Source organism: Sphingomonas kyungheensis (genome assembly GCF_037120395.1).
GTDB lineage: Bacteria > Pseudomonadota > Alphaproteobacteria > Sphingomonadales > Sphingomonadaceae > Sphingomonas > Sphingomonas kyungheensis.
In genome coordinates, this window is the sequence record NZ_JBBBDM010000009.1 from 1 (window position 1) to 57,671 (window position 57,671).

Genomic DNA, 57,671 nt, shown 5'->3' on the forward strand with positions numbered 1-57,671 from the left:
AGAGCACCGTCTCGGGCTCGATGCGCTGCGATCCCTCGACGCGCAACGTCTTGATCAGCCGCACCGGCGCGGGCGCGACGGTCTGTGCGGCGGCGATCGCCGGGGTCATCAGCGCGCTCGCGCAGATCAGCGCGGCAAGGGTCGAATGTCGGATCGGCGGCATACACGGCTTTCGCAAGGAGCCGGAGCCTTTGACGGCCTGCCATGTCGCCAGAATGTCCCGTGAGGTCCGGGCGTTGCAGGATCGGACCGGGATATGTCCGATGCATCCGCGCTGAAGTGTTGCAGGAGGGAGCGCTGTACTTTGTAACAGCGGCGCTACATGGCCGCATCCTGTGACGGCTTGATCGGGCAGCAGCGCTGCTCCCGTCGGCAGCATATCGTTTTCGCCGCGGGCTCGCTATGGGAGGGGAATGCCGATCGACGCTGTGCAGATCCTCGATGCCGCCGGACGGCGCCTGCCTCCGGTATGCCGGGTGCAGTCGTGATCCGCAGCCCCTTCGCCCTCGCCGGCGCGGCGCTGCTGGCCGCCTGTTCGCCGCTCGGGCTGTTCGATACTCTGGTGCCGAAGGACGGCGGCACGCGGCGGGTCGCGGCGGGCGTCGCTTATGGGGCGGCGGCGCGGCAGCGGCTCGATGTCTATGCGCCGCGGATCCGCGACGGCGCGCGCCGACCGGTCGTCGTCTTCTTCTACGGCGGCAGCTGGAACAGCGGCACGCGCAGCGGCTATGCCTTCGTCGGCAAGGCGCTGGCGGCGCAGGGGTTCGTCGTCGTCATCCCCGATTACCGGCTGGTGCCTCAGGTCCGCTATCCCGCCTTCGTCGAAGATGGCGCGGCGGCAGTGCGGTGGAGCGTCGCGCATGCCGCGGCCTATGGCGGCGATCCTGCGCGGATCGTCGTCATGGGACATTCGGCGGGCGCCTATATCGCGGCGATGCTCGCGGTCGACGCGCGCTGGCTGGGGGCGGAGCGCGGCGCGATCAAGGGGCTGGTCGGGCTCGCCGGACCCTATGATTTCGCGCCGTTCGACGTCGAGGCGAGCCGTGCCGCGTTCGGCGACTGGCCGCGCCCGGCCGAGACACAGCCGGTGACATGGGCCGGGGCGGGCGATCCGCCCGCGCTGCTGCTCGTCGGCGACGACGATACGGTCGTGCGGCCGCGCAACAGCGAGGCGCTCGCCGCCAGGCTGCGCGCCGGCGGCGTGCCGGTCATGCTGCAGCGGTATGCCGGCATCGGCCATGTCGGCCTGCTGCTTGCCATCGCGCGGCCGCTGCGCGGACGCGCCGCGGTGCTGCGCGATGCCGCGGCGTTCATCCGGGCACGGTGAGCGACGCGGTCTTAACGCCATATTGGGTTTATCTAGGTTAGCACCTGCTCGCATATGGCGAGCGAGATGAACGACTTACAGCATTCCCACTTCAACGAGGACGGTGTCGAGGTGCTGCGCCGCGCCTTCGATCCGGAGGGCACGCTCGACGCCGAGCTGCGCGAGATCTGGCCGTTGATCCGCGCCGACATCGCCGACGACGTCACGCGCTTCTGGGCGCCGTTCGGCGGCGCGACGACGCCCTATCGGATCGGTGCGGAGCAACTGGCGACACTGATCGCGCGGGACATCCGCTATACCGAGCGCAAGTTCACCGAGGGGCTCACCCCGGCGCTGATCGCCAAGATGATCCGGCGCGGGCGGGCGAGCAGCCAGGATCGCGCCACCGAAATCGCCTTCACCGCCGGGCTGCTGCGCAGCTATCACGCGCGGCACCATCGGCTGTGCCGGGCGCTGGCCGGTGATCCGATGCGGCTGGCGCGCCTGACCCATGCGCTCTACAGCCTGTACGCGCTGGAAAACTCCGTCCTGCTCAACGGCGCGGCGCTGGCCCGCGCCGATCGCGAGGTGGGTGACGGGATCGAGCATCGCGCCAAGCTCGAGGCGATCGACCGGTCGCAATGCTGGCTGGAGATGACGCCGGACGGGCTGATCACCGCCGCCAACGCCAATCTGCTCACCGTGATGGGCTATCCGCTCGCCGAGATCGTCGGGCGGCATCATTCGCTGTTCTGCTTCGACGAGGATCGCGACTCCGCCGCTTATGCCGCCTTCTGGGAGGCGTTGCGTTCGGGCAATTTCGCCCAGGAGGAATTCCGTCGCCGCACGCGCGACGGCCGCGCGGTCTATCTTCAGGCGACCTATAGTCCGATCCGCGGCGCCGACGGGCGGATCGTCAAGATCATCAAGGCGGCGACCGACGTCACCGCGATGCGCGTCGCGGAACGCAGCGAGGCGGAGCGCGCGCAGCGCTTCCGCGTCGAGGCGGAGGCGCGTCGGGCCGCGCATGAAAGCACGCTCGCCGAGCTGTCGACGATCGTCGACGACATCAATGCGGTGACCAAGCAGACCTCGATGCTCGCGCTCAACGCGGCGATCGAGGCGGCGCGGGCCGGTAATCACGGCAATACGTTCGCGGTCGTCGCCAATGAGGTGAAATCGCTGTCCGGCCGGATCAAGGAGGCGACCGTCCATGCCGCGCAGGTGCTCAATTCCGGGCAGCGATCGGTGATCGGCTGACTATCGATTGACAGCCGCGCGGCGATGCGGAACCCATCGGCGACAGGCCGCGACGGGCGCGCCGTGACGAGGGGATGCAGATGCGCGGATGGGGGCTGATCGCAGCCGTGGCGGCGATGCTGACGACGGGCGCGACGCCGCCACCCGCGCCGGCGCGCGCGCCGCAGATCGCGCTGACCTTCGACGATCTGCCCGCGCACGGACCGCTGCCGGTCGGCGGCGACCGGCTCGTCATCGCGCAGCGGATCATCGCCGCACTCGCCGCGCAGCACGCCCCGGCGACCGGCTTCGTCAACGGCGGCTTCGGCGCGGGCGATGCGCAAGCGGGCAAGGTGATCGCGGCGTGGCGCCGGGCGGGGCTGCCGATCGGCAATCATACCTTCGGCCACGTCAATCTCGATCAGGTCGGCGCCCCCGCCTTTCTCGCCGACGCCGACCGCAACGAGGCAGGGATCAAGGCGGCGGCGGGGACGGGCGACTGGCATTGGTTCCGCTATCCCTTCCTCGCCGAGGGGCAGGCGGCGGCGACCCGCGATGCGGTGCGCAGCGGACTCAAGGCGCGCGGCTATCGCATCGCCGCGGTGACGATGAGCTTCGGCGATTATGCGTGGAACGATGCTTTCGCGCGCTGCACCGCCAAGCAGGACGCAGGCGCGGTGCAGGCGCTCGAGGCGAGCTATCTCGCTGCGGCGCGGGCGCAGGCGCAACGCTCGCGCGATCTCGCCAAGGCGGCGCTGGGGCATGACATCCCCTACGTCCTGCTGCTCCACCTCGGCGCGTTCGATGCGCGGATGGCACCGCGGCTGCTCGCGCTCTATCGCAGCATGGGGTTCGGCTTCACCACGCTCGCCGCGGCGGAGGCGGACCCCTTCTACGCCGCGGCGGTCGATCCGGCGAAGCCGGGACCGACCGCGACGCTGGAGGCGGCGGCGCGCGCCGCGGGCAAGCCGGTGCCCGCCGACGCACCGCTGCCGCCCGCGACGCTGTGCACCTGATCAGCGGGGCGGGTGCCAGCCGGCGGGGAGGGTGCGCGCGGCGAGCGTCACCTGCACCGTCTGCGCCGGCACGTCCGACGACCCGCCGAGCATCACCTGATAGCGACCGGCGGCGATCCGCCACTGGCGTGCGCCTTCGTCGAAGGTCGCGAACAGCCGCGGGTCGAGCGGCACGCTGAGCGTCGTCGCGGCGGCGGGGGCGAGCATGGCGATGGCGAAGCCGCCGAGCCGCTTCGGCGCTTCCCATCCCGCGCCGGCGACATAGACCTGCGCCACCGCCTTGCCGGCCCGCGCACCGGTGTTGCGGACCCTGAATCGTGCCGTCACGCCGGCGGCGTCGTTCGCCACGCTGAGCCCGTCATAGGCGAAGCTCGTGTAGGACAGGCCGTGGCCGAAGGCATAGGCGGGCGTCTGACGCTGGCGATCGAACCATTTGTAGCCGATCGCCGCGCCTTCCGAATAGGTGACGTCGCCGGCCTTGGGCTCGCCGGGCCGGGGCAGCTGGTCGAGCCGGTCGGGGAAGGTGATCGGCAGATGGCCCGAGGGATTGGTCCGCCCGAACAGGACGTCGGCGATCGCCGCGCCGCCCGCGGTGCCGGGATACCAGGCGGCGAGCAAGGCGCCGATTTGGTCACGCCACGGGGTGAGCACCGCGCCGCCGCTTTCGAGCACGACGACGGTCTTGGGATTGGCGGCGGCGACGCTGCGGATCAGCGCGTCCTGATTGTCCGGCAGGGTGAGCGACACGTCCATGCCTTCGCCCGCCCATTGCGTCGCGAAGACGATCGCGACATCGGCGCCGCGCGCCTGCTCCGCCGCGGCCTTGGCGTCGGTACCGTCGACGAAGGTGACGCGCGCGCCCGGCGCCTGCCGCCGGATCGCCTCCAGCGGGGACGACGGATAATACATCACCGGCCCCGGCCAGGCGGTCGGCGCGATCCCCGGGACCGCATTGCCGCCCTTGGGATAGACGAGCGACGAGCCGCCGCCGGCGAGCACGCCCTTGTCGGCATGGCCGCCGATGACGACGATCGATCGGGTCGCCGGCGACAGCGGCAGGAGCGCCTGCTCATTGCGCAGCAGCACCATCGTCTGCGCCGCGGTGTCGGCGGTGACGCGGGCATGCGCGGCGAGCATCGCATCGGGCAGGTCGAGCGGCGCGGCGGTGATCGGATGATCGAACAGGCCGTGGTCGAACATCGCGTAGAGGATATGCCCGACCATCCGGTCGAGCTGGCCTTCGTCGACCGAGCCGTCGGCGAGCGCCGCTTGCAGCTTCGCGCCGTAATACGGCGCATCGTCGAACGGATAGCCCGATTCCTGGTCGAGCCCCGCATCGACCGCCGGCTTGGTCGAATGCGTCGCGCCCCAGTCGGACATGACATAGCCCGGCCATTGCCAGTCGCGGCGCAGCACCTCGCCGAGCAGCCACGGATTCTCGCAGGCGAAGGGGCCGTTGACGCGGTTGTAGGCGCACATCACCGATCCCGGATTTGCGCGCTCGATCGCGAACTGGAAGGCGAGCAGGTCGGACATCCGCGCCGCGGCGCGGTCGATCACCGCATTGCCGGCGTTGCGGTCGGTCTCCTGATCGTTGACCGCATAATGTTTGATCGTCGAGACGATATGGTTGGACTGGATGCCGGCGATCTGGCCGGCGACGATCGATCCGGCGAGCAGCGGGTCCTCGCCGCCATATTCGAAGTTGCGGCCGTTGCGCGGCTCGCGGGTCAGGTTGACGCCGCCGGCGAGCAGCACGTTGAAGCCCGAGGCGCGCGCCTCCGCGCCGATCATCGCGCCGCCGGTGCGGGCGAGCGCGATGTCCCAACTCGCCGCGATCGCGAGGTTGGAGGGCAGAGCGGTGCGTTCGCGCTTGCGCGGCGCGGCGCCCTGGCTGGCGACGCCGATCCCCGCATCGCTCTGCCATTGCGGCGGAATGCCGAGCCGCGGGATGCCGGGGACGTAGCCCGCCGAGCCGAGCCGCGCCTCGGCCGGCGCCTTGAACTGCTTGGGCGGGAAGTCGGTGGCGAAATAGCCGAAGACGAGCCGGAGTTTCTCGGCGCGCGTCATCTGCGGCAGCAGCAGCGCGACGCGTCGCGCCGGCGCGAGCGCGGCATCGCCCCACGGCTGCGCGGCGGGGGCCGCCGGGGCGGCGAGCGCAGGGGCGGTCAGCGTCGCCATCACGGCGAACGCGGTGCGGGTCATGGTCATCGCGGCATCCTCTCCAAGCCCGGTGACCATGCGGATATGACGGCCGGCGTCTACTGAAAAATCGCGTCTTTCTGTCGATGTCAGAGGTAGCGCAGCCACCGGGCGGGATGCGCGCGCTTGTAGGCGGCAAAGGCGCGGGCGGCGAACCAGCACGGCAGCGCGACCGACGCGGCGACCAGCCAGATGCCGGCGACCGATCCGACGCTGACCGCCCCGGCGCTCCCCGTCAGCACGGCGGCGAGGCGATTGGCGCCATGCAGCAGATAGAGGTGGAGGATATAGACGAACAGCGGCACCGATCCGAAGCCGACCAGCACGGTGGCGACCCGCCGGGGCAGATGCTCGAACGCGGCGAGCAGTCCCGCGCCGAGGCCGAGCGTGAGCAACAGGAAATCGGCCGAGGGCGGATATTTGGTCACGTTGAGGATGCCGATCATCGTGGTGAGCGCATCCGGCTGGATCTGCCACGCCGTCGGGTCGCCGTAGCGATTGACGAGCCGCAAGAGCAGAAAGGCGGCCAGTGCCGCGCCGCCGATGCCGACGAGCAGGCGGCGACGGTCGCGCGGCGGCGTATCGCGCGCGAAGACGGGGCCGAGGGCATAGCCGAGCGCGATCACGCCGATCCACGGCAGCACCGGATACGAGGTGCGCGCCTGCCCGCCCCAGGGCAGGTCGATCATCCCGCGATCGTGCAGGATCGCCCACAGGCCATGCCCCGGCGCGCCCGGGGGAAAGCTGATCGGGTCGAGCAGATTGTGCCCGAGCGTGAGAGCGAGGCCGATGGCGAGCAGTGCGGCGCGCGGCAGATGGACGAGCGCGGCGAGCGCGAGCATCGCCAGGCCGATCGCCCAGATCACCTGCAGATAGACGAGCGACGGGGTCGGATCGAACGTCCAGGCGAAGTTGATCACCGTCCATTCGAGCGCGATCAGGAACAGGCCGCGCTTGGCGAGGAAGCCGGCGGCCGCGCGCGCGCCGCCGCGCGGCGCGGCGTAGAGCCAGGCAGCGACCCCGGTCAGCGCGACGAAGATCGGCGCGCACAGATGTGCGGCGAGCCGGGTGACGGCGAGCGCCGGCGGTACGGTGCGAAGATCGATCGGATCGCCGACCGGCACCTGCGCGAAGAAGAATTCGCGGCTGTGGTCGACCAGCATCAGCAGGATGACGAGGCCGCGCAGGGCATCGATCGAGGCGATGCGGGGAAGGCGCGCGGCGGTGGCGGCAAATGGCGTCATCCGCGCGGTATGATATTATGTCACACGCAATGCAAGGCGGTCAGCCGGCGAACGTCTCGCGCATCCACGCCACCGCGGCGTCGTAATCGAGGAAGGTGCGGCAATTGGGGGCGCTGAGATAGCGTTCGGTCTGCAATTTGGCGAGGCTGGAGCCGACCACCGCGGCGATCGGCGCGCTGGTGAGCTTGAGCGCCTTGGGCATCATCGCGGCGAGCGCGTCGATCACCTGCGTCGGCTGGATCGCCGCCTGCCGCAGGTCGGCGAGCGTGCAGAAGCTGCCGTGGCGCAGCCGGAGCGCCGCGCCGCGCGCGAGCAGGTCGGCACTGAACATCGTGGTCACGGGCAGCGACCAGAAGCCGTTGGTGACGATATGTAGCGTGCGCGTCGGCGCATCGAAGGCGATGGTATAATGATCGCTGAGAGACATGACGGTCCTTTGCCGGTCGGCGTCAGGCGAGGGCGCGCAGCGCGGGGAGCAGGACGTGCCGTTCGCGCCGCAGCCGTTCGTCGAGGCGCGCCAGAAACCGTGCCGACGCCTCGCGATAGCCCTGCCAGTCGTCGCGAATCGCGGCGACCGACCAGCGCGCGATATGCGCGCTCATCGCCGATCGCAGGTGCGAGAGATCGCGATCGAGTTCGTCACGCAGCGCGGCGAGCGCGGGCGTTGCGGCGATCAGCCGCGGCAGGACGCTGGTCTGTATATAGCGCGAGCGGGTCAGGCTGGCGGCGATCAGCCCGTGGCGCGCGCGGCAGAGCGCGTCGATGTCCGGCACCGGCGCGATGCACGCCTGCCGCAGCGTCGCCAGGCGCGCGCCGGTGGTGGTGAAATGGTCTTCGAGGGTATCGATCATCGGTCTGGACGCGCTGTTAGGAAAGGCACGCCCTAGCAAGCGATTGTCTAACAAAGGTTAAGTTCATCGTGGACGCGTCGGCGAAGCGGCGTGCCGGGTCGCTTGCCATTGATCCGGCCGCGCACCGGTGCGAGAGAGGCGGTCTATCCGGAGATGGGACATTCGATGCGTCTTTTTGCCGCCACTGCCACGTTGATGCTGCTGTCGAGCAGCGCGCTCGCGCAAACCGCGCCGGCTGCCGCCACCGCCAGGGCAACGCTACCCGCGAGCAACCCGTTCGCCCAGCCGAGCAGCCTGCCGCTCCAGGCGCCGCCGTTCGACCGGATCAAGAGCAGCGACTATGCCCCGGCGCTGCTCGCCGGCATGGCGGCGCAGCGGGCCGAGATCACCGCGATCACCCGGGCGCGCAGCGCGCCGACATTCGAGAATACGATCGCCGCGCTGGAACGCTCGGGCCGGCTGCTCGAGCGCGCCAGCATGGCCTTCTACGGCGTGGTCGGCGCGAACACCGACGATACGTTGCAGAAGACGCAGGCCGACCTCGCCCCCGCCTTCGCCGCGCATCAGGATGCGATCAACCTCGACCCCGCCTTGTTCGCGCGGGTCAAGACGTTGTACGACGCGCGCAGCACGCTGGGCCTCGACCCCGAGCAAGTGCAGGTGCTGACGCTAACCTATCAGAACATGGTCCGCGCCGGCGCGCTGCTGTCGCCCGCCGACAAGATCACGCTGAGCAAGTATAACGCCGACCTGTCGACGCTGGAGACCGCCTTCCAGCAGAAGCTGCTCGCCGCGGCCAAGGCCGGCGCGCTGGTGATCGACGACAAGGCGAAGCTCGCCGGCCTGTCCGATGCCGAGGTCGCCGCCGCCGCCGATGCCGCCAAGGCGCGCGGTATGGCGGGCAAATACGTGCTGACGCTGCAGAACACGACGCAGCAGCCCGAACTGGCGACGCTCAAGGATCGCACGACGCGGCAAGCCTTGTTCAACGCGAGCTGGACGCGCGCGGTGAAGGGCGACGCCAACGATACGCGCGACACGATCGCGCAGATCGCGCTGCTGCGCGCGCAGAAGGCGAAGCTGCTCGGCTTCGCGACCTGGGCCGACTACGTGCTCCAGGATCAGATGGCCAAGACGCCCAAGACCGCGCTCGGCTTCATGCAGCAGCTCGGCACGCCGGTGGCGGCGGAGCAGCGCCGCGAGGCGGCCGAACTCCAGGCGCAGATCAAGGCGACCGGCGGCACTTTCCAGCTCAAGCCGTGGGACTGGGACTTCTATTCGGAACAGGTGCGCAAGAGCCGCTACGACCTCAACCAGGACGAGCTGAAGCCCTATTTCGAGATCAACAAGGTGCTGACCGACGGCGTCTTCTACGCCGCCAACCAGCTCTATGGCCTGACCTTCAAGCGGCGCACCGACCTGCCGGTCTATCAGCCCGACGTGATGGTCTATGAAGTCGACGAGGCGGACGGCACGCTCGTCGGGCTGATGTACTTCGACTATTGGAAGCGCGACAACAAGAACGGCGGCGCGTGGATGTCGAACTTCGTCAACCAGTCGAAGCTGCTCGGCACCAAGCCGGTGATCTACAACGTCGCCAATTTCACCAAGCCCGCCGCCGGCCAGCCCGCGCTGATCAGCTTCGACGACGTGACGACGATGTTCCACGAATTCGGCCATGCGCTGCACGGCCTGTTCGCCAACCAGACCTATCCGAGCGTGTCGGGCACCAATACGGCGCGCGACTTCGTCGAATTCCCGTCGCAGTTCAACGAACATTGGGCCTTGGACGCCAAGGTGCTGCCGCATTATGCGGTCAATTACCGCACCGGCGCGGTGATTCCGCAGGCCCTGGTCGACAAGATCAAGCGCGCCGGCACGTTCAACTCGGGCTATTCTTTCGGCGAGGCGCTCGCCGCCGCCGAGATGGACATGAGCTGGCATTCGCTCACCGCCGCGCAGGGCAAGCAGAATGCCGATGCGTTCGAGACGCAGGCGCTCGCCGCCACCGGGCTCGACGTCGCCGACGTGCCGCCGCGTTACCGGTCGAGCTATTTCCTGCACATCTGGGGCAACGGCTATTCGGCCGGCTATTATGCCTACAGCTGGACCAAGATGCTGAGCGCGAATGCGTTCAACTGGTTCGAACAGCATGGCGGCATGACCCGCGCCAACGGCCAGCGCTTCCGCGACATGATCCTGTCGAAGGGCCATACCGAGGATTACGCGCCGATGTTCCGCGCCTTCAACGGTGCCGATCCGCAGGTCGCGCCGCTGCTCAGCGACCTCGGCCTCAACGCCGACGGATCGCGCATCGCCCCCGCGGGCGGGGCGACGCCGGTCAGCGACGGCCCGGTGACGACCGCGCCGACGGCGAAGGCCGGCAAGACGGGGAAATAGGCCTCAGGCCGCGATGCCCTCGTCGACGTCGGCGTCCTCGTCGGCGTCGGCGCCGTCTTCGAGCCGCGCCTCGTCGGCGGCGAGCGCGTCGGCATCATCGGCGGTGATGCCGAAGCGCGCGGCGACGTCGGGGGCGTAGCGCAGCAGGTCGGGGCGCAGCCGCAGCAGGCTGAGGTCCTTCGACTTGCCCTCCATCATCACGTCGAACACCAATCCTTCGGCCATGCGCATGAAGGTGGCGAATTCGAACGGGTTGGTGAAATCGGCATGGCCGGTCCAGATCGGCGGGCGCAGCACCGTCTTGATCCGCGCGGTCGCCTTGACCGGCGCCTTGAGCAATTCGCCCTTCTTCGCCGTGGCGCGGCCGGTCTTGGCTGCGGCGCGCTGCTTGGGCGTGATCTTCTGCTTGATCTCGCGCAGCTCGGTGCGCGGGCTGGAGAAATGGATCTTCGGCCGCACGCCGGCGGGCCAGGTCGCGAGGAACCGCTCCAGCGTCTCGCGCATGTCGAGCCGTTCGGGGTTGAGGCACCAGAAATGCTGATAGTCGAAGATCAGCCGCACGCCGGTGCGCTCGTGGATCCACAAGACGTCGGCGGCGGAGAAGCGGATGTCGTCATTCTCCAGCACCAGCCGGCGGCGGACATGCTCGGGGCATTGCTCCCAGCCGGCGATCCAGCGTTCCCGGCTGGCGTCATGATCGTCGTAGACGCCGCCGACATGGGTGATCATCACCGCCTCGTCGTCAAGCTCCATCCGGTCGAGCATCTCGGCCTGGCTCGACAGGTCCCAGATGCTCTTGGCGGTGAGATCGGGATTGGGCGCGTTGAGCAGGACATATTGCGACGGGTGGAAGGACAGGCGGATGTCATAGGCGCGCGCCTTGGCCCCGAAGGCGCGCAATTCCGCGTCGCTGTCGGCGACCATGGTGTGGAATTGCGGCATGTCGGGATGCGTCGCATAGGGCGCGATGTCCGACGACAAGCGGTACATGTCGAGCCGTTCCGACTTGAGATAGTCGAGCACGTCGTCGAGCAGTTCGAGCGAGCATTTGAGATGCGGGTTCTTCTGCCAGCGCCGCGTGTCCTGCGACTTGAGGCCGGGCCGCCCCATCACCTTGACCGGGAAGCCGAGGCGGAGCGGGCGTTCGGGGTCGGTCATGCGTCTACCTGTGCCTGGGGCAGGCCGAGGCCCGCGATGAACGTGTTCCACGCCGCGATCGGCAGCGCGCCGCCGGTCGCCTGCGCATGGCCGTTGCCGTAGCGGCCGTCCGCCTCGGGCGGGCGGTGTTCGGCGAGGAAGGCGATGAGATCACGGCCGGTGGCGGAGCGCGCCGCGAAATGCACCCAGCCGGGCCGGTAGCCGCGGTTGGCGGCGATGACGATCTTGTCCTTGAGCCGCCCGCGCCATTGCTGCGCGATCAGCGGATGGATCTGGCAGGCGGTGTCGAGCCGGAGCAGCGCGACATCGCCGGCGACGAGCGGCGCGCTGCGCTTGGCGACGTCCATCGCCGCGCGCACCTCGGCCTTGGCGGCGTGCAGCGCGCGCGTGTCGTCGTCGTCGCCCTTGGTGATCGTCTTGGGGCCGTCGCCGCGCAGTAGCAGGCGCAGCGCCGGACCGGCATCGGCGGCGGCGGTGCGTCGCGGCGCGTTGATCAGCGCGGTGGCATCGCGCAGCGCGGTCTTGCCCCAGCGTGCCTGCGCCTCGGCCAGTTCGGGAAAGCCGGCGTCGTCCGCCATGTCGCCGATCAGCCCGATCGCGGCGAGCCAGAGCAGATCGCCCTGGTCGCCGAGCGCGCCCGCCGCCCACCAGGCGAGCAGCGCGCTGGTCGGTTCGGGATCGAGGCCGTTGCCGCTGATCGTGACCGCATCCTGCGGCGTGCCGGTCGGGCGGTGATGATCGATAACCAGGGTCGGCGTGCCGGCGAGGACGGGGTCGGGACGCGTGCCGAGATCGGCGACGATCAGCAGCGCCGGGGCGAGCGCGGCGAGCCGCGCGGCGACCGCCTCGTCCCACGGGCTTTCGGTCTTGCCGATCACCAGCGGTTCGACGGTCCGGCCCCCCCGGCGCAGCGCGCGGACGAGGATCGCGACCGCGGTCAGGCCGTCCGCATCGAAATGGCCGAGCACGACGACCGGACCGTCGCCCCCGGCGCGATCGAGCGCCGTCGCCATCGCCGCCCGCGCCGCGACACGTGGGTCATCTGTCTGGGAAAGCTCGCCGATCATTGCTCGGGTAACGAAGCGGAGCGATGTCGGGTCCGCCGCGCCTCACCTATGTTGCCCGCCCCCGGCGAGGGCGATCTCTTATCGCAAATCACTGTAAGACCGATTGCATCATGATCGGCATGACAGCATGGTCCGGTACGGCATACCAATCGGGCGTCCGCAGGCCGTTTCGGCGTGATGCGACGATCAAGGGAGAGGATCGATGATCGACACCGCAGTCTCGCGGCGGACGTTACTGGCGGGAAGCGCGCTCGGCGCGCTCGCCGCGCTGCCCGTGCCGGCGGTCGCGCGGGTCCTCGCCGGCCGGACGGGGTCGCAGCCGGCCTTTCCGCTGATCGTCGCGGGCGCGCCGGCGACGGTGTTCGTCGATGCCGGCGCGGACAGCGCGGTGCGGCGCGTCGCGGCGAGCTTCGCCGAGGATCTCGGGCGGGTCGGCGGCACGCCCGCGCGGGTGGTCGATACGCCGGCGGCGCTGACCGGCACGGTGGTGATGATCGGCGTGCTCGGCGCCAGCCCGACGATAGACGCGCTGGTCGCGGCGGGCCGGCTCGACGTCGCCGACCTGCGCGGCAGCTGGGAAGCCTATCGCCGCGTCGTCGTCGATCATCCGATGCCCGGCGTCGCGCGCGCGCTGGTCATCGTCGGCGCCGACCGGCGCGGGGCGGTGTTCGGCACCTATGATCTGTCGGAGACGATCGGCGTATCGCCCTGGTATTGGTTCGCCGATGTCGCGGTGACGCGGCAGCGCAACGTGACGGTGCCGGCCGATCCGGTCGCCGACCGCCCCCGCGTCCGCTACCGCGGCTTCTTCATCAACGACGAGGATCCCTGCCTGTCGGGCTGGGCGAAGAAGCATTTCGGCGGGGTCAATGCGGCGATGTACGCGCATGTCTTCGAGCTGCTGCTGCGCATGAAGGGCAATTACCTGTGGCCCGCGATGTGGGGCAAGGCGTTCGCCGACGACGATCCGAACAGCATGGTGCTGGCGGATGCGATGGGCGTGGTGATGGGCAATTCGCATCACGAACCGATGCTGCGCGCGCAGGCGGAATGGCATCGCCACCACGACGAGGACCCGACGCGCGGCGGCGCGTGGGACTATAGCCGCAACCGCGACAATCTGCGCCGCTTCTGGCGCGGCGGAATCGAGCGGATGATGTCCAAGCCGGGCGGGCGCTATGAGTCGGTGGTCACCGTCGGCATGCGCGGCGACGGCGACGAGGCGATGGCGGAGGGCACCGCGACCGACCTGCTCGAGCGGATCGTCACCGATCAGCGCGCGATCATCGCCGACGTCACCCACCGTCCCGCCGCCGAGACGCCGCAGGTCTGGGCGCTCTACAAGGAGGTGCAGGATTATTACGACCACGGCATGAAGGTGCCCGACGACGTCACCTTGCTGTTCGCGGACGACAATTGGGGCGATATCCGGCGCCTGCCCGATCCGGCGGCGGCGCCGCGGCCGGGCGGCTACGGCATCTATTATCACTTTGATTACGTCGGCGTGCCGCGCAACTACAAATGGCTCAACACCAACCAGATCGAGAAGGTCTGGCAGCAGATGGACCTCGCCTATGCGCGCGGCGCGCGGGCGATGTGGATCGTCAACGTCGGCGACATCAAGCCGATGGAATATCCGCTGGGCTTCTTCCTCAGACAGGCGTGGAACCCGGAGGCGATGACGCCGGCGACGCTCTCAGCCTACCCGCGCGACTGGGCGGCGGCGACGTTCGGGCCGGCCCAGGCGGCGGCGATCGGCGAGATCGTCACCCTCTACAGCCGCTATGCCTCGCGCCGGAAGCCCGAGCTGATCGACGAGACCAGCTTCCCGCTCGGCGGCGTGACCGCGGACGGGCTCGACGGCGGCGTGTTCGGCGCGATGATCGCCGCCTGGGACGCGCTCGAAGCGAAGATGACCGCGGTGCGCGCGACGCTGCGGCCCGACCAGCTCGACGGCTGGTTCCAGCTGATCGAGTTTCCGATCCTCGCGGTGGCGAACCTCTATCGCATGTATTACGCCACCGCCTGGAACCGGCTGCTCGCGCGCAGCAACGACGCGCGCGCCAATTACTTCGCCGACGCGGTCGAGGCGGCCTATCGCCGCGACGGCGAGCTCACCCGCCAATATCACACGATCCACCACGGCAAGTGGGACGGGATGATGGCGCAGGTGCACATGAACTACGTCATCTGGAACGACCCGACGCAGCAGACCATGCCCTCGATCGTCCGGGTCGGCGGCGATACGCCGCGCGATCGCCAGCAGCCGCGGCCGCGCTTCGTCGCAAAGCCCGCGCCGGCGCGGGATCTGGTGGTGATCGCCGCGACCGACTTCGCCCGCACCGAGGATCGCGACGGGCTGCGCTGGACCAAGGTGGCGAACCTCGGCCATGGCGCCGGCACCGGCGCGATGGTCGCGCTGCCGCAGGGGCGGCCGTCGAGCGCGGCGGGCGAGGGCGCCTGGCTCGACTATGACGTCACGCTGCCGCGCGCCGGTGCGACGACGCTGACGCTCTACCTCGCGCCGACGCTCGACACGCTCAACCGGGGCGGGGTGCGGATCGGCGTGTCGGTCGACGGCGGCCCAATCCGGCCGGTGCAGGCGGCGTTGCAGGCGACCGGCGGATCGGCGGACAAGCCCGATCAGGCGCGCTGGGCGACGGCGGTCTGCGACAACACTGTCCGCCTCGCGCTCGATCTCGGCGCGCTTGCCGCGGGGCGGCACCGGCTGCGCCTGTCGCGGATCGACGACAATGTCGTGGTCGAGACTTTGGTGCTGAGCCAGGGCGCGGCGGCACCGGCCTATCTGGGCGCGTGAGCGATGCTGCTATAATCTAGCGGTCGTCCTCATGGCGGGAGATGCGGTGTGTCACGGATCGGGTTGCTGGCGTCTGCTCTCGTCGCGCTCGGCCTTGCCGGCGCGGCTGTGGCACAGTCCGGCAGCCTCGCGCCGTCGCCCGCCAGGATCGCCGTCCCCAAGGTCGAGCGGGCCGGCGTGTGGCAGCCGACGCCGGGCGGAACGCAGGTGCCGCTGTGGCCGGCGGGCGTCGCTTTGGCCAAGCCGGACAGCGGCGATCATCCCGAGGCGACCGGCAACGGGTCGCCGCTGGTCGGCGGGCGGATGTGGCATTGGGCGAGCTATGTCACCCGGCCGACGATGACGCTCTACAGGCCGAAGGGGCGGAATACCGGCGCGGCGATGATGGTCCTGCCGGGCGGCGGCTTTTACGCGGTCGCGACCGACCTCGAGGGCACCGAGATCTGCGACTGGGTGGTGCGGCAGGGCATGACCTGCGCGATGGTCAAATACCGGACGCCGCAGGTCTGGGAACGGGCGGCGGGACAGCCGCAGCAGCGGCCCAAGGTGCTGCTCGGGCTGGAGGATGCGCAGCGCGCGATGGGCCTGCTGCGGCAGCGCGCCGCCACCTACGGCATCGATCCGCACCGGATCGGCGTGATCGGCTTTTCCGCGGGCGCCTATCTGGTCGCCGACATGAGCAACACGGTCGAGCGCAGCTATCCGCTGACCGATGCCGCCGACCGCCAGTCGCCGCGGCCGGACTTCGCGATCCTCGCCTACGGGGCGCGGATGCTCGACGCCGGCAAGGGCCGCAACAGCCTCGACCTCAAGCCCTGGGTGAGGATCAGCCCGACGGCGCCGCCGACGCTGATCCTCCACGCGATGAAAGATCCGACCGACAATGTCCGCCAGGGCATGGCCTATGCGCTGGCGCTCACCGACGCCGGCGTGCCGGTCGACATGCGCCTGTATGCCAGGGGCGGCCACGCCTTCGGCCTGCGCCCCACCGCCGACCCGATCACCCGCGAATGGCCGGGGCAGGTGCGGCAGTGGTTGGAGGATCTGGGGGTGCTGCCGCGATGAGGGCGCTGCACGATAGACTTTGTCTTCCGCTTGGACGGGAGGGGGGACTCTGCGATGGCGCTGACGCGAGTCCCCGCCCGAATTTTAGAAGTCGAAAGACAATTGTAGGCGTGCGCTCCGTGCATCCTGATATTGGGTCACGATGCGGTAGTAAGGCGACGCCTTGCCTTCGCCGTCGGTGCCAACCTCACTCAAGTTGAGCTTTGGCTGGCGATTGAAGAGGTTGAAAACGGTAGCTCGTAGGGTCATCGCCGCCGAGCCGACGTCGAACTTATAGCTCACGTCGAAGTCGTTGACGATGAGCCAGTCGCTCTTGAAGACGGAGCCACGGGGAATAAGCTGGACCGACCGTGACACCGTCGGGTCTGTATTGATCGAGCCATCTGCATTCACCTGACAGAATAGCCCCGCCGCACCATAGGCCGCTGCATACGGATCGATGCTCTCGGGCACCCGGCCGATGCAGCCATAGCGGCGCGGCGAGAAGGCTTGCAGCTTCCCGCCGATATTCAGCCGGTCGAAGAGAAGATAGCTACCGGCCAACTTGATGACGTGGCGTTTGTCGTTAGGCGAATACCCATAGGTCCCTAGCGTCAGTCCCGGCTGATCGAAATCCGTGGTCAGGCCGGTGTCGCTCTGCCCATTGTCGGTCTTTACGCCGCCTTCGTAATTACCGATCGTCTTGGAATAGGTATAGGATGCATCAAGGCTCCATATGCCGTCAAATTCGCGATGCGCCTCAAAGGTCATGCCTTTGTAGGTACGCCGCGCCTTCGGATAACCTAGATCGGCGGCAGAAAAATCGACGGTGCGAAGCGCCGCTTCTCCATTGATCGGATTTGCCAGGGTAACTCGCGCCGTGCTGCCCGGGTTGATGAGCACGTATTGATGAAAGCCGTTCCAGATTGCGTTGCAGCCGCTGATCTTCTGTTTGCCGCAATAGGCGTTGACCGCCTGATCGATCGATGAATCTTCGAGGACGTCATTGAGTTTCGTGTAGGTGAAATACGCGCCGACCTTCCAGCGCGCGCCGAGCCGCTTTTCATAGCCGAGGATGTATTCGTCGGCGGATTGCGGCTTCAGTCCCTGGGCCACCGTGGTTTCCGCAGACTTCGGCTTGCCGTTGCCAGTGACGCTGCACGCCAGCGCGCCATCATCGAGGCACGCGGCCGCATTGGTATAAAGGATCGGGCTGCCGAGGATCGGGATGTTGGCGTTGGTAAGTCCGTTGAACAGCGCTGTCCGAGTATAATAGGTCTCACCTCCGGTCAGACGGATGTTGGTATTGGAGGCAACGGGCACGAACAGACGACCGAAGCTGCCGTAGATCTTGTCGCGACGATTGCCCACCGGATCGAAGGTAAAGCCGAGGCGTGGGCCCCATTGGTTGCCGGACTTGTAGAAGGTCTGGCTGAGAGCATTGTTGTTTGTGAAGCGATCATTGCGGATGCCGAGGCTCAGGTTGAGCCGGTCGCCGAACATCGCCCAGCTATCCTGCAGATAATAGGCTTCATTGAGCGACGCGAACGTGCCTTCATTAAAGTAGGTCGTGCGGCGGACATAGTCTGTGCCAGCCGCAAGATTATAGGGGTTCCCTGCCTGAGCGGTGTAGATGGTGTAGGAAAGGCCATCGCCGCCACCGCGTGATGCGGTGGTGGACGTCAGTTCCTCACGATCATAGCCGCCCTTGACGTGGTGCGATCCGAGAAGCTTGAAATAGAGGTCGGCATCACCACGATAGAACTTGCGAATGTCATGATCGTCGCTGCGACCACCGCTCGATCGGGTCAGCGGGACGACGGCAAGCGGATTGCGTGCGTCGGTTACGGGCGGCACATTGCCGTTGGTGTCGTTGAAGGATTGCGACACATAGCTGTTCTCATTGCGGCCATAGGCAGCCGACAGGGTCAGCCACTTGCTGAACACGCCCGTGTACCGGCCGACGTAGTTTTCGCCGCCGTACGAGGCAAGCGTTCGGCCGGCGTAGCTTCCGTCTGTGTTGGTGAGGTAGTTATAGCGTGTGTAGCCGCGGGCGGCGCTGCCGAAGGTGTTGAAGAACTGGTTGCCCTTGGTGCTCCAATAGGTGGCTTCGAGCCGCTGACCGCTGACAATCACCGCGTCGATCTTGCCGCCATAAAAAGGTGACGACGTGCCGAAATACGTGCGCGATGTGCCGAGATATTTGTTCGGATTGTCGATGTCCGCCGTGCGGGGATCGCCGAGGAACTGACGACCGGCGCTGACCGAGCTGTCATTGCGCGCTTGGTACAGGCCGTAGAAGAACAGGTGATCCTTGATGATCGGGCCGGAGAGCTGGAACGTGGTCGAGCGCGAGTCTGCACGGCTTCCGTCATTGTCTGAAAAGAAAGTATCGCGCGTGTGCATCCGCAACTCGTGAGGATTCCACGAGAACAAGATGCCGCCATGAAATTCGTTGGATCCGGATTTGGTCGTCGCGCTGGTAAAGCCACCGGTTGAGCGGCCGAACTCTGCCGCATAGCCGCCGGATTTGACCTCGATGGTCTGGTAGAAATCAAACGGAACGCCCGCAGGGCTCAATCCTTTGCGGAAGTCGGTGATGTTAAGGCCGTTCACGAAGAATGCATTCTCCGAGACAGCGCCGCCGTTGACCGATGCGAGCCCGCCGAAGGCGCCCGAGCCGCTTGCCGTACCAGGCGCCAGCAGGAGAACCGAAGTCAGGTCCCGGGCCACGGGCAGGCGGGCCGCCACATCCGCGACGTTGATGACCTGGCCTGTCGTCGTCAGGTCGAAATCCGTAGTGGCAATACGTTTGCTGGTTACGACGATGTCCGTTCCGCCGGTTTCGCTACTTCCCGCTTTGGCAAGGCGGAACTGGTTCGATGCCGACCCCGGCGCAAGCGTCACGTCCGTTTCCACATAGGTGTCATAGCCGTCTGCGTCGACGGTGAATTGGTATCTGCCCTGCCGCAGCTCCGGAATGCTGTAGACGCCGCTTGTGTTGGTCGTGACGGTTCGGGTGAAACCCTGATCGATGGACCGGATAGTGACATGTGCATTGCTGATAGGGTGGCCGGCGGCATCGAGCACTGTTCCGCTCGCGCTGAAACTGGAGAAACCTTGCGCCTTTGCGGTCGGTATCATTGCGCTGCCAGCGATGGTGAGGGCCATGAGGCCCATCGCCACCGAAGCCAATAATTGGGATCGCAGTTTTTGATCTTGCTTTTCCATATGATCCGCCTCTTATCCCTGTGCCTTTTTGTCCGGTTATCGTATCCGGTATACGAAGACTGACCATTACGGACATGAACACAATGGCGTTTTTGGAGAGACGGGCAAAATCTCCCGACCTGTCGTAAATTTGTCACGATCGCGACCGGGCCTTGAGGGAGCTCCTCGGTCGAAGCCGCTACGGACGCAGCTCATCGATTCACCCCTTGATACAATATAACATGGCGCTATGGGGCGACGCCTTGGTTCAGGGGAAAGCGATCATGACCTCCTATCTCGTCGGCGTCAGCCTGTTGTCGATCCTCGCCGCGCCGGCGCTGGCGCAGACCGGGGCCGATCCTGCCGCGCCGCCCGCGGCCTCCACGCGCGCGGCCGCGTCGAACGACATCATCATCACCGCGCCGGTGCAGCAGAGCGAGCGCGACGTGCTCCAGGGAACGTCGGTGCTCGCCGGCGAGGCGCTGACGCGCAACCTGCGGCCGACGATCGGTGAGACGCTGGCGCGGTTGCCGGGCGTATCGGCGACGTCGTTCGGGCCGTCGGCGTCACGGCCGATCCTGCGCGGCTTCCAGGGCGAGCGCATCCGCGTGCTCACCGACGGGATCGGCTCGATCGACGTGTCCAACACCAGCGTCGACCATGCGGTGATCATCGATCCGCTGCTCGCCGAGCGGATCGAGGTGCTGCGCGGCCCGTCGGCGCTGCTGTTCGGATCGTCGGCGGTCGGCGGCGTCGTCAACGTCATCGACACGCGCATCCCGCGCTCCGTGCCCGACAAGGGCTATCGCCTCGCCGGCATCGCCAATTACGGCAGCGCCGCCAGCGAGCGATCGGTCGAGGGCGCGGGCGATGTCGCGGTCGGCCAGCATCTCGTGCTGCATGCCGACGGATCGTACCTCAAGTCCGACGATCTGCGCATCGGCGGCTATGCCTTGTCGCGCGCGGCGCGGGCGGCGGCGACGAGCCAGATCGGCCTGCCGCAGGACAGCGAGGAGCCGATCGACTTCGCCGCCTCGACCCGCATCCGCGGCCGCCTGCCCAATTCGGCCGCGGAGACGTGGACCGCGGGCGTCGGTGCGGCGATCATTACCGACACCGGCAACCTCGGCGTGTCGTACAGCCATTACGACAGCCTCTACGGCGTGCCGATCCGCTATGCGACCGCGGTCGGGCAGGAGCAGGAGGCGCCGCGCCTCTCCGTGGTGCAGAACCGCTACGATCTGCGTGGCGAGGTGCAGACCGGCGGCGGCGTGCTCGATCGCATCCGCATCCGCCTCGGCCATGCCGATTACCGCCATTTCGAGCTGGAGGAGGACGGCAGCGTCGGCACCGCCTTCTACAACAACGGCACCGAAGGGCGGCTCGAACTGGTCCAGGCGAACCATGGCGGCTGGAGCGGCGCGTCGGGCGTGCAATATTTCAACCGGCTGTTCAACGTCGTCGGCGACGAGGCCTTTCTGCCGCGCAACGCCACCGACCAGACCGGGCTGTTCACGCTGCAACAATTCGCCAGCGGGCCGTTCCGCGCCGAAGGCGGGCTGCGCTACGAATGGAGCACGCTCGCCGCCCGCGCCGATCAGGACAATCGCTTCTTCAGCGGGCAGCGCAGCTTCCAGGCGCTGTCGGGGTCGCTCGGCGCCTCCTATGCGCTCAGCGATGCGGTGCGGATCGGCATCAACGGTTCGCGCACCGAACGCGCGCCCTCGGCGGAGGAGTTGTTCGCCAATGGCGGCCATGCGGGGACGCAGGCCTATGAGCTCGGCAGCCCCGACTTCCGGCTGGAAAAGTCATGGGGCCTCGAAGCGACGCTGCACGCGCATACCGCCGGGGTGAATTTCGACGCCTCGGCCTATTACAACTGGTTCAGCAACTATATCTCGGAGAACCAGGTCGATCCGTCGGTCTGCGTCGCCGCCGCCTCGCCGTCCGGCCGCGTCGTCGACCTGCCCTGCTTCCAGTATCAGCAGGCGGATGCGCGCTATTACGGGTTCGAGGCGGACGTGTCGGCGACGCTGTTCCGGCTGGGGCAGGTGCGCGTCAACGGCGACCTGCTCGGCGATTACGTCCATGCCTCAATCGTCGATCTGGGGCCGGTGCCGCGCATCCCGCCGGCGCGCGTGCTCGGCGGACTCGAGGCGCAGGGCGACCGCTTCACGCTGCGCGGCGAGGTCGAGCATCTGTTCGAGCAGAACCGCATCACCGCGTTCGAGACGCCGACGCAAAGCTATACGATCGCCAATGCGAGCCTCAGCCTGTCGCCGTTCGGGCGCGACAGCAAGACGACGCTGCTGCTCTCGGCGAACAATCTGTTCGACGTCAACGTCCGCCGCCACGCGAGCTTCCTCAAGGATTTCGCGCCGCTCGCCGGACGCGACCTGCGCGCCACATTGCGCTTCGCGCTATAGGCGCCGCCGCCGCGGCGTGCCGCTCAGCCCTTCGCGGGCGGCACGCCGCGCGTCGCATCGAGGAAGGCGGTGACCCAGACGAGCGGGGCGTTCCAGTTGATCGCCACCTCGTTCACCGTGAACGCCTGCCAGTCGTCGCGCCAGCAGGTCTGGCCGATACAGCCCTTGAGCTGCGCGTCGGCGGTGCCCGCGCCGTCATTGGGGCCGCCCGACAGCACGCCCGGCGGCGGCGCGGGGAAACGCGGATCGGCTGCCTGCGCCCAGAAGCGGTGGTGCGGATGGCGCATCGGCCGGCTGCCGAAGCCGGTGACGTAGGAGCGATCGAGCGCGTTGCGGCCGAAGACGTAGTCGGCGACGTCGATCATCGCGGCGCGATAGGCGGGGCGATGGCTGATCTGCCAGGCGACGCCGAGCAGCATCGCGCGGTTGAGCAAGGTCGCATTGGAGCCCCAGACGTATTTCCGTCCTGCCATCGGCAATTGGTAGCCGCTGCGCGCGCGCTCGGCGAGCAGCCGGTCGGCGAGGCGCAGCAGCTGCGCGCGGATCGCGGCTTCGGTCGCCGCGGGCAGGCGGTTGGGCGTCGTCGCCAGCGTCATCATCCCGGCGAGCGCGGTGCTGCCCCAGCTGAGATCGACGCCGTCGTCGACCAGATAGGGCGAGGTGGTGATGACCTGGGCATAGGCCGGATCGCCGGTGGTGACGAACAATTGCGCCGCCGCCCAGAAGCGTTCGTCGCTCACCGTCCTGTCGCCATAGCCGCCGCTGCCGGTGAAGTCGGAGCTGGCATAGAGATCGGGCACGCGCGTGGCCGCCGCCCAGCCGCGTGTCGCGGCGGCGAGGGCGGCGGCGACGAAGGCGGGGTCGCGCTCGCGCCAGATCCGCGCCGCCTGCGCCGCGACCGCGACCATGTTGAGCGTCGCCGCGGTGGTCGGCGGATAGAGGAAGCGCGGCATCGGATCGGCGGCGGGCGCGGTCGGCAGCGGCGTCCAGGCGACGTCGGCGACCTTGCTGTGGACGAGGCCGCCCGCATCGATCGTGCGGAAATCGCGCGCCGGCGCCCCGCGATCGGTGGTGAAGGCGACGGTGAGCGAGCGACCGGCGGGGATTTGCATCGCGAGCAGGAAGCGCACCTCGACCTTCGCCTCGTCGAGCAGATCGTCGTTGCCGTTGCCGTTCTCGGGCAAGGCGAGCCGTCCGTCGGCGAAGGCGTTCGCATCGCCGAGCGCGGCGAGCCGCTCGTGCAGATCGAGCAAGGTCCAGGCGGATAGGCCGCCGTTGACGACATATTTGCCCTGGTCGCCGGCATCATACCAGCCGCCGGTGGTGTCGAGCGAATAGTCGCAGCCCGGCCAGGTGACGCCGCGCTGGTCGCGGCCGTGGAAACAGGTGACGCGCTCGTGCGGATGACCGGCGGCGCGGGCGAGGTCGGGACGCGGCACATAGCGCGCGAGGATCGGTACGCCGCTGCGCTGCTGGTAGAAGAAGCTCATCGCCGCGGTGGCGGCATCGGCATAGGGGCGATCGAGGATCGCGAACGGCTGGCTGCGCGCGCTGCCGACGGCGAGCCGATAGCGGCCGGGGCGCGTCACGCTATCGAAGCGGATGCGCGCGACGCGCTCGCCCGAGCCGGGATCGACGCCGAACGGCTCGGTCGTGCCGTGCGCCACCGTGCGCCCGGCGGTGTCGAGCAATTGCCAGTCCTGCGGCGCCTCCGTCGGCGTGGCGAGGATCGCGGTCTTGGGGCCGTGCGTCTCGTAACCGATCTGGTCGACGCGGATCGCGCTTGCCGCGGGTTCCGGCGCGGGCGCCGCGGCGCCGAGGGTCAGCGCGAGCGGAATCGTCCACAGGCCTCGGTTGCGTCGCATCGCTCGTCTCCCCCCAATCAGCTGCGCCTTCATAGCGACTGAAAATGCAATTGAAGCAGCTATTTAGTCTATAACTCAGGGCAGGGCCGATCGTCTCGGCCGGTGCCGCTGCCGGGGAAGGTGACGGCGCCGGTGGTGGCGCCGTCACGATCGGTCAGAACGAATATTTCAGGCTGGCGAGCGCGGTCGTCCCCGAATTGACGATGTCGGAGATCGCCAGCGAGCGGCGGCCGATATGCGCCCAATAGGTATAGCTGTTGAACAGATTGGCGATCGAGACGTCGCCCTTCACGCCATGGCCGAAATCGGCACCGACGTGCAAGTCGACGCGCCGGATCGGCCGCACCCAGCGCTGATCCCAGCCGGTCGGCTGACCCAGATAGCTGTACGATTCGAGATAGGCGCCGGTGTAGCTGTAGAGGGCGTCGATCGAGAATCCGTGCAGCGCATAGAAGACGCGGCCCTGTGCGATCACGTCGGGGGCGTTCTGGATCGGCGCTTCGTTGCCGCCACCGATATCGACCTTGGTCCACTGGCGGGTCAGGTTGGCGCCGATCCCGAAGCCGCGCAGCGCGCCGGGCAGCTCGACGAAGGTCTTCTGCGTCTGGAATTCGAGCCCGTAGATATTGCCGCCGCCGCCGTTGCGCGGCTGGTTGACGAAGGTCTGGTTGGTGCCGTCGCTGGTCGCGGTGTTGAGCAGCATCGTGCCGCTGTCGTACATGTAGTTGCGCAGCCGCTTGTAATAGCCGCCGAGCATCGCATAGCCCGAGGGCGCGAAATTCCATTCGACCGACGTGTCGACGTTGGTCGCGCGGATCGCCTTGAGATCGGGATTGCCCTGCACGATCGTGGTCTTGCCGTCGTCGCCGGTCCGGCTCGTCGCGCTGCCGCCCAATTGGAAGAAGGGCGGGCGCGTGTAGGATTGCCAGATGTCGCCGCGGGCGACGATGCCGGACGTCGGCCGCCAGTTGACGAACAGGCTGGGCAGCAGCGCGTCGTAATGCGAGCGATTGCCGGCGAAGGCGCCGGGCTGCTCGACCTTGCCGACGTAACGGATCTGCCAATAGGTGTTGCGGATGTCGGTATGTTCAAAGCGGATGCCGGGGATGATCTCCACGTCGCCCGTCTTCAGCGTCGTGGTCGCATAGCCGGCGCTGACCGTCTCACTGCCCTTGAGCGTGCCGCAATTGCGGTTGTTGACGTACAGATCGCCGCAGGTGTCGAAGCTGTTGTACGGCGTCCCGTCGAAATTGGCGGCGAATTGATATTTGTTGAAGAGGTCGAACAGCGCCTGCTTGTCGAAGCGCGGCAGTGACCATTCGTACAGGCCGGGATAGGTGTGCGCATAACGGCCGCCGGTCAGGCCCAAGGCGGCCCAGGTCGCGGTCTTGCCAAGGTAATTGGCGACATAGTCGGTCGTCCAGTCGCGGCTGGTGACGGTGCGGCGGCTGGTCTGCACCTTGGCGCCGAACGCGACCGACTGCACGATCCCGGCCTGATCCGACAGATCGCGGCTGATGTCGATCCGGCTGCCCCATTTGCGCTGGCCGCTGAACTGTTCGGTGAGCTGGCCGGCGCGGCGGGCGGGCAGCACATCGGCCGCATGGTCGAAGGCGTCGAAGATCGCCGGATCGAGCAGGGCGACCGGATATTTGTCGCGATAGCCGATCGACTGGCCGCCGAGCGGATATTTCGCGCCGTTGGTGTATTTGTCCGACTGGTTGCTGCGCGCCGAGGCCTCGATATGATTGGGCCGGTTGTTGTGGCCTTCGCTGAAGAACAGTTCCGGGGCGATCTTCCAGCCGCCGAGCTGCGCCGCGCCGCCGAACGCCGCGGTGGCGAGGATCGACGTTTCGGGATTGGTCTCGAAATAATTGCGCACCGAAACCGCCGGCACGACGAGCTGGTAGCGATCCGTACCTGCCGTCTGCACCCATGACTTGGTGCCGCCGTTGAACTGCGCGAGGGTCGAATCCTGCGTCGTCATCGCCTTGGCATAGCTGCCGCGCAGATAGAGCTGCGTGCCGTCCGCGCCGCGCCAGTCGAGCGAGCCGTTGCCGCCGAAGCGGTTGGTCGCGCCGCTCGACACGCCCGCGTCGAAGCCGGTCAGCGCCGCGTTGCGTTCGGGATCGAGGCCGGGATAGGCGTGGCCCTTGGCATCGGCGGCATTGGCATAGCCCCAGCTGCCGTCGTCATGCGCCGATTGCGCGCCGCGGATCTCGCTGTTGGTATAGGTGCGCCGCTCGAAATAGCCGCTGACGTAGACGCCCATCTGATGATCGGGGCCGAAACGCGTCGACAGCGCCGCCGCGGCGCCGCCGCCCAGCCCGTCGTCGTGATATTTGCGCGCGCGCGTCTCGATCCGGCCGAGCGCGGTCAGGCTGCCGTGCGGCGCGTCGCCATAGTCGAAGGCGGTCGGCGTGCGGAAATCGACGGTGCCGCCGATCGCATCGCCGTCCATGTCGGCGCGCGACGCCTTGTTGAGCACGATCGTGTTGAGGCCGGTCGGCGGCAGCAGGCTGAGCTGCACGCCGCGGCTGTACGGCTGGCCCTGCGCGACGTTGACGCCGTTGATCAGGTTGACGTTATATTCGGAATTGAGACCGCGGATCGCGACATACATACCCTCGCCGCGCGACGCGCCGTCGACTCCGCCGATGAACGACGAGCCGGTGTTGACGACGTTGACGCCGGGCAGCAGGCCGAGCGCCTCGGCGACGTTGTGCACGGCGGTGTGGCGCAGATCCTCCTCGGAGAGCACGGCGATCGGCTGCGCCGCGGCGAACTGGATGGCGGCGGCCTGTTTGCGCGTGCCGATGACGACGATGTCGCCGGCGCGATCGTCCCGGCCCGAGGCGCCGGCAGCCGTGGCGTCCGCGGCGGCGGCCTGCGCCGGCTCCTGCTGCGCGAGCGCCGGTGCGGCGCAGATGGTCATCGTGCCGGCCAGCAGCACGCTCTTGAATGGCAATCGCAACATGTCAGTCCCCCAAAATGAGTCCACCCGCCCTTCGCGGACGAAGGACGGGTGCAGCCGGAAGGACGCAGCGCCGGTGGAGATTCCCCATCGGCAAAAAGGATCGTTTTGGTCATATCCCTGTCACCGATCGGCCCTAACGTGTCGCGAGGCGATGATTGCAAGGACGGGTGGAGTGACGCTGGCGCCAATCGACGCTGCCGAAATCAACGCGCTGCGCCAGTATCTTCGCCGCCGACTGCGCGATCCTGCCGATGTCGACGACCTGATGCAGGACGTCTATCTGCGGCTGCTCACCACTCAGGCGTCAGCAGTCGACCATGCCGCGGGCTATCTCCGGCGGATCGCCGCCAATCTGATGATCGACCGGCATCGCCGGCAGGTGACGCGGTTGTTCGACCGGCATCTGCCGCTCGACGACAGCATCGCCGCCGCCGGCGCGCTCGGTCCGGATCGCGCCGTCGCGGCGCGCCAGCAGCTGCGCCGCCTCGACGCCGCGCTCGATGCGCTGCAACCGATCGCGCGTGACACGTTCCTGCTCGTGCGCGTCGAGGGGCTGAGCCACAAGGAGGCGGCGCGGCGGATCGGCGTCACCCCCAAGGCGGTGTCGCATCACGTCGAGCGGACGCTGGCGCGGCTCGCCGACCGGTTGGAGATGGTCGAATGAGCGGCCGGCGCTCCCGCGCGCTGCGGCTGTTCGCCGCCGCGACGATCGGGCTCGGCCTCGTCGGCGCGGCACCGGCGGCGCGTCCCGACCTGCGCGTGATGACCTTCAACGTCCGCTATCTCAATCCGGACGACGGCGCCAATCGCTGGGCCGACCGGCGCGCGCTGTTCGTCGCCACCGTCCGCGCGGCGGACCCGGACGTGATCGGCACGCAGGAGCTGTTCCAGGCGCAGGGCGACGACATCGTGCGGGCGCTGCCGCGCTTCCGCTGGTTGGGGTGCGACCGGTTCGGCGGCCATGCCGACGAGCATATGGGGATCGTCTATCGGCGCGACCGGCTGCGGCTGCTGCGTCACGGCCGCTTCTGGCTGTCGCCGACGCCGTCGCGGCCGGGCAGCCTCGGCTGGGGCGCGACGCTGCCGCGGATGGCGAATTGGGGCGTGTTCGAGACGCGCGCGACGCCGCGCTGGCGGTTCCTGCTGCTCGATACGCATCTCGCCAATCGCGACAGCGAGGATGCGGTGGCGCGGCAGCGTTCGGCGGCGCTGATCGCGCGCCGCCTGCCGGCGCTGGCGCACGGGCTGCCGATCGTGCTGACCGCCGATCTCAACGCGGTGCCGGACAGCGCGGCGCATCGACGGCTGACGGCGCTGCTCACCGACGTCTGGGAGCAAGCGGAGCTGCGCGCAGGGCCGGCGGGGACCTTTCACGACTTCACCGGCGTGCCGGGCGACCGGATCGACTATATCCTGGTGCGCGGCTTCCGGCCGGTGTCGGCGCGGGTGCTGACCGATCATGACGGCGCGCGCTATCCGTCGGACCATTTCCCGGTCGTCGCCGATCTCGATCGGACCGCGCGCTGATCGCTCAGCCGCGGTGCGGGCCGAGTGCGATCACCGCCGCGCCGATCAGGCACAGGCCGGTGCCGGCGCAATCGTAGCGATCGGGCCGGACGCCTTCGACACGCCACAGCCAGAGCAAGGCGGCGGTGATGTAGATGCCGCCATAGGTCGCATAGGTCCGCCCGGCCGCCGCCGCCTCGACCCGGGTGAGCAGCCATGCGAAGGCGACCAGCGCGAGGCATCCCGGGATCAGCCACAGCGGCGAACGCCCCATCCGCAGCCACGCCCAGAAGGCGAAGCAGCCGGCGATCTCGGCAAGCGCGGCGGCGGCGTAGAGGACGAGCGTCATCGCCAGCCCATAACAGGTCGCGGCGGGATTGGGGACGCGCGGGCGTCGGTCGACGGCACCGCGACGGCGAGGCGTGATGGTGCGCGCGCCGCTGCCGCCTCGCGTCGCGCCCGTGTCGCGGAAGTGCAAGCAACGCGCGCTAGGCTCGCCGCGCCATGGCCAGCGCCCCACTCCTATCGCCCGGGCGGCCCGCCGTTTCGATGCAGCTCGGCTATAGCCTCGGCAATCTCGGCAAGAGCGTCGTGCTCACCGTGTTCGATACCTTCCTGCTCTATTATCTGGTGCGGATCGCCGGGGTGGCGCCGCTCGCGGCGGGCGGGCTGCTGGGCGCGGTGATGCTGTGGGACGGCGCGGCGGATGTCGGTGTCGCCTTCCTGACCGATCGCTCCGGCCATGTCGGCGCGTTGCGCCGGCTGGTGCTGATCGGCAGTCCGCTGTGCGCGATCAGCTTCTGGCTGATCTTCACGCTGCCGCCGGCCGACGGGTCGTGGCCGATCGCGCTTGCGGTGATGCTGTGCCGCGCCGGCTTCGCGCTCTGCGACATCGGGCACAATACGCTGATCGTCCGCTTTGCCGCCGATCCGCGCATCGCGGCGGGCGTGTCGGGGATGCGGCTGATCTGCAGTGCCGGCGGGGTCGGGCTGGTCGGGCTGGCGACCGCCGCGATCCTGACCGCGCCGCCGGCCGCGCGCGCGGCGACGATCGCCGCGGCGGCGATGATCGGCGGCGCGCTCTATGCCGGTACGCTGCTGGTCGCCGTGGTCGCGACGCGACGGCTGCCGGTGCCGCCGACGCCCGGCGGCGAGCGGCGCAGCGCTGCGGCGGTGATCGGCGACCTGTGGCGCAACCCGCCGTTCCGGCGGCTGCTCTGCCTGCTGCCGCTGCAATCGGGGCTGGTGCCGCTGTTCGTGCGGGCGCTCGCCTTCACCGGCGAGGCGACGCGCGGCGGCGCGCAATGGGCGGGACCGGCGCTGGCGACGATCGCGCTCGCGCAGGCGCTGTCGCTGCCGGTGTGGATGGTCGCCGCACGCTGGCGGCGTCCGCAGGCGCTGCTGGTGCTGGCGCATGGTGCGATGCTCGTCGCGCTCGCGATGCTCGCCGCCACGCTGGGTGCGGGCGTCGACGTCATCGGGCTGACGCTGATCGGCATCGCGCAGGCGGGGATGAACATGGCGATCTGGGCGATGCTGGCGATCGCGGTGCATCGCGGCGCGGGCGAGGGGGTGATGGACGAGGCGCTGCCGGTCGGCGTCTTCCTCGCCGTCATCAAGGCAAGCGGCGGGCTGGGCCATGCGCTGCTCGCGCTCGTCGTCGCCGCGGCGGCCTGCCCGCGGTGCGGCGCGACGCCGGGAATGGTCGCGACGATCGCCTGGCTGCTGCCGGCGCTGGGCTGCGGCGGCGTGCTCTGGCTGGTCCGGGGCGGGCGGCGATCGCCCGCCCCGCTTAGGGTTCCGGAGACCGTCGCATCCGCCCCGTCATGAAAGTTCATTTTATATTTGACGACGGCTGATGAATAGGTCAGACCAATCATGCCGTTAGGCATCCTCCCCAACAGGATTCTCGGGGCCGCTTCGGCGGCCCTCTTTTTTTGCCCGCCGCCTAGAGGTCGTGCAGCACCCCCTTCAGGGCATCGTCCTCGAGCGCCCGGCCGGCACCCAGCGCGACGCAGAGCAGCGGCGATTCGGCGACCGTCACCGGCAGGCCGGTGGCGCGACTCAGCGTCTCGTCGAGCCGCCGCAGCAGTGCGCCGCCGCCGGTCAGCACGATCCCCTGTTCGACGATATCGGCGGCGAGCTCGGGCTCGATCTGTTCGAGCGTCTTCATCACCACCTCGACGATCTGCGCGACGAGGTCGGCGATCGCATCGGCGATCTCGCTCTGGCCGATGCCGATCTCCTTGGGGATGCCGTTGGTGAGATCGCGGCCGCGGACGCGCATCTGCAGGTCGTTGCCGTCCGCCGGGCGGCAGGCGGCGCCGATCTGCTGCTTGATCCGCTCGGCGGTCGCCTCGCCGATCATCAGATTGTGCTTGCGGCGGATGTGCGAGGCGATCGCCTCGTCGAGCTTGTCGCCGCCGACGCGCACCGAATTGCTGTAGGCGAGCCCGCCAAGCGACAGCACCGCCGCCTCGGTGGTGCCGCCGCCGATGTCTACGACGAGGAAGCCGACCGGGGCGGTAATCGGCAGCCCGGCGCCGATCGCCGCAGCGAGCGATTCCTCGATCAGCGACACCTTGGCGGCGCCGGCGCTGGTCGCCGCCTGACGGATCGCGCGCCGCTCGACCTGCGTCGAATTGGCGGGGACGCAGATCACCAGCCGCGGGCTGCGCATCCGCCGGCCGCTGTCGCCGTGCACCTTGCGGATGAAATGCTTGATCATCTGCTCGGCGACGTCGATGTCGGCGATGACGCCGTCGCGCAAGGGGCGGATCGTCTCGACGCCCTGCGGCGTCTTGCCCATCATCAATTTGGCGTCGGCGCCGACCGCGAGCACCTTGGGCACGCCGTTTCGCGTCTCGATCGCCACCACCGAGGGTTCGTCGAGCACCATGCCGCGGCCGGCGACGAACACCAACGTGTTCACGGTGCCAAGGTCGATCGCCATGTCGTGGGAGGCGAAGCCGAAGGGCAGGGACAGGCGCAGGGGAATACCTCGTCAGCAGGAGAGACCCGCCGCATTGGGCCTGCACCGGGCAGCGTCAACCAGTGTTGCGCCCATCGGCCTGCCGCGACGGACGGATGGTTTCAGAGGGACATAGCCGCAGCTTGCCGCGCTCGTGCCGGGGGCGTAGATCGCCGGGGATCGTGGCTGCCCCTTCCCCTCCCGCCGGCAACGACGCGGCCGCATGCGACTTCGTCGTCATCGACGTCGAGACCGCCTGCGCGCGGGTGAGCAGCATCTGCCAGATCGGCATCGTCGGCTTTCGCGACGGCGGCGAGCTGTTCAGCTACGAGACGTTGCTCGACCCGTGCGACGACTTCCACCCGATCAACACGCGCATCCACGGCATCGCCGCGCATCACGTCATCGGCCGGCCGACCTTCGCGCATGTCCATGCCGCGATCGGCCGCCATCTGGCCGGGCGCGTCACCGTCGCGCATTCGTCGTTCGACAAGGGCGCGCTCGCCGCGGCGTGCCGGGTGCATGCGCTGCCGGAGATCGCGACGACCTGGCTCGACAGCGTGCGGGTGGCGCGACGCGCCTGGCCCGATCTGCCCAATCACAAGCTCGGCGGGCTGGCGCGGTTCCTCGGCATCCCGCACCGCCACCATGATGCGCTGAGCGATGCGCGCGCCGCCGGCTGGGTGATGCTGCACGCGATCGAGCAGACCGGCCTGTCGCTCGCCGACTGGCTCGCGCCGCCGGTCAGGCGGGCGCGTGCCGCCCGCGCCGCGCCCCCCGCCGCCACTGGCGATAGCCGAGAACCGCCAGCAGCGTGATCGCCGCATAGAGGCCGGCGGTCAGCCACAGGGCCTTGACGATGAACATGCCGACATAGGTGACGTCGACGATGATCCACAGCAGCCAGCTTTCTGCATGGCGGCGCGCGGTCCAATATTGCGCGACGAGGCTGAAGCTGCTCAGCGTCGCGTCCATCCACGGCAGCGCGGCATCGGTGTAGCGACTGGTCAGCCAGCCGACCGACGCGGCGGCGATCGCGCCGATGGCGAGGCCGGCGACCGCCTGCCGCGCGGGCAGCGGCGCCACCGCCACCACGCCGCTGTCGCGCACGCCGCGCAGCCAGGCGAGCCAGCCGTAGAGGATCGCGATGCCGAACGCGCCCTGCAACACCATGTCGGCATAGAGCCGCACGTCGAGGAACAGCTTGGCGTAGAGCGCGCAGGCGAGCAGGTTGACCGGCCAGCACAGCATCCGCCGCCGCGCGGTCAGCCAGATGCCCGCGAAGCTGACGACGACCGCGACGATCTCGAGCGGGCTCATCCGCCCGTCCCGCGGATCGTCGCGAGCAGGGCGCGTCCCGGCGGCGTCGCGAACCAGCCGACATGGCCGATCGCATATCCGTCCCACGCCAGCGCGGCGGCGGCGGGATCGTCGACCACCGCGGTGAAATAATCGGCTTCCGACAGCGCGAATTCCAGGTGACTGAGCGGCAGCAGCCACGCGATCGTCGCGCGATCCGCCGCGCCGAGCGGCCGCACCGCGGCATAGCCGGCGAGCAGCGCGGTGACCGCGGCGGGATCGGCGATGGCATCGGTCTGCGGCAGGTCGAGCCAGTTCAGCATCCGCTCGATCGCGGTGGCGATATCCTGCACCGCGCAGCTGCGGTCGGCGAGGCCGAAGTCGATCACCGTCCGCACCGTGCCCTGCGGCGTCCATAGCAGGTTGGACGGATGCCAGTCGTTGTGCGTCCACAGCGACGGCTGCGGCGCGAGCCGCTCGGCCAGACCCCCGGCGTGCTGCGTGAGGACGGCGGCGAGCTGCTCCTGCCACGGCCGTGTCGCCAGAAAGGCGGCGAGCCGCGGCCGCGCCGCGACATAGGCCTGCGCCGTGGCGAGCGGATCGGGTGCCGGCAGGATGGTGAAGCTGGCGATGAGCGGCGCGGGCGCGCGGGGCGGTGCCGCATAGTCGCGCGCCGCCTCGTGCAGCCGGGCGAGCATCCCGCCCGCGGCATAAGCATGGTCTCGCGACAGATAGGGCGTCCACGACTGGCGCTCGCGGTACAGATCGATGCCCGGTGCGGCGACGTGCAGCTCGTAGCAAGAGGAGTCGATCGCGATCGCGCTCGCGTCGTCGTCGCTGGCCAGACCCTGCGGCACCGGCAGGCCGGCGTCGGCGAGATGCGCAATGAAGCGATGTTCTTCGGCGAGGCCGGCGACGCTGCGGATGCTGCAATGGTGCCGCTTGAGCAGCAGCGCGCCGCGATCGGTGTCGATCAGCGCCGCCGCCGAAAAGGGCCGCGGCGAATGCCAGCGCAGCGCGGCGAACCGCCCCGCCGCGGGAAAGCGCGCGATCACCGCCGCCGCCTCCGCCGCGGTGATCGGCGGCCAGACCGGCGCCTCGAGCGCTTCGCCCATGCCGTGGACGCGATGCGCGTCGGGATCGGCGGCGTGCGCCATCCTCAAAAGGCGCGCGCGATCGTCGCGATCACCGCCGCGCCGCTGCCGATATAATAAGCCGGTGCCCCGCCGGCGATGACGCTGCCGTTGCGGCCGGTTGTGTCGCGCGCATTGGTCGTCACCGCCTGCACGCCCGACAGGACGTGCGGGTCGGTGACGTTGATCGCGTTGACGCGCAGGTCGGTGCGCTTGCCGTCGAGCCAGTCGGCAAGGTGGACGCCGATCGACAGGTCGAGCGTCGCATAGCCCGGAATGCTCTCGTCGTTCAGGAAGGTGGCATATTGGCGGGCGAGATATTTGCCGGCGATGCTGCCGAACAGACGGCCGTCGTCATAGATGCCGCCCGCGCCGACCTGTACCGTCGGGCTCGACACCGCATGCTTGCCGCGCGTCGGCAGCAGGTCGCCGTCGACCGGCAGATCGTCGTCGATCCGCGCATGGAGGTATTCGCCCGAGACGTACAGGCTGACCCCGGCGGCGGGGCGGTAATCGACCTCGGCATCGACGCCATAAGAGGTTTGGCCGCCGGCGTTGAGCGTCGTATTGACCTGCGCACCGCCCGATTGGACGATCGTCGCGAGCTGGCGGTTGCGGAACGTGTAGTGGAAGCCGGTGACCGACGCCGACAGGTTCGCGCCGATGAAGCGATAGCCGAGCTCCTCGGACACGGCATATTCGTTCTTGAGCGCGTCCGTCCCCTGCGCCGCCAGCACGCCGCCCGCATAGCTGTCGTAGAGCGTGAACTCGTTCGGCGTGCGGAAATTGGTGGTGACGTTGGCGAACAGCTGCTGCCGGTCGTCGAGATCGAAGTGGAGCGCGGCGCGCGGCAGCGCGGCGAAGCTGTCGAGCCGCACGCTCGATTGCGGGCCGGGCAGATAGTTGCGGCCGTTGCGCAGCACGTCGACACCCTTGATGCCGAGCTCGAGCGTCAGCCGCGGCGTCAGCGCGATCCGGTCGGCGACGAAGGCGCTCTTGGTGACGGTGACGGTGCGCTGGTTCTCGTACGCGAGCAGCCGGCCGTCGGCGGTGCGGATCGCCTTGGCGCGATAGCCCCAGCGGTCGGTCGGCGTACCGTCGGGGTTGAGGCTGGTATAGGATTGCGTGACGCGATCGGTGCCATAGTCGAACCACAAACCGGCGGTGAGGCGATGCCGCCCCGCCTCCAGCACCAATTTGGCGACGCTGCCGCCGCGGAACTGGTCACCGGTGTAATTGCCGAGCACGGTGGCGACGCCGTCGACCGCGCCGGGCAGCGTAATCGCGCCGAGCGCCTCGTCGCCGAGGAAATTGCCCTCGCTGGTCAGCTGCGTCCCATAAGGCGAGTTGCCATAGCCCCATTGCGCGTAGCTGGTGCTGTCGAAGCTCAGCGCCTCGCCAAGCCTGAGGTGGACCGGCGCGGAGGCGTAGAGGTTGCGGAACGGCGCGCGATAGAGCTTCCAATAATCGGTCGCGCCCGGCGTGTAGCGGCTCGCATAATTGAAGCCGCGTCCCTGCGCCTGCCAGTCGGCGAGCGTCGGGCTCGGATAGGTCGAGCTGTTGGCGTCATTGTACGACAGTGCGAGGCTGGCGCGATTGTCGCCCCATTCGTTGAGCAGCTTGGCGTCGACATGCTGGCGGACGTCATAGCCGGCGCCGCGCCAATTGTCGGCGCGGGTGTAGGAATAGGACAGGAAGGCCTTGAGCCCGGTGCCGGCGATCGCGCCGCTGTCGACGCGGGCGAAGGCGCGCCGTGCCGCATAGCTGCCGAGCGACAGGTCGACGAGCGCCTGCGGCCGCGCCTTGGGATCGTCGAGCGCCAGCGACAGCAGCCCACCCGCGCCGCCGAGCGTCGGCGAGTCGATATCGACCGATCCTTGCGCGAGTCCGATCCGCCGCAGGTTGCCGGGATCGGCGAATTGCGCCGGATAGGCGTAATAATAACCGATGTCGTTCTGCGGCGCGCCTTCCATCAGCACGCCGATCTCGTCCTGGCCAAGTCCGCGCAGCGTCAGGCTCGAACTGGTCGACAGGCCATAGGGATCGCTCGACGCGACGGTCGCGCCGGGGAGCAGCGCGACGAGCTGGAAGGCATTGAGCGTCGGGGCCTGTTTGACGATGTAATCGGCGGAGATCGCGCTCTCGGCGCGCGGTGTTTCCTGATCCGGCAGCAGCCCGGCGGGATCGGCGCGGCCGATCACGCGGATGTCGGTGGTCTCGCCCGTCTGCGCGGCGGCGGGGGCGGCGACCGCGGCGAGCGCCAGCGTGAGCGGCGGCAGCGCACGGCGCAGCGCGAAGGGAGCATAAGGCAGGTCAGCCGACATCGTTCGCATCCACGTCATCCGGAGGAACGACGGCGGACCGCGCACCCTCCCTACGCCGGTATCACCCGGATCAGGTTCAGCGGGTCGTGGGCTGCTGCCCACCTCTCAGCCACACGTCAGCGGCCCCCCGGGGAGGGCGTGGCTTAGCGGCTTTGGCGGGAGGGCGATAGGGGGTTGAGCGGTGGGTTTGGTGCGTGGTTAGGTAAAGTTCTGTATTACAGAATAATAAGTCGGACTTGTAACAATATCGAAGCAAAGAAAATAACGATCGATCATATTCCGGTGCGGCGCGGCAAATCAAAAAAGTCGGATATTGTAAGCAGTAAGCATATAGCAGATTCTATATCGCCTACCTTGGGTAATTCGGACAGCCGCGCTTCTATAAATGAGTTAGGGTGAGCGATGGGCGCGCCCGATCTGATGGAGTGCGTAATGAAGCGGCGTTTGATGACGGCGATGGTGCTGGTCCTGGCGACGAGCGGATGCGGCTCGGATGGCAAGGGCGGTTCGGCGCCGGTACCGGTGACAACAGGCAGCACGCCCGCGCCGACCCCGGCACCCACTCCCGCCCCGACGCCGGCGCCTACTCCGGCCCCGACGCCCACTCCGGCGCCGACGCCTACTCCTGCGCCGACAGCTCGCGTATACACCTACGAAAAGGCGGCCGATTTTACGAAGGATCGAAGCTTCACCGGCTATGACCGAATGGATATCAATCTTTCTGCTGGGAAATTTGTCGCGATTGCTTTGTCTTCGTCGGAAACGGGGGTGACGACCTATACCACGCAGGGCGGGACGGTCACCTTGGCTGACAGCACCGACCTGCCGGGGAAAGGTACCTACTCGGCGGGTAACGGCACGTTTTCCGTACGGCGCAAGTTGGAGTTCAACGCTTCGGGCGGTTACGTGCTGCTCGGTTTGCCGGACGGTCTCTCCAAGTACGAAAGTTTCGCCGAAGCGCAGTTCAACGATGACAAGGTCGCGCGCCTGCTCATCATTGGTTCGCCGACCAATCCAATCGAAATTCCAACCACCGGAACGTTGACGTATTCCGCGCTGATAGCGGAACAAAACAACGCAAAGGATCAGGTGGCTGCCCAAGCGTTGACAGTTGATTGCGCTACAGGGGCTGTATCGGGAACTATTCCTCTCGTCGTGAAAGACGGTTCGGGTTCGGTGCCATTTACGATAACCGGAACGAAGGATGGCAGCGCCCGCATATCGGGGACGCTTAAAAGCCAGGATGGCAAAATTACGGGCACCTTTATCGGTCGCCTCTACGGCCAGGGTGCCAAGGAGATCGCGCTCTTGGTCAGCTTCAAGCTGGCCGACGGTGGCTTCGACGCAGCTCTCCTCACCGGCCGCCTGCAATAACATACAACGTGCCGGGGCCAGCGCCCCGGCACGCCACCCCTTACAGTCCGTAGGACAGGCGCAGATAGCCGAAGCGGCCGGGGATGTCGTAGGTCGTCGGGTCGTAATTGTTGAGGCTGCAGCTGAAGCAGGCCGGCGGGTCCTTGTCGAAGACGTTGTTGACGCCGAAGGTGAAGGCGAAGCGCGAGTCCAGCCAGCGCGGGCGGAACTGGAGCTGCGCGTCGCCGTAGAGGCGGCTCTTCAGCTCGTTGTCGGCGGAAATCTCCTGGACATTGTCGATATAGCGGGCGGTGATGCTCGCGGTGACCGGGCCGATCGACCAGTCGATCGTGCCGAGGCCCTTGAAATGCGGATAGGTCTGGTCGGGTGAGCCGCGCTCGGTGCCGACATAGTCGGTGGTGGTGAAGCCGCCGGTCGCCGGCGTGCTCTCGGCATATTTGAGCAGGTAATTGCCCGAGACATAGAGGCCGAAGCGACCCGCGCCGGTCTCGCCCGAACGGATCGTCAGCGTCGCGTCGATGCCGCGGGTGCGGACGCCGCCGGTGTTGAGCAGCAGGCCGTTGATCGCGGTGACGATGCCGCTCGGCGCGCGCCGGATCGCCGCGCAGCTCAGCGCATCGCCGGTCTCGGCGCAGCGGCTGAGCAGCACCTGCGCCGGGATCGAGGCAATCGCGCCCTCCACCTTGATGTCGTAATAATTGACCTCGAGGCTGAGCGCCGAGAGCGTGCCGCCGCGCGCCCAGCGCGGGCTGTAGACGCCGCCGAACAGCAGGGTCCGCGCGGTCTCCGGACGCAGGTCGGGATTGCCGCCGGTCAGCACCGGCAACTGGCCGCCCTGCGGCTCGGCATAGCTGCCGCCGGCGGGGACGCCGTTGGCGATGCAATTGGTCCGCACCGTCGCGTTCGAGGCGAACTGGCCGCCGCTCGCGCTGGTGCACGGATCGTCGATCGACGCATCGAACCGCGACTGCGCGCCGTACAGCTCGCCGATCGACGGAGCGCGCAAGGATTCGGCATATTGGCCGCGCAGCAGCAGGTCGCTGACCGGCTTCCACAAGGCGCCGCCGCTGAACGTCGTGTTGCTGCCGAAGGTCGAGTAATTGGAGTGGCGTACCGCGCCGTTGAGTTCGAGCGAGGCGATCGCGGGCAGGTCGCGGAGCAGCGGCAGGCGGATCTCGCCATAGACTTCGTCGACGTTGAACTTGCCGCTCGCCGCCTGTGCCGGGATGTCGGCGCCGAGCCCGGCCTGGATCACCGGATCGGGGGTGAAGCTGCCGAACTGGTAGCGATGCTCATAACCGATCGCGATGCCGACCGGGCCGCCGGGCAGGTCGAACAGCTCGCCCGACAGATTGGCGGTATAATCGTTGAGCGTCTGGCTGCTGCGGTCACGCTCGTCGAAGCCGATATAGCCGAGCATCGCCGGGGTGATCGAGCCGACGCCGCCGAAGAAGTTGAACGGCACGCAATCGTCGGTGCACTGGCTGACCGGGCCGATCGCCCGGGCGAGCTTGGCGGCGTTGATGTTGCCGGTGAACAGCTGCTTGGCGTCGTTGTAACCGATCACCGCATTGGCATCCCAATACCAATTATGGCCGAACATGCGGAACTTGCCGTCGAGCGTGCCGGTCAGCGACATGGTGTCGACCTGCTGGCTGTAGGTACGCTGGCCGGCCTCGACCAGGCGGCGGAAGATCGCGGTGTAATTCTGCCCCGGCGTCAGCGTCACGCCGAACGGATTATAGGGGTTGGTCGCGTCGACCGACAGCGTGTCGAGCAGATTGCCGTTGCCGACGTCCGGGCCGATGCCGAGCGGCAGATAGGCGGCCTGATTCTGCGAGTTGCGGCGATTGTACACCGCCTTGACGCGCAGGTTGAGCGCATCGGAGAAACTGGCGCGCGCGTTGACGAAACCGCCGTAGCGTTCGACCGGGGTGAGGAAATAGTTGAACGGCGCGAAATTATAGCGGTCGGCCGCGGTGAAGGCCTTGAAGTCGCCGGTCGCCAGCGTCGGGTCGTATACCGGGCGGCCGCTCGCCACCGGTCCGCGCAGCGTCAGGTTCTGGCCGTTGACGAGGAAGCGGCCGAGCGGGGTGAAGCTGGAACAGCCGCCGATCGGGTCCGAACAGCTCGTCTGGCCGGGATTGGGATATTGCGAGATGCTGCGGTCGGCGGCGCTGACCGCTTCCTGCTTGGTGTAATAGCCGCCTGCGACGACATGGACATGATCGTCGCCGAGCCCGTAGCTGAGCTGGTAATCCTGCGTCTTGCCGTCATTGTCGCCGAGGAACTGGCCGTATTGCGCCGACGCCTTGAGCCCCTTCTGATTCTGTTTGGTGATGATGTTGACGACGCCGGCGATCGCGTCCGAACCATATTGCGGCGAGGCGCCCGATTGCAGCATCTCGATCCGCTCGATCATCGACGAGGGAATCGAATTAAGATCGACGGTGGCGGGGATGCCGCTCGCCGAGGCGCCGTTAACGTAGCGCAGGCCGTCGACCAGCACGAGCGTGCGCTTGGGGCCGAGATAGCGCAGGTCGAGCACCGCCGAGCCCGCGCCGACGCCGCCGCCGTCGGGCGGATTGCCGAAATTGCCCGAGCTGTTGAACTTCGAGTTGAGACCGCCCGACGAGGCGGGCAGCCGCTGCAGCACGTCGGCGACCGACGACAGGCCGGTGCGCGCGATCGCCGCATCGTCGACGGTGACCACCGGCGAGGGCTGGTCGAGCGGATCGCGGCGGATGCGCGAGCCGGTGACGACGATGTCCTCCGCCGGCGCCTCGGTGGCGGCGGGCGCGGTCGGCGTCTGCGGATCGGTGGCGAGCTGCGCCGACGCGACCTGCGCGGACAGCGCCAGCCCGGCGACCATCGCCAGACGGGAAGATCGGATCATCCAGGTCGTTGCACGCATTGCTGTTCCCCTTGTCTGCGCCCTTTGCGGTGTCGCACGATCATTATGCAGCAAAGGCGCCCGACGACCATATGATGCGACGCGATCGGGCATTTCGGTACGGATATTTTGCATAATGTTGCAATGCGGTAACAGTCGTTGCCGTCCCGACATTCGCGGGAGGCCCGAACCAGCACCGGATCAGGGACTTGGCCTTGCCGCGCAGCCTCATCGCGTCGATAGCCGCGCGATGACCGACACCCCATCGTCCGCCGGCATGGCGCCGCGCGAATTCGTCGCCTTCATCGCCGCGGTGATGGCGGTCAATGCCTTGGGCGTCGACCTGATGCTGCCTGCCCTCGCCGACATCGGCCGCGATCTGATGGTGACGGAGGCCAATCACCGGCAATGGGTGGTGACGGTCTATATGGTCGGCTTCGGCATCGGCCAGTTGGTCTACGGGCCGCTCGCCGATCGCTACGGCCGGCGGCCGGTGCTGGTGGCGACGCTGGCGGGGTTCATCGCGGCGAGCGTGTTCGCCGCCGGCTCGGCGAGCTTCGCGGCGCTGCTCGGCGCGCGGCTGTTGCAGGGGCTGATGTCGGCGTCGACGCGTGTGCTGGCGGTGGCGATCGTCCGCGACCGGGAATCCGGGCGGCAGATGGCGCGGACGATGTCGGTGGCGCAGATGATCTTCTTCATCGTGCCGATCATGGCGCCGACTTTGGGGCAGGGGCTGCTCGCCTTCGGGCCGTGGCGGGTGATCTTCTACGGCCTCGCGGTGTTCGCCGCGGTGGTGCTCGCCTGGTCGTCGCTGCGGCTCGGCGAGACGCTGCCGGTGGCGCGGCGCCGGCCGCTGTCGCTCGCCAATCTCGCCGGCAGCTACCGGCTGACGCTGACCAACCGCTATTCGGTCGGCTATGCGCTCGCCGCGTCGCTGACCTTCGGCGGGATCATCGCCTTCGTCTCGTCGGCGCAGCAGATCTTCGTCGAGGAATTCGGCGCAGGACGGCGTTTCACCCTGCTGTTCGCGGCCTGCGCCTTTTCGATGGGGCTCGCCTCCTTCGCCAACAGCCGGCTGGTCGAGCGGCTCGGCACGCGGCTGATCTCGCAATCGGCGGTGCTCGCGCTGATCGCGCTGTCGGTGATCCACGTCGCGATCATCCTCAGCGGGCACGAGACGCTGGTCAGCTTCATGATCCTGCAGGCGTCGAGCATGACCTGCATCGGCCTGTGCGGTTCGAATTTCGGCGCGATGGCGATGGAGCCGGTCGGCCATATCGCCGGCAGCGCCTCGTCGGTGCAGGGGTTCATCACCAGCATCGGCGCGGTGCTGGTCGGCAGCGCGATCGGCCAGTCCTATGCCGGCACGACGCTGCCGCTGGCAATCGGCTATCTCGGCATCGGCGTCGCGGTGCTGGCGCTGGTCTGGGTGGTAGAGAAGGGCGAGCTGTTCCGGCCGCGGATGGCGGAGGGCGCCTGACCCGGCGCCCTCCGCGGCGCGGCGCTAGAGCAATTTGTCGAGCGTGATCGGCAGGTCGCGGATGCGCTTGCCGGTGGCGTTGAACACCGCATTGGCGACCGCCGCGCCGACGCCGGTGATGCCGATCTCGCCGACGCCGCGCGCACCCATCGGCGTGTGCGGATCGGGCACGTCGGTCCACATCACCTCGATCGCCGGCACGTCCATGTGCACGGGGACGTGATATTCGGCGAGGCTGGGGTTCATGATCCGGCCGCTGCGCTCGTCATATTGCGTCTCCTCCATCAGTGCGAGGCCGAGCCCCATGATGATGCCGCCGCGGAACTGGCTCGCCGCGGTCTTGGGGTTGAGGATGCGGCCGCAGTCGAACGATCCGAGGAAGCGGCTGACCCGCACCTCGCCGGTGACCGCATTGACGCGGACCTCGCAGAACATCGCGCCGTGCGAGTGCATCGACCAATGCATCGTCTCGAGCGGCATCGGCGCGCTCGCCTCGACCACCACCGTGTCGCGCTGCGCACGTGCGAGGATCGAGGCATAGCTTTCGTGCCGGGTCGGATCGTCGAGCCGGGCGAGGCCGCCGTCCCGCCCGCCGACCGCATCGCCATCGAGCCCGGCGAGCGGGGAATCGTTGCCGGCGAGCTTGAGCAATTCGGTGACGAGCGCGCGATGCGCCGCGACCACCGCCGCACCGATCGCCGCGGTCTGCTGCGATCCGCCCGCCATCACCGTGCCGGGCAGGCTGCTGTCGCCGTAGCGGAAGGTGACCTGCTCCATCGAAACGCCGAGCCGGTCGGCGATCACCTGCGACTGGGCGGTGGCGGTGCCCATGCCCATGTCATGCGCGGCGATGTCGACGGTGACGTGGCCGTGGCGGGTCAGCGTGATCCGCGCCGCGCCGCCGGGCATGCGATAATAAGGATAGGTGGCGGTGGCGACGCCGGTGCCGATCAGCCATTCGCCCTCGCGGCGGCTGCCCGGCGTGCCGCGCTGCGCCCAGCCGAAGCGCGCCGCGCCGTCACGATAGGCCTTCTCGACCTCGCGCGACGAGAAGGGCGCACCGGTGGTCGGGTCCGTATCGGGCTCGTTGCGCATCCGCAGCTCGATCGGGTCCATGTCCATCGCCACGGCGAGTTCGTCGATCGCGCTTTCGAGCGCGAAGGTGCCGACCGCCTCGCCGGGCGCGCGCATGAAGGTGTTGGCGACCATGTCGAGATACGCGACCTCGACATCGAGCTTCATCGTCTTGCTCGCATAGGCGCTGCGCGTCGGCAGGATGAACGGTTCGGGGAGCACGTTGTGGTGACTCATCGCCACCGTGCCGGTGTGGACGAGCGCGTCGAAGCCGCCATCCGCCTGCGCGCCGATCGCAACGCGCTGTTCGGTGACGGTGCGCCCGCCGACGATCCGGTAGACGCCCTCGCGCGACAGCATCAGCCGCACCGGTCGCCCGGCGAGCTTGGCGGCGGCGGCGGCGAGCACCTGATGCTGCCACAGCCCCTTGCCGCCGAAGCCGCCGCCGACGAACGGCGAGGTGACGTGGACCTGATCCTCGGCGAGGCCGAAGACATGGCCGAGCGACCAGGCCATGTGCGCGACCATCTGCGACGCGTCATGGACGCGCAGCGTCTCGCCCTGCCAGGCGACGGTGACCGCGTGCAGCTCGATCGCATTGTGGCTGTGACGCGGCGTCGTATAGCGCGCATCGACCCGATGCGGCGCGGCGGCGAGCGCCGCCTCGGCATCGCCGCTGCCATATTTGAGCGGTTGGCCCATGAACTGGCCGGGTTCGGTGCCGTGCGCCTTGGCCTCGCCGAAATCGGTGACCGACGCTTCGGCGACATAGTCGACGCGGATCAGCGAGGCGGCGTGATCGGCCTGCGCCTGCGTCTCGGCGAGGACGAGCGCGACCGGCTCGCCGTTCCAATAGATACGGTCGTCCTGCATGATCGGCAGGTCGTTGCCGCCGCACGCCTTTTCCGAGGTCATGAACAGGGGCATCGGCTGCATGCGCGGCGCGTTGCGATGCGTCATCACCAGTACGACGCCGGGCGCGGCCTCCGCCGCCGCGGTGCCGAGCGTCGCGATCCGACCCTTGGCGACGGTGCTGAACACCAAAGCGGCATAGGTCAGCCGGTCGAGCGGGAATTCCGCCGCATAGGGCGCGACGCCGCGCACCTTGACGGCGCCGTCGACGCGCGACACCGGCCGGCCGGTATAGCCGTGGCGTTCGCGGATCAGCGGATCGGGACGGCCACCGGGCATCCAGCTGTCCGGCGCCATCTGCACCGCGCTCTGCAGCGCCGCCTGCGCGGCGCCCTTGACCGCCTGTTTGGCGTCTTCGAGGATGCTCATGCGTCCACTCCTGAAAGCTCGGCGAGCACGGCGGTGATCGTCCGCCGCGCGAGTTCGATCTTGAAGCCATTGTCGCGCAGCGGCACCGCGGCGGCCAGTTCGGCGGCGGCGGCGGCCTCGAAGCTGGCGCGCGTCGCGGGCAGGCCGCGCAGCGCCGCCTCCGCCTGCGTCGCCCGCCACGGCCGGTGCGCGACGCCGCCGAGCGCGAGGCGCACGTCGGCGATGCGGCCGTCCTCGACGCGCAGCGCCGCACCGACCGAGACGAGCGCAAAGGCATAGCTCGCACGGTCGCGCACCTTGCGATAGGTCGATCGCGTCCCGTCCGGCAGCGCCGGCAGGGTGACGTGGGTGATGAGCTCGCCCGGTTCGAGCACCGTTTCGATCTCGGGATGGTCGCCGGGCAGGCGATGCAGGTCGACCAGCGGCAGCGTGCGCGTGCCCTGCGCCGTCGCGCAATGGACGGTGGCGTCGAGCGCGGCGAGCGCCACCGCCATGTCGGACGGATGCGTCGCGACACAGGCCTGCGACGCGCCGAGGATCGCGTGGATGCGGTTGAAGCCGTGGCGTGCGTCGCAGCCGGCGCCCGGCACGCGCTTGTTGCAGCGCGAGCCTTCGACATCGTAGAAATAGGTGCAGCGGGTACGCTGGAGCAGATTGCCGCCGACCGTCGCCATGTTGCGGATCTGCGCGCTCGCGCCGGCGAGGAGCGCGCGCGCCACGACCGGATAGTCGCGGCGGACCGCGGGATGCGCGGCGAGCGCCGCATTGCGCACGCCCGCTCCGATGCGCAGGCCGCCGTCCTCCGGCTCGATCGTGGTCGCCAGGGCGGTGACGTCGACCAAGGTCGCGGGCCGTTCGACCGTCTCGCGCATCAGGTCGACGAGGTTGGTGCCGCCGCCGAGATAGCGCGCGGCCGGCGCGGCGGCGAGGCGCAGCGCCTCGTCGGTGGCGGCGGCGCGGGTGAAGGCAAAGGGGGTCATGCCGCAACCTCCTGATCGACCTTGGCGGGGCCGTAGACGTCGAGGATCGCGGCGACGATGCCGTTATGCGCGCCGCAGCGACACAGATTGCCGCTCATCCGCTCGCGCAGTTCGTCGGCGTCGAGGACGACCGTCGCGGCGAGGTCGCCGGTGACGTGGCTGGGCATGCCGCGTTCGAGCTCGGCGGCCATGCCGATCGCCGAGCAGATCTGGCCCGGCGTGCAATAGCCGCACTGGAACCCGTCATGCTCGATGAACGCCGCCTGCAACGGGTGCAGCGTCTCGCCGTCGGCGATACCCTCGATCGTCGTCACCGCGCGGCCGTCATATTGCACCGCCAGCGCGAGGCAGGAGACGATGCGCTCGCCGTCGACCAGCACGGTGCAGGCGCCGCACGCGCCCTGGTTGCAGCCGATCTTGGTGCCCGACAGATGCAGCGTATCGCGCAGCAGATCGAGCAGGGAGACGCGCGGATCGTCGGGCAGCGGCACCGTGGCTCCGTTGACGGTCAGGGGCATCGCGCGTTCTCCCAATATTTCATTTAACTTAGCTCAGGCAATCGGCCTGTGCCACGGGGAAAGCGACGGGCCGTGAGGCGTTGGAGGCGGCGAACAGCAAGGATGACGTGATGCAAGCGATGACAGTTTCCGCGCCCGGCGGCCTCGACCGGCTGACGCCCGCCGACCGGCCCGATCCGGGTGCGCCCGGGGCCGGTGCGATCCGCGTCGCGCTGCACGGCAGTTCGCTCAATTATCACGATCTCGGCATCGTCCTCGGCCGCATGCCGAGCGACGACGGGCGCATCCCGCTCGCCGATGGCGCCGGCACGGTCGAGGCGGTCGGCGAGGGCGTCGACGAATTCGCGGTCGGCGACAGCGTGGTGTCGTGCTTCTTCCCGGACTGGCAGGACGGCACGCCGACGATCGGCGACTTCAGCCGCACACCCGGCGACGGCATCGACGGCTTCGCGCAATCGCATGTCGTGCTGCCCGCCACCGCCTTCACGCATGCGCCCAAGGGCTATGACGCGGTCGAGGCGGCGACGATCACCACCGCCGGGCTGACCGCGTGGCGTGCGCTGGTGGTCGATGCGCAGATCAAGGCGGGCGACCGGCTGCTGCTGCTCGGCACCGGCGGCGTATCGATCTGGGCGTTGCAGATCGCCAAGGCGATGGGGGCGCGCGTCGCGATCACCTCGTCATCGGACGACAAGCTCGAACGCGCCAAGGCGCTGGGGGCGGACTTCACGGTCAACTACCGTACCGACGAGGATTGGGGGCAGACGGTGTTCGACTGGGCGGAGGGCGGCGTCGACCATGTCGTCGAGGTCGGCGGGCCGGGCACGCTCGCCCAGTCGATCACGGCGGTGCGGGTCGGCGGGCATATCTCGCTGATCGGGGTGCTCACCGGCGTGTCGGGCGAGGTGCCGACCGCAGCGCTGATGGGCAAGCAGGCGCGGCTGCAGGGGCTGATCGTCGGCAGCCGCCGCGAGCAGCAGGAATTCGTCCGCGCGCTCGACGCGACCGGCATCCGCCCGGTGATCGATCGCCGCTTCCCGCTCGACCGGCTCGCCGACGCCTTCCAATATGAGATGGACGGCAGCCACTTCGGCAAGATCGGGGTGGAATGGTAACGGTCAGAAGCTGGCGATCGCCTTGAGCACCTGATCGGCGCGCTCGATCAGCCCCGGCATCGCCGTGGGCAGGTCGATCGCGGCGACGCTGTGGGTGTGAAGCGCGGCGGTGTCGATCGCACCGCTGCGGATCGCGGCGATGACGCGGGCGAAGTCGGCGGCGAGCGCGTTGCGGCTGGCGAGCAGGGTCGTCTCGCGCTTGTGGAATTCCGGGTCGGCGAAGACGAGGTCGCCCTTGGCGACGCCGACCAGCACGTAACTGCCGCCATGCGCTACGCAGGCGAGCCCGGCGTTCATCGCGGCGATGCTGCCGGTCGCGTCGAACACGCAGTCGAAGCCGTTGCCGCCGCTCGCCGCGTCGAGCCGCGCGTCGGCCTGTGCGTCGGCGAGGATGGCATCGAAGCCGAAGCGGCTGCGCGCCTGGTCGAGCCGTGCCGCGCGCGTATCGAACAGCAGGACGCGCGCGCCGTCGAGCCGCGCGAACAGCGCGGTGGCAAGGCCGATCGGCCCGGCGCCGCGGACCAGCACGGTCTCGTTGCCGCGCAGCCGCGCGCGCGCCACCGCATGCGCGCCGATCGCGAGGAATTCGACCATCGCCGCCTGATCGAGCGTCAGGCCGGTGGCGTCGATCGCGGCGCGTTCGGGAAGGGCGATCACCTCCGCCATGCCGCCGTCGACATGGACGCCGAGCACCGCGACCCGGGTGCAGCAATTGGGCTTGCCGGCGCGGCAGGCGATGCAGGTGCCGCAGGCGAGATAGGGGTTGATCGTGATCACCTGCCCCACGGCGAAGGCGGAGCCGGCCGGCGCGGCGATCACCTCACCGGCGAGCTCGTGGCCCATGACGCGCGGATAGGAGAGGAACGGCTGGCGACCGGCGTAGATATGATAATCGGTGCCGCACAGGCCGACGCGGCGGATGCGGACGAGCAGCGAGTCAGGGCCGGCGACCGGCGCGTCGCGCTCGACCGCCTCCAGCGCAAAAGGTTGCTGGCACACGATCGTCAGCACGGTAGGTCCATTCTGCAAGAGAGGTTGCATATATGAAAGATGCAGCGCCGTCGTGCAAGAGCGAAACCGCGTCAGCCGGCGTGGAAGCCGAGCGTCGTCGATATGTCGGCCGCGGCGCTGCGGAGCAGCGTGCGCGCGGTCGTGATATCGACGGTCTGCGAGCCGTCGATCAGCTCGAGGAACGGAATGGTCAGCGCCGCGGCGATCTGACCGTCGAACCCGAACACCGGCACGCTGAGATCGGTGACGCCGCGGGTGATCGGGCTCTGGCGCTGGTCATGACCACGCATCCGCACCTGATCGAGCTTGCGGTCGAGCGCCTCCCGATCGACCGGCTTGGCGCTGGCGGCGATCGCCTGCGCCATCTCCGCCGCCTGCGTCTCGTCGGAGGCGAAGGCCAGCAGGACGTTGCCCGAACAGCTCGACAGCAGGTCGATCCCCGCGCCGAGCCGCAGCGAGAAACCGCGCGTCCCCGGGCTCTGCTCGCGCGTGATGACGAGGCCGCTGCCGCCGTTGAGCACGACGAGATGGCACGATTGCCCGGTCTCGATCGCCAGCCGGCGCATCGCCGGGCGCGCCGCGGCGACGAGATCCTGCGCCGGCGTGGCGCGATAGGCGAGGTCGAGCAACTTGTAGGCGACCGAATAGCGGTCGTCGCGCGGCGATTTCTGGAGATAGCCGAGCTGCTCCATCACCACGACGATGCGGAACAGCTCGCCGACCGACCGGCCGAGTCGGACCGCCATCTCGCTGATCAGGATCCCGCTCGGCTGCGTTTCGAGCAGTTCGAGGATCTCGAACGCCTTTTCCACCGCCGGCGCCGCGTAGGTGGTCTTCGAACCCGACGCCATCGCGCCCTCCCTCTTGCTCCGCTGCCATGCGAAAGCCGGCGGGGCGTGTCAAATCGCTGGCCGTGGCGCGGGGGTTGCGCGATGACGCGCGACCCGACCCATGCCGAGGCCCGTGCCATGACCCGTCACCTGCTGCTGCTCGACATCGATCCGTCGTCCGACTCGATCGCCGCCTATCGCGACTGGCATCGCGCCGGCGGACCGCCCGCCGCGATCAACCGGTCGATCCGCGCGAGCGGGATCGAATCGCTGGAGATCTGGCATGTCGGCGACCGGCTGGCGATGGTCATGGAGACCGGACCGGCCTTCTCCGCGACGGCCAAGGCGGCGGCCGATGCCGCCGACCCCGACGTGCAGGCGTGGGAGGCGCTGATGGAGCAATTCCAGCGCCGCCTGCCCTTCGCCGCGCCGGGCGAGAAATGGGTCGCGGCGGAGCGGATCTATTCGCTCGACGAACAGCCGTGAGCGCGCCGCGCCCGCCGGTCAGCGGCGTGATCGATGCGCATCAGCATGTCTGGCGGCTCGACACGCCGGGGCATCAATGGCCCGACGCCGACCTGCCGGTGATCCACCGTGATTTCGCCATCGCCGATCTGCGCGCGGCGAGCGCGGGGATCGATCTCGCCGCAACGGTGCTCGTCCAGTCGCAGCCGACCGATGCGGATACCGACTGGCTGTGCGCGCTCGCCGCCGACGAGCCGCTGGTCGGGGCGGTAGTGGGTTGGGCCGACCTGCTCGCCGAGGATGCGGCGGCGCGGATCGCGACGCTCGCCGGGCGGCGCAAGCTGCGGGGGCTGCGGCCGATGCTCCAGGCGATCCCGCAGGACGACTGGCTGCTGCAACCCGCGCTCGACCCGGCGATCCGCGCGATGATCGCGCACGGCCTGCGCTTCGATGCGCTCGTCCAGCCGCGGCATCTGGTGCCGCTCCATGCGTTCGCGACGCGCTGGCCCGACCTGCCGATCGTCATCGATCATGCCGCCAAGCCGGGCGCGGCGGCGGGCGGACTCGATCCGTGGCGCGAGCGGATCGCGGCGCTGGCCGGGCTGGACAATGTCTGGTGCAAGATGTCCGGGCTGCGCACCGAACAGGCCGCAGGCGAGCCGGCGGCGGCGCTGGCGCCTTATGTCACCCATCTCGTCGCCTGTTTCGGCGAGCGGCTGATGTGGGGGAGCGACTGGCCGGTGCTGCTGGTCAGCGGCGACGATTATGCCGACTGGTTCGCGACCGCGCGCGCGCTCGCCGGATTGGATGCGGCGGGCGAGCGCCGCCTGTTCGCCGCCAGCGCGCGGCGATTTTACGGGATAAGCGACTGACGCGACGGGACTGGCGGACACCAAGCGCAGACAGCGCGGCGGGCCGGCCAACGCTCAACCAGTCGCGACCACGCCGGGGATGACCGGCGGTTCGGCCGGGCCGCCGGTCAATGGTTCGCGACGCCGCTGCCGGGCCGGCGGACCGACGACGCTCGCCGGCTCTGACGCCGCGCCGGTCGGGTGAAGGCTAGAGCCGCAGGCCGCGGCGCGTCATCTCCGAGGCCGCGATCAGGGCAAGCGGTGTTTCTGCGCGGGCGCGGAAGATGTCGGCGAGGTCGAGCAGATCCTCGTCATCGAGCGCGACGATCGACGCCTCGATCGCGGTCAACTGCTCCGCCGCCGAGTCGCGCTGATGGGAAAGCCGCCTGATCCGTGTCTTGAGCATGGCGCCGTCGTAGCAGAGATGGTCGCGGTGCGAAGCGTCTCTCTACCGGCATGCCGTCACGGAACGGTACGGTGGGATCAGTGCGGCGGCCCGGCGCGCAGCCGCGTCTCGATATCGTCGAGGATGCTCGCCGGCAGCGGATGGCTGAACTCGACGCCGACCTCATGGCCGCGGTTCCAGGCGATCCAGCCCTCCAGCTTGGTCAGCTGCGGCATCGCGATCGTCACATAGGTCCCGACCGTGACGCGGCGATCGAGCAGGACGCGGCAGCCGAGATGGGTGACGTCGCAGATCGTGCACGGCTCCTCGTCGAACTTGAGCGACGAGATCGTCGACGGCCAGCTGACCGGCAGGCGATCGGCCTGGCGTTCTTCCTGGGCGAGCCAGGCGGGATAGGGGGTGGGATCGACGGATGGCATGATCTTCGTCTATCATCGGATAGGTTAAGATGTGCTTCCCGTCGCGCGCGCAAAGTTTTGCCGCGCCTCGGGGGCTGTGAACCGAAGATAAACGACCGGTTCAGCATAATGGCATCGCGTCGGGCGCAAGAGCGCGTTTTTTTCCAGGAGCAAATCATGCCCGCTTTCCGCTGCCGGCTGGGACTGCACCGTTGGTCGATCAAGCCCGCGACGCTGCGTCCGGGGACGATGATCCATCGCTGCCCGTTGTGCGGGCTGATCCGCGTCCGCCACGGCAAGCGCGATCCGCAGGCGTGACCGTCACGGCACCGCCACCGCCGCGACGCTGTCGGGCATGTCGCGCAGCCGGATGAACAGCTGCGCCGGCTTCTGTCCGCCGGGTGCGGGCAGGTCGATCGCCGTCGCGGTGAAGCCGTCGGGGATCGGCTGCGCCGTGGTGAACGCCGCATCGGTGGCGATCGCCTGGGCGAGGAACAGCCGGTCGCCGCTCACCGTGCAGCGCGTGCCGCTACAGGCGATGCCGCGCACCTCGGGCAGGCGGACGACGCTGCCGAGCGGCGCCCAGCGCGTCGCGCTGCCGTCGCGCAGGATGCGGACGCGCAGCGGCCCGTGCGCGACGCCGCCGAGCGCCTCGCCCGGCACGAAGGAGACGATCCCGGTCGCGGCGTCCTGCAGGTCATAGCCCTTGCCGATGGTGAGCCGCGCGGTGACACCATTTTCGCCCGCCGCGATCTCGATCGTCTCCTGACCGGTCAGCGGCGTCGCCGGGTCGAGGCGGAAGGCGAAGGTGAAGCGCGCGTCCTGCGCGATGCGATCATCGGGGCTGAGCGTGACCGGCAGCACCCCGGCATGGACCGCCGGTGCGACGCTCTTGTGCAGGATCACCGGCAGCGGCCGCGCCGGCGCCACCGTGACCGCGATCGTCTTGCGGCGGTCCCCGACGAAGCGCACCTCGGCGGTGAGGCGCTCGCCGGCGGGGAGCGCGCGCAGCGCCGCGGGATCGGCCGGCGCCAGCACGAGCTGATCGGCGCGGTCGGAGCGGGTCAGCGCGCCGGGACGGAGGAGCACGCTGCCGAGCCGGACTTCGCGCACCTGATCGAGCCGCGAGCCGCTGAGCAGCGCATTGTCGTCGCCGGCGGACAGCGTCAGCGCGTCGAGCCGGCCGATCTCCTGCAACGCCGGCAGCGACAGCGTCGCGGGCGCGGCACCGGCGGTGCCCTGGACCGTCAGCGTCACCGTCCCCGGCGCGGCCTTGTCGAGCGGCACGTCGACGAGCAGGCCGCGCTCGCCGTCCTGCTTCCACGTCAGCGGTTGCGGCGCGCCGTCGCCGCGCCGCATCGTCACGCCGGTGACGCAGCCGCCGCCCTCGCCGGCGAGCGCGAGCGTGTTGGTGCGGCCGACGACGAGCGAGGCGTCGGCCGGCGCGCTCCACTGGTTCGCCATGGGACGCGACAGGCGGAAGCGCGGCCCGTCGAAGGCGGTGAACCCCCAATTGCCGAGCAACTGCCCGGCGACGGCGCCGGTGAAGCCGGCGGCCGGCAGCGACTGGTCGAGGACATAGCCGCCGCGACGCGGATCGGCGTGCGCGGGCAGATCGACCGTCGTGCCGCCGCTGCCGGTGGCGCGAATCCGCACGTCGCGCGCGTAACGCGTCGCATAGACGAGCGGCGCGCCCTCGACCGGCAGCACCGAGCCCGCGCTCGCGCAGACCAGCCCGACGTCTTCGCCCTTGCGCAACGGCGGCGGCTTGGCCGCCTCGATCGCCGGCAGGCCGACGACCATCACCGAGGCCGGCTTGGCGAAGGACAAAGGCGTGTTGAGCAGCAAGGTCAGCCGGCTGTCGTCCATCCGCGCCAGCGCCGGCACGAATTGCAGCTGCGTCGACTGGAAGGCGCCGAACAGCCGGAAGATATCGCGGACGACGCCGATATACGAGCTGTAGGAGCCATAGCCCGCCTGCGGCGTCGCGCTGAGCTGGAAGGCGAGATCGGTCGGCGCGCCGGCGAGCGTATCGGCGAGCGCCGAACTGTGCGTGTCGGCGAACAGCAACGTCTCGCGATCGCCGGTCAGGCAGGCGGCCTGCAATTCGACCGGCTGTTGCAGGCATTCCGCCTTGAGCTTGATCGACAGGCTGCGGGTGAGGATCTGGGAGGTGGCGCTGACGCTCGACGGGTCCTGCCGCTCGGCCTCGAGCAGCACGTTGAGGAAGGTGTCGAGCCGCGCGCGGTCGAGCGTCGCCTGGTTCAGGTCCTGCACCGCGCGGACGAAGGCGCCGGGCTGTTTGCGCACCGCGCTCGCCACCGCGTCGCTGCTGCCGCCCTTGGCGGGGAGGATGAACAAGGCGAGTTGCTGCGCACCCTTGGGGACGATCAGCGACAGCGTGCCGCCGTCCTGCTTGTCGTGGCGCTTGCCGGCGAGCGTGTCGAAGAACCAGTCGTGCGGCGGCCGCTCGACCGCGCCGCGCAGGAAGCTGGCGACGATGCGGAACTTCTCGGTGCCGGCGGGCGGCGAATCGAGCTTGATCGAAATGCGGTCGCCCTCGCTGAGATTGGGCACCCAGGCGAGCGGCAGCGTCGCGCCGTTATGCGTCACCGCGACGTCGAGCCGCGGCCCGACCAGATCGAATTGCGCCGGCGCCGCCTCCACCCGCCATGCGGCGGCGGCGAGGAGGGCGACGAGAGACAGGGAAGGAAGATAGCGCGGCATGGGTTCGGCGGCGATCCGGGTCCGATACGACAGGGCCGCGCTTGTGCCGCGCGCTTGTGTTCCAATTGAGGCTGTTGGCGTGATTTCGTCCGGCTTGATGTCTGTGCGGGTGCGACGTGACCGGGTTCGCGCAGACACGCGGAAGACGCAGAGGGGCAGTCCCCCGGTCAGCGCGGCCCTGTCATCGTCAGGCCTGAGCGGATCGGCGACACCAGCCGCAAACGCTACACCTCCGCGTCCTCTGCGCCTCTGCGCGAAATCCCATTCCCAGCGCAACGGCCATCGCGCCAACCGAATCTAGAACGCCGGCAGCACCGCCCCCTTGTAGCGCCGTTCGATGAAGGTCTTGATCGCCGGGCTGCGCAAGGCCGCGATCAGCTTGACGACGCGCGGGTCGTTCTGTTCGCCGGCGCGGCCGACGACGAAATTGACGTAGGGCGATTTGGCATCCTCGATCACCAAAGCGTCACGGATCGGGTTGAGCTTGGCGTCGAGCGCGTAATTGGTGTTGATCATCGCCAGATCGACCTCGCCGAGCACGCGCGGCAGCGTCGCCGCCTCGAGCTCGCGGAATTGGAGGTGCTTGGGATTGGCGGCGATGTCGCGCAGCGTCGACAGGGCGTTGGTCGGATCCTTGAGGCGGATCAGCCCGGCGCGCTGGAGCAGGAGCAGCGCGCGGCCGCCGTTGCTCGGCTCGTTGGGCAGGGCGACGGTGGCGCCATCGGGCAAGGCGGCGAGCGTCTTCCAGCGGCGCGAATAGCCGCCGAGCGGCTCGACATGGATGCCGGCATAAGGCGTCAGATGCGTGTCGCGCGCGGCGTTGAACTGGTCGAGATAGGGCTTGGTCTGGAAGTAATTGACGTCGATCTGACGCTGGTCGACCTGCAGGTTGGGCTGCACATAGTCGTTGAACACGCGGATATCGAGCGTGATGCCCTGTCTGGCGAGCACCGGCTTGACCTGTTCCAGGATCTCGGCGTGCGGCACCGCGGTGGCGGCGACGGTGAGCGTATTGGCATCGGGCTTCGCGCCGCCCGAACAGGCGGCGAGCGCGGACAGCGTCAGGGTGGCGAGCAGCAGACGGCGGTGCATGGGCAGGACCTTCAACGGCGGGTGACGTGGCGGGCGAGACGGTCGCCGCCATATTGGATGAGCTGGACGAGCGCGACGAGCAGCACGACGGTGACGATCATCACGTCGGTCTGGAACCGCTGATAGCCGAAGCGGATGGCGAGATCGCCGAGCCCGCCGGCACCGACAACGCCGGCCATCGCGGTGAAGGAGACGAGCGCGACCGCGGTCACCGTCGCACCGGCGATCAGCCCGGGCAGCGCCTCGGGGATCAGCGCGCCGGTGACGATCTGCCGCGTCGTCGCGCCCATCGCCTGCGTCGCCTCGATCGTCGTCCGGTCGACCTCGCGCAACGCGCTCTCGACCAGCCGCGCATAAAACGGCGCGGCGCCGACGACGAGCGGCGGGATCGCCCCGGCGACGCCGAGCGAGGTGCCGACCAGCGCCATGGTCAGCGGGATCATGACGATCAGCAGGATGATGAACGGCACCGAGCGCAGCACGTTGACGATCGCGCCGAGCACCGCATGGCCCGCCCGGCTGGCGAGCAGCCCGCGTTCGCCGGTGAGATAGAGCAGCACGCCGAGCGGCAGGCCGAACAGGATGGTGAGCAGCAGCGAGCCGCCGAGCATCGTCAGCGTATCGCGGCAGGCGCGCGCGATCTCCGTCCAGTCGACGTTGGCGAACAGCCCGGTCATGCCGCCACCGCCGCGAGCATCCGCTGCGTTGCCGGATGGCGCGCATCGGCGAAGATCGCGTCGACCGCGCCGGTTTCGACGATCCGCCCGGCCTCGATCACCGCGACGCGGTCGCACAGGCCGCGCACCACCTCCATCTCGTGGGTGATGAGGACGATGGTCAGGCCGAGCTCGCGATTGAGGTCGCGCAGCAGTTCGAGCACATCGCGCGTCGTCTCGGGATCGAGCGCGCTGGTCGCCTCGTCGCAGAGCAGCACGTCGGGATCGGTGGCGAGCGCGCGGGCGATGCCGACACGCTGGCGCTGGCCGCCCGACAGCTGCGCCGGATAGCGATCGCGCAGTTCGGCGAGGCCGACGCGGTCGAGCAAAGCCTCTACCTTGGCGGTGCGCTCGTGGCGCGACACGCCGGCGAGGCGCAGCGGAAAGCCGACGTTGTCGGCGACGGTGCGCGAGGCGAGCAGGCCGAAGTTCTGGAAGATCATCCCCATCCGCCGGCGCAGCGCGCGCAGCTCGGCGGCGGAGAGACGCTCGATCGACGTGCCGTCGACCTCGACATGGCCGGCGCTCGGGCGTTCGAGGCCGTTGAGCAGGCGGATCAGCGTCGACTTGCCGGCGCCCGAGCGGCCGATGATGCCGAACACCTCGCCTCTGGCGATCGACAGCGACACGCCGTCGAGCGCCGGCGCGGTGCCGCCGGGATAGTGTTTCTGGACATCGGTCAGCCGGATCATGATCGCTGCGTCATCGCCTTCGCACACAAAGCCCGAGCCTGTGGCGGATCGCCGGACGGCGCGCCAGCCCGGGCGGGCTTGGGGGCGCTAAAGGCTGGTTTGCTGATGCCGAGCGGCGATCATTGCCGGCGCAGCGCGCGCATCGCGTCGATGCTGTCCCGGCGCGCGCGCGCTTCGCTCGCGGACATGGCCGGCTGTGCGGGGGCGGCGGACGGCGTCGGTGAGGGCGGGGCGGGCGGCGGGGCGGTCGGTGCGGACGCGGGTGAAGGCGCAGGCGAGGGCGCGGCGGCGGCGGTGGCGATCGGCGCGGGCGGATCGTCCCCGCGCACGGCCGCGGCCAGCGCCTCGGCGAGCAGCGGCGTCGCCGGGATGATCGGAATCGCCGCATCGGTGGCGGCGGCGTGCGGGCGGCGGGGTCGGCGGGCGCGCGCCGCGACCGTATCGACCGCCGTCGTCGCGGGCGATTCCGGTTCGGCCGCGGGGGTCGCCGGCACGTCGATGACGCGGTGCGGCGGCGTCGGCGCATCGCTGCTGCCGTGATGACCGACGACGAAGCCGACCCCCGCGGTCGCCGCGATGCCGAGCGACACCGCCACCGAGGTCGAGGCGCGGCGCGACGTCTTGATCCGCTGCAAGGTCGGCAGATCCGCCTCTTCGGCGGGCGGCGCCGGGCGCGGCCCGTCGCGGCCGAGACCGAGGATCGCGTCGATGCTCGCGTCGAGCCGCTTGTCGTTGAAGCCGGACGACATCAGCCGTGCTGCGCCAGCGGCGGGGCGTCGGTGGCATCCTCCGCGGTGAGCATCAGTTCGGGCAGCAGCGTCGTGTGCAGCATCCAGCGCTCGTCGCCCTCGATGCCGATCGCGGTCAGCTGGTTGGTGCGATAGGCGCCGGTATCGATGCCGATCCGGTTGTTGCGCACCACCGGACGATGTTCCGACACGGTATGGCCGTGGACGACAATCATGCCGTGCGGGCGATCCGAATCGAGGAAGTCGTCGGTGATCCACAGCATGTCCTCCGCCTTCTGGCGGCGCAGCGACACGCCGGGGCGGATGCCGGCATGGACGAACAGATAGGCGCCGTGGCGATGATAGAGCGGCAGGCGCGCGAGCCACTGGATCGCCTCCTCGCCGACGGTCGCGGCGGCGGTGCGCAGCTTGTCCATCGTCGGCGGGCCGTCGAGCACCGCATCCTCGACGCCCCAGCTCAGCAAGGTCTCGCGCCCGCCGAACTTGAGCCACTGGCGATAGGCGTACAGGCTGCCACCGAGTGCATCCGCCATCATCTCCTCGTGATTACCCTTGAGGACGATGAAACGATCGGTCGCGGCAGTAAGGTTCATGCAGCCGCGCACCATCTTCGCCGAATCGGGACCGCGGTCGACGATGTCGCCGAGCAGGATCATCCGCGTCGGCACCGCCGTGCGGCTCGCCTGGTCGCGCTCGATGATGTTCATCAGCCGGCGGAACAGGTCGTAGCGGCCGTGGACGTCGCCGATCGCATAGACCCGGGTCACATCATCGCCGTCGGGGCCGGGGTCAGCGGGCATCGCGCCTCCGTAGATCGAGCGACAGCGACAGGCCGGCCGAGGCCGCCGCCGCGCCGCGCGACAGGCCGACGGTGGCGAAGCCGGTGGCGCGCAGCGGCGTGCCGCGCAGCCGCGTCGAGGCGCCGGCGAACAGCTCGTGCGCATCGTCGACCAGCCGCGTCGC

The 57,671-nt window shown here is 68.9% G+C and carries 46 protein-coding genes and 1 riboswitch (1 of these 47 running past the window's edge); of the genes, 17 read left to right on the forward strand and 29 right to left on the reverse strand.

The features are described 5' to 3' along the window. Positions 1-484 precede the first annotated feature (484 nt). The 3 genes from V8201_RS14840 to V8201_RS14850 all read left to right on the forward strand — a co-directional run bounded on the left by V8201_RS14840 (position 485) and on the right by V8201_RS14850 (position 3,561). Positions 485-1,327, forward strand: coding sequence for an alpha/beta hydrolase (locus tag V8201_RS14840; RefSeq protein ID WP_336545760.1), 843 nt, complete (start codon positions 485-487; stop codon positions 1,325-1,327). A gap of 66 nt (positions 1,328-1,393) precedes the next feature. Further along, positions 1,394-2,566 (forward strand): methyl-accepting chemotaxis protein, encoded by a 1,173-nt coding sequence (locus V8201_RS14845; RefSeq protein WP_336545761.1) that lies wholly within the window; start codon positions 1,394-1,396, stop codon positions 2,564-2,566. A gap of 80 nt (positions 2,567-2,646) precedes the next feature. Beyond that, the gene (locus V8201_RS14850; protein WP_336545762.1) at positions 2,647-3,561 is read left to right on the forward strand and encodes a polysaccharide deacetylase family protein; all 915 of its coding nucleotides are present in this window, start codon (positions 2,647-2,649) and stop codon (positions 3,559-3,561) included. On the opposite strand, the gene V8201_RS14855 is transcribed toward V8201_RS14850, so the two are convergent. The 4 genes from V8201_RS14855 to V8201_RS14870 form a co-directional block, all read right to left on the reverse strand. After that, entirely contained in the window at positions 3,562-5,772 is a 2,211-nt protein-coding gene (locus tag V8201_RS14855; RefSeq protein ID WP_336545763.1) for a beta-glucosidase, read from the reverse strand. Positions 5,773-5,852: 80 nt separating this feature from the next. Further along, the gene (locus V8201_RS14860) at positions 5,853-7,007 is read right to left on the reverse strand and encodes an acetyltransferase domain-containing protein (RefSeq protein WP_336545764.1); all 1,155 of its coding nucleotides are present in this window, start codon (positions 7,005-7,007) and stop codon (positions 5,853-5,855) included. A gap of 40 nt (positions 7,008-7,047) precedes the next feature. Next, positions 7,048-7,434: a hypothetical protein gene (locus V8201_RS14865; RefSeq protein ID WP_037534035.1), complete on the reverse strand. Its 387-nt coding sequence runs from the start codon at positions 7,432-7,434 to the stop codon at positions 7,048-7,050. 22 nt (positions 7,435-7,456) lie between these two features. Further along, on the reverse strand, positions 7,457-7,858 hold the full coding sequence (locus V8201_RS14870) for a hypothetical protein (protein ID WP_336545765.1): 402 nt from the start codon (positions 7,856-7,858) through the stop codon (positions 7,457-7,459). 165 nt (positions 7,859-8,023) lie between these two features. Between V8201_RS14870 and V8201_RS14875 the strand changes: the two genes are divergently transcribed. After that, complete coding sequence (locus V8201_RS14875) at positions 8,024-10,258, forward strand: M3 family metallopeptidase (protein WP_336545766.1); 2,235 nt, start codon at positions 8,024-8,026, stop codon at positions 10,256-10,258. 3 nt (positions 10,259-10,261) lie between these two features. Here the strand turns inward: V8201_RS14875 and uvsE are convergent, their stop codons facing one another. Then, positions 10,262-11,416: a UV DNA damage repair endonuclease UvsE gene (uvsE, locus tag V8201_RS14880; protein WP_336545767.1), complete on the reverse strand. Its 1,155-nt coding sequence runs from the start codon at positions 11,414-11,416 to the stop codon at positions 10,262-10,264. Next, positions 11,413-12,429, reverse strand: a complete 1,017-nt coding sequence (locus V8201_RS14885; RefSeq protein WP_051583424.1) for a DHH family phosphoesterase — start codon at positions 12,427-12,429, stop codon at positions 11,413-11,415. Before V8201_RS14885 ends, uvsE begins: the two co-directional genes overlap by 4 nt. 256 nt (positions 12,430-12,685) lie before the next feature. Between V8201_RS14885 and V8201_RS14890 the strand changes: the two genes are divergently transcribed. Both V8201_RS14890 and V8201_RS14895 read left to right on the forward strand, forming a co-directional pair. Next, a complete protein-coding gene (locus V8201_RS14890) occupies positions 12,686-15,301 on the forward strand; it encodes a glycosyl hydrolase 115 family protein (RefSeq protein ID WP_336545768.1) in 2,616 nt (871 codons plus the stop codon). A 63-nt stretch (positions 15,302-15,364) separates the two neighbouring features. Continuing rightward, positions 15,365-16,366: an alpha/beta hydrolase gene (locus tag V8201_RS14895; protein ID WP_336545769.1), complete on the forward strand. Its 1,002-nt coding sequence runs from the start codon at positions 15,365-15,367 to the stop codon at positions 16,364-16,366. A gap of 84 nt (positions 16,367-16,450) precedes the next feature. Here V8201_RS14895 and V8201_RS14900 read toward each other — a convergent pair whose 3' ends face one another. Beyond that, positions 16,451-19,576, reverse strand: coding sequence for a TonB-dependent receptor (locus tag V8201_RS14900; protein ID WP_336545770.1), 3,126 nt, complete (start codon positions 19,574-19,576; stop codon positions 16,451-16,453). A gap of 263 nt (positions 19,577-19,839) precedes the next feature. Here V8201_RS14900 and V8201_RS14905 point away from each other — a divergent pair, with 263 nt between their 5' ends. Next, on the forward strand, positions 19,840-21,981 hold the full coding sequence (locus V8201_RS14905) for a TonB-dependent receptor (protein ID WP_336545771.1): 2,142 nt from the start codon (positions 19,840-19,842) through the stop codon (positions 21,979-21,981). 23 nt (positions 21,982-22,004) lie between these two features. On the opposite strand, the gene V8201_RS14910 is transcribed toward V8201_RS14905, so the two are convergent. Both V8201_RS14910 and V8201_RS14915 read right to left on the reverse strand, forming a co-directional pair. Next, positions 22,005-23,846, reverse strand: a complete 1,842-nt coding sequence (locus V8201_RS14910; RefSeq protein WP_336545772.1) for a glycoside hydrolase family 9 protein — start codon at positions 23,844-23,846, stop codon at positions 22,005-22,007. A gap of 154 nt (positions 23,847-24,000) precedes the next feature. Next, entirely contained in the window at positions 24,001-26,823 is a 2,823-nt protein-coding gene (locus tag V8201_RS14915; protein WP_336545773.1) for a TonB-dependent receptor, read from the reverse strand. A gap of 172 nt (positions 26,824-26,995) precedes the next feature. Here V8201_RS14915 and V8201_RS14920 point away from each other — a divergent pair, with 172 nt between their 5' ends. Both V8201_RS14920 and V8201_RS14925 read left to right on the forward strand, forming a co-directional pair. Then, positions 26,996-27,487, forward strand: coding sequence for an RNA polymerase sigma factor (locus tag V8201_RS14920; RefSeq protein ID WP_051583416.1), 492 nt, complete (start codon positions 26,996-26,998; stop codon positions 27,485-27,487). Further along, positions 27,484-28,350: an endonuclease/exonuclease/phosphatase family protein gene (locus V8201_RS14925; RefSeq protein WP_336545774.1), complete on the forward strand. Its 867-nt coding sequence runs from the start codon at positions 27,484-27,486 to the stop codon at positions 28,348-28,350. The genes V8201_RS14920 and V8201_RS14925 overlap by 4 nt, the downstream gene beginning before the upstream one ends. Before the next feature lie 4 nt (positions 28,351-28,354). On the opposite strand, the gene V8201_RS14930 is transcribed toward V8201_RS14925, so the two are convergent. Next, positions 28,355-28,678, reverse strand: a complete 324-nt coding sequence (locus V8201_RS14930) for a YnfA family protein (RefSeq protein WP_336545775.1) — start codon at positions 28,676-28,678, stop codon at positions 28,355-28,357. Between the two features lie 200 nt (positions 28,679-28,878). Between V8201_RS14930 and V8201_RS14935 the strand changes: the two genes are divergently transcribed. Further along, positions 28,879-30,159 (forward strand): MFS transporter, encoded by a 1,281-nt coding sequence (locus V8201_RS14935; RefSeq protein WP_336545776.1) that lies wholly within the window; start codon positions 28,879-28,881, stop codon positions 30,157-30,159. 118 nt (positions 30,160-30,277) lie between these two features. Here V8201_RS14935 and V8201_RS14940 read toward each other — a convergent pair whose 3' ends face one another. Beyond that, positions 30,278-31,321, reverse strand: a complete 1,044-nt coding sequence (locus V8201_RS14940; protein WP_037534050.1) for a rod shape-determining protein — start codon at positions 31,319-31,321, stop codon at positions 30,278-30,280. Positions 31,322-31,482: 161 nt separating this feature from the next. Here V8201_RS14940 and V8201_RS14945 point away from each other — a divergent pair, with 161 nt between their 5' ends. Beyond that, positions 31,483-32,118 carry an exonuclease domain-containing protein gene (locus V8201_RS14945; RefSeq protein ID WP_271300056.1) on the forward strand — a complete coding sequence of 212 codons (636 nt, stop codon included), beginning with the start codon at positions 31,483-31,485 and terminating at the stop codon, positions 32,116-32,118. Here the strand turns inward: V8201_RS14945 and pnuC are convergent. Genes pnuC through V8201_RS14960 form a run of 3 tightly spaced genes read right to left on the reverse strand, consistent with a single transcriptional unit; the run spans position 32,045 to position 36,056 of the window. Further along, complete coding sequence (gene pnuC / locus V8201_RS14950; RefSeq protein WP_271300057.1) at positions 32,045-32,620, reverse strand: nicotinamide riboside transporter PnuC; 576 nt, start codon at positions 32,618-32,620, stop codon at positions 32,045-32,047. The genes V8201_RS14945 and pnuC overlap by 74 nt on opposite strands. After that, complete coding sequence (locus tag V8201_RS14955; RefSeq protein ID WP_336545777.1) at positions 32,617-33,756, reverse strand: phosphotransferase enzyme family protein; 1,140 nt, start codon at positions 33,754-33,756, stop codon at positions 32,617-32,619. Before V8201_RS14955 ends, pnuC begins: the two co-directional genes overlap by 4 nt. 2 nt (positions 33,757-33,758) lie before the next feature. Beyond that, entirely contained in the window at positions 33,759-36,056 is a 2,298-nt protein-coding gene (locus V8201_RS14960; protein ID WP_336545778.1) for a TonB-dependent receptor, read from the reverse strand. A gap of 30 nt (positions 36,057-36,086) precedes the next feature. Beyond that, positions 36,087-36,196: riboswitch (TPP riboswitch) on the reverse strand. 262 nt (positions 36,197-36,458) lie between these two features. Between V8201_RS14960 and V8201_RS14965 the strand changes: the two genes are divergently transcribed. After that, the gene (locus V8201_RS14965; RefSeq protein ID WP_200870395.1) at positions 36,459-37,430 is read left to right on the forward strand and encodes a HupA family protein; all 972 of its coding nucleotides are present in this window, start codon (positions 36,459-36,461) and stop codon (positions 37,428-37,430) included. Positions 37,431-37,470: 40 nt separating this feature from the next. On the opposite strand, the gene V8201_RS14970 is transcribed toward V8201_RS14965, so the two are convergent. Next, positions 37,471-40,326 carry a TonB-dependent receptor domain-containing protein gene (locus tag V8201_RS14970; protein ID WP_336545779.1) on the reverse strand — a complete coding sequence of 952 codons (2,856 nt, stop codon included), beginning with the start codon at positions 40,324-40,326 and terminating at the stop codon, positions 37,471-37,473. 133 nt (positions 40,327-40,459) lie between these two features. Between V8201_RS14970 and V8201_RS14975 the strand changes: the two genes are divergently transcribed. Continuing rightward, positions 40,460-41,803, forward strand: a complete 1,344-nt coding sequence (locus tag V8201_RS14975) for a multidrug effflux MFS transporter (protein ID WP_336545780.1) — start codon at positions 40,460-40,462, stop codon at positions 41,801-41,803. Positions 41,804-41,827: 24 nt separating this feature from the next. On the opposite strand, the gene V8201_RS14980 is transcribed toward V8201_RS14975, so the two are convergent. From V8201_RS14980 to V8201_RS14990, 3 genes are read right to left on the reverse strand one after another with little or no spacing between them, the layout of a single operon-like run. Continuing rightward, complete coding sequence (locus V8201_RS14980; protein ID WP_336545781.1) at positions 41,828-44,158, reverse strand: xanthine dehydrogenase family protein molybdopterin-binding subunit; 2,331 nt, start codon at positions 44,156-44,158, stop codon at positions 41,828-41,830. Then, positions 44,155-45,138, reverse strand: coding sequence for an FAD binding domain-containing protein (locus V8201_RS14985; protein ID WP_336545782.1), 984 nt, complete (start codon positions 45,136-45,138; stop codon positions 44,155-44,157). The genes V8201_RS14980 and V8201_RS14985 overlap by 4 nt, the downstream gene beginning before the upstream one ends. Beyond that, a complete protein-coding gene (locus V8201_RS14990) occupies positions 45,135-45,656 on the reverse strand; it encodes a 2Fe-2S iron-sulfur cluster-binding protein (protein WP_336545783.1) in 522 nt (173 codons plus the stop codon). The genes V8201_RS14985 and V8201_RS14990 overlap by 4 nt, the downstream gene beginning before the upstream one ends. A gap of 110 nt (positions 45,657-45,766) precedes the next feature. Between V8201_RS14990 and V8201_RS14995 the strand changes: the two genes are divergently transcribed. Beyond that, positions 45,767-46,771, forward strand: coding sequence for a zinc-dependent alcohol dehydrogenase family protein (locus V8201_RS14995; RefSeq protein ID WP_336545784.1), 1,005 nt, complete (start codon positions 45,767-45,769; stop codon positions 46,769-46,771). A 3-nt stretch (positions 46,772-46,774) separates the two neighbouring features. Here V8201_RS14995 and V8201_RS15000 read toward each other — a convergent pair whose 3' ends face one another. Continuing rightward, positions 46,775-47,782: a zinc-binding alcohol dehydrogenase family protein gene (locus tag V8201_RS15000; protein ID WP_336545785.1), complete on the reverse strand. Its 1,008-nt coding sequence runs from the start codon at positions 47,780-47,782 to the stop codon at positions 46,775-46,777. Positions 47,783-47,853: 71 nt separating this feature from the next. Further along, positions 47,854-48,633 (reverse strand): IclR family transcriptional regulator, encoded by a 780-nt coding sequence (locus V8201_RS15005; RefSeq protein ID WP_037534059.1) that lies wholly within the window; start codon positions 48,631-48,633, stop codon positions 47,854-47,856. A gap of 81 nt (positions 48,634-48,714) precedes the next feature. Between V8201_RS15005 and V8201_RS15010 the strand changes: the two genes are divergently transcribed. Beyond that, complete coding sequence (locus V8201_RS15010) at positions 48,715-49,098, forward strand: L-rhamnose mutarotase (protein WP_336545786.1); 384 nt, start codon at positions 48,715-48,717, stop codon at positions 49,096-49,098. After that, complete coding sequence (locus V8201_RS15015; RefSeq protein ID WP_336545787.1) at positions 49,095-49,949, forward strand: amidohydrolase family protein; 855 nt, start codon at positions 49,095-49,097, stop codon at positions 49,947-49,949. The genes V8201_RS15010 and V8201_RS15015 overlap by 4 nt, the downstream gene beginning before the upstream one ends. Before the next feature lie 187 nt (positions 49,950-50,136). Here V8201_RS15015 and V8201_RS15020 read toward each other — a convergent pair whose 3' ends face one another. Further along, positions 50,137-50,334, reverse strand: coding sequence for a hypothetical protein (locus tag V8201_RS15020; RefSeq protein WP_336545788.1), 198 nt, complete (start codon positions 50,332-50,334; stop codon positions 50,137-50,139). A 77-nt stretch (positions 50,335-50,411) separates the two neighbouring features. Continuing rightward, positions 50,412-50,753: a PilZ domain-containing protein gene (locus tag V8201_RS15025; protein ID WP_271300070.1), complete on the reverse strand. Its 342-nt coding sequence runs from the start codon at positions 50,751-50,753 to the stop codon at positions 50,412-50,414. Positions 50,754-50,909: 156 nt separating this feature from the next. Here V8201_RS15025 and V8201_RS15030 point away from each other — a divergent pair, with 156 nt between their 5' ends. Beyond that, entirely contained in the window at positions 50,910-51,050 is a 141-nt protein-coding gene (locus V8201_RS15030) for a hypothetical protein (RefSeq protein WP_153810798.1), read from the forward strand. A gap of 3 nt (positions 51,051-51,053) precedes the next feature. Here V8201_RS15030 and V8201_RS15035 read toward each other — a convergent pair whose 3' ends face one another. The 7 genes from V8201_RS15035 to V8201_RS15065 all read right to left on the reverse strand — a co-directional run. Continuing rightward, on the reverse strand, positions 51,054-53,459 hold the full coding sequence (locus V8201_RS15035) for a hypothetical protein (RefSeq protein ID WP_336545789.1): 2,406 nt from the start codon (positions 53,457-53,459) through the stop codon (positions 51,054-51,056). Between the two features lie 297 nt (positions 53,460-53,756). Next, on the reverse strand, positions 53,757-54,551 hold the full coding sequence (locus V8201_RS15040) for a MetQ/NlpA family ABC transporter substrate-binding protein (RefSeq protein ID WP_037534064.1): 795 nt from the start codon (positions 54,549-54,551) through the stop codon (positions 53,757-53,759). An 11-nt stretch (positions 54,552-54,562) separates the two neighbouring features. Next, the gene (locus V8201_RS15045) at positions 54,563-55,228 is read right to left on the reverse strand and encodes a methionine ABC transporter permease (protein WP_336545790.1); all 666 of its coding nucleotides are present in this window, start codon (positions 55,226-55,228) and stop codon (positions 54,563-54,565) included. After that, on the reverse strand, positions 55,225-55,959 hold the full coding sequence (locus V8201_RS15050) for a methionine ABC transporter ATP-binding protein (protein ID WP_336545791.1): 735 nt from the start codon (positions 55,957-55,959) through the stop codon (positions 55,225-55,227). The genes V8201_RS15045 and V8201_RS15050 overlap by 4 nt, the downstream gene beginning before the upstream one ends. A 119-nt stretch (positions 55,960-56,078) precedes the next feature. Beyond that, positions 56,079-56,708, reverse strand: coding sequence for a hypothetical protein (locus tag V8201_RS15055; protein ID WP_336545792.1), 630 nt, complete (start codon positions 56,706-56,708; stop codon positions 56,079-56,081). Next, on the reverse strand, positions 56,708-57,508 hold the full coding sequence (locus V8201_RS15060) for a metallophosphoesterase family protein (protein WP_271300074.1): 801 nt from the start codon (positions 57,506-57,508) through the stop codon (positions 56,708-56,710). The genes V8201_RS15055 and V8201_RS15060 overlap by 1 nt, the downstream gene beginning before the upstream one ends. Beyond that, on the reverse strand, positions 57,498-57,671 hold the 3' end of the coding sequence (locus V8201_RS15065; protein ID WP_271300075.1) for a transporter. The gene runs 738 nt beyond the window's last position; the window shows 174 of its 912 coding nt (coding positions 739-912); its start codon lies off the right edge, out of view; the stop codon is at positions 57,498-57,500. Before V8201_RS15065 ends, V8201_RS15060 begins: the two co-directional genes overlap by 11 nt.

Excerpts from the sequence above, each read along its gene's own strand:
- V8201_RS14890 (WP_336545768.1), top strand. The coding sequence starts at position 12,686 with ATGATCGACACCGCAGTCTCGCGGCGGACGTTACTGGCGGGAAGCGCG.
- V8201_RS15010 (WP_336545786.1), top strand. The coding sequence starts at position 48,715 with ATGACGCGCGACCCGACCCATGCCGAGGCCCGTGCCATGACCCGTCAC.
- V8201_RS14970 (WP_336545779.1), bottom strand. The coding sequence starts at position 40,326 with ATGATCCGATCTTCCCGTCTGGCGATGGTCGCCGGGCTGGCGCTGTCC.
- V8201_RS14935 (WP_336545776.1), top strand. The coding sequence starts at position 28,879 with ATGCAGCTCGGCTATAGCCTCGGCAATCTCGGCAAGAGCGTCGTGCTC.
- V8201_RS14925 (WP_336545774.1), top strand. The coding sequence starts at position 27,484 with ATGAGCGGCCGGCGCTCCCGCGCGCTGCGGCTGTTCGCCGCCGCGACG.
- pnuC (WP_271300057.1), bottom strand. The coding sequence starts at position 32,620 with ATGAGCCCGCTCGAGATCGTCGCGGTCGTCGTCAGCTTCGCGGGCATC.
- V8201_RS14900 (WP_336545770.1), bottom strand. The coding sequence starts at position 19,576 with ATGGAAAAGCAAGATCAAAAACTGCGATCCCAATTATTGGCTTCGGTG.
- V8201_RS14910 (WP_336545772.1), bottom strand. The coding sequence starts at position 23,846 with ATGCGACGCAACCGAGGCCTGTGGACGATTCCGCTCGCGCTGACCCTC.
- V8201_RS15055 (WP_336545792.1), bottom strand. The coding sequence starts at position 56,708 with ATGTCGTCCGGCTTCAACGACAAGCGGCTCGACGCGAGCATCGACGCG.
- V8201_RS14885 (WP_051583424.1), bottom strand. The coding sequence starts at position 12,429 with ATGGCGACGGCGCTCGATCGCGCCGGGGGCGACGGTCCGGTCGTCGTG.
- V8201_RS14975 (WP_336545780.1), top strand. The coding sequence starts at position 40,460 with ATGTTGCAATGCGGTAACAGTCGTTGCCGTCCCGACATTCGCGGGAGG.
- V8201_RS14955 (WP_336545777.1), bottom strand. The coding sequence starts at position 33,756 with ATGGCGCACGCCGCCGATCCCGACGCGCATCGCGTCCACGGCATGGGC.
- V8201_RS14865 (WP_037534035.1), bottom strand. The coding sequence starts at position 7,434 with ATGTCTCTCAGCGATCATTATACCATCGCCTTCGATGCGCCGACGCGC.
- V8201_RS15045 (WP_336545790.1), bottom strand. The coding sequence starts at position 55,228 with ATGACCGGGCTGTTCGCCAACGTCGACTGGACGGAGATCGCGCGCGCC.
- V8201_RS14965 (WP_200870395.1), top strand. The coding sequence starts at position 36,459 with ATGGGCGCGCCCGATCTGATGGAGTGCGTAATGAAGCGGCGTTTGATG.
- V8201_RS14855 (WP_336545763.1), bottom strand. The coding sequence starts at position 5,772 with ATGACCATGACCCGCACCGCGTTCGCCGTGATGGCGACGCTGACCGCC.
- V8201_RS15050 (WP_336545791.1), bottom strand. The coding sequence starts at position 55,959 with ATGATCCGGCTGACCGATGTCCAGAAACACTATCCCGGCGGCACCGCG.
- V8201_RS14850 (WP_336545762.1), top strand. The coding sequence starts at position 2,647 with ATGCGCGGATGGGGGCTGATCGCAGCCGTGGCGGCGATGCTGACGACG.
- V8201_RS14930 (WP_336545775.1), bottom strand. The coding sequence starts at position 28,678 with ATGACGCTCGTCCTCTACGCCGCCGCCGCGCTTGCCGAGATCGCCGGC.
- uvsE (WP_336545767.1), bottom strand. The coding sequence starts at position 11,416 with ATGACCGACCCCGAACGCCCGCTCCGCCTCGGCTTCCCGGTCAAGGTG.
- V8201_RS14845 (WP_336545761.1), top strand. The coding sequence starts at position 1,394 with ATGAACGACTTACAGCATTCCCACTTCAACGAGGACGGTGTCGAGGTG.
- V8201_RS14990 (WP_336545783.1), bottom strand. The coding sequence starts at position 45,656 with ATGCCCCTGACCGTCAACGGAGCCACGGTGCCGCTGCCCGACGATCCG.
- V8201_RS14860 (WP_336545764.1), bottom strand. The coding sequence starts at position 7,007 with ATGACGCCATTTGCCGCCACCGCCGCGCGCCTTCCCCGCATCGCCTCG.
- V8201_RS14995 (WP_336545784.1), top strand. The coding sequence starts at position 45,767 with ATGCAAGCGATGACAGTTTCCGCGCCCGGCGGCCTCGACCGGCTGACG.
- V8201_RS15030 (WP_153810798.1), top strand. The coding sequence starts at position 50,910 with ATGCCCGCTTTCCGCTGCCGGCTGGGACTGCACCGTTGGTCGATCAAG.
- V8201_RS15020 (WP_336545788.1), bottom strand. The coding sequence starts at position 50,334 with ATGCTCAAGACACGGATCAGGCGGCTTTCCCATCAGCGCGACTCGGCG.
- V8201_RS15005 (WP_037534059.1), bottom strand. The coding sequence starts at position 48,633 with ATGGCGTCGGGTTCGAAGACCACCTACGCGGCGCCGGCGGTGGAAAAG.
- V8201_RS15035 (WP_336545789.1), bottom strand. The coding sequence starts at position 53,459 with ATGCCGCGCTATCTTCCTTCCCTGTCTCTCGTCGCCCTCCTCGCCGCC.
- V8201_RS14985 (WP_336545782.1), bottom strand. The coding sequence starts at position 45,138 with ATGACCCCCTTTGCCTTCACCCGCGCCGCCGCCACCGACGAGGCGCTG.
- V8201_RS14980 (WP_336545781.1), bottom strand. The coding sequence starts at position 44,158 with ATGAGCATCCTCGAAGACGCCAAACAGGCGGTCAAGGGCGCCGCGCAG.
- V8201_RS14915 (WP_336545773.1), bottom strand. The coding sequence starts at position 26,823 with ATGTTGCGATTGCCATTCAAGAGCGTGCTGCTGGCCGGCACGATGACC.
- V8201_RS15060 (WP_271300074.1), bottom strand. The coding sequence starts at position 57,508 with ATGCCCGCTGACCCCGGCCCCGACGGCGATGATGTGACCCGGGTCTAT.
- V8201_RS14960 (WP_336545778.1), bottom strand. The coding sequence starts at position 36,056 with ATGTCGGCTGACCTGCCTTATGCTCCCTTCGCGCTGCGCCGTGCGCTG.
- V8201_RS14870 (WP_336545765.1), bottom strand. The coding sequence starts at position 7,858 with ATGATCGATACCCTCGAAGACCATTTCACCACCACCGGCGCGCGCCTG.
- V8201_RS14875 (WP_336545766.1), top strand. The coding sequence starts at position 8,024 with ATGCGTCTTTTTGCCGCCACTGCCACGTTGATGCTGCTGTCGAGCAGC.
- V8201_RS15025 (WP_271300070.1), bottom strand. The coding sequence starts at position 50,753 with ATGCCATCCGTCGATCCCACCCCCTATCCCGCCTGGCTCGCCCAGGAA.
- V8201_RS14905 (WP_336545771.1), top strand. The coding sequence starts at position 19,840 with ATGACCTCCTATCTCGTCGGCGTCAGCCTGTTGTCGATCCTCGCCGCG.
- V8201_RS15040 (WP_037534064.1), bottom strand. The coding sequence starts at position 54,551 with ATGCACCGCCGTCTGCTGCTCGCCACCCTGACGCTGTCCGCGCTCGCC.